Consider the following 57,671-nt stretch of genomic DNA (forward strand, 5'->3'; position numbering starts at 1 on the left):
CGTCTTGCAGACGTCGTTCCCCGGCGCGATCGCCATCCCCCCGGCTGAGCAATTTGCAAACATGACTACCTCCTTCAAGAAACCGGGCGCGAGCGACGCTCAGCCCATGTGAATCTGGCCTGCGTCGATCTTCAGCAGCGACGCCGCGGTGACGACCGCGCTCTTCGCGTGCATCGCCATGTGCCGCTCGGTGTGGACGACCGTGCTGCCCGCGTGCGTCGCGTCGGTGCCGCTCACGTGCGTCTGGCGCTCGGCCGCCGCCTGCGTCACCACCTGCGCGCGGCTCGCGAGCTGCGCGGCCTCGAGCGACAACCGATCGCGCGCCTCGACGCGCACGTCGCGCGCGCGAAGCGCGACGTGCGCGTCGCCAAAATCCAATAAGACCTCGCGGTTCTTCTCACCGCGCTTTTCGCCGCCCGCCGCGCCGCGCTCGAGCACCGCGAGCACCCAGCAGTGCTCGCCTTCGCGGCAGATCTGCACGAGATCGCCCGGCTCCGGCGCGACCACGCAGCTCACCGCCTTCCTCGCGCGCAGCACGACGCCCGGCTGCACCGCGACGGGCCATTCGCCCGCCGCCGTGCGCTTGCCGTCGATGCGCGCGAGCGTCGTCGACGCGGCGGCGGGCGAGGACGATGCCCGCGCATCCGCCGGCTCGGCTTGCTCGCATGCCTTCTCATCGCGCACGCGCGCACCGCCCTTCATGATCCGCGTCAGCGCGTGACGCGACGCCGCGTCGTCGTCCGATTCGTATGCAAGCGCGTCGTGCGCGACAACCATTTCCCGCATGCTCATCGTCAAACTCCTCTTGCTCCCGGTTGGACTCGTTGCCACCAAAGCTGATCATCAGCGCCGGTGGCTTCCTCGAATACCGCATCCCGCGTGTCGGCCGCCGCCCACACCGGGCGAAGCTGGCCGATCAGATTGCCGCCTCGGCAATCGGCGCCGCGCAGGTCGACGCGCTCCAGATGCAGGCCGCGTGCATCGAGCTGCTGCAAGTGCGCGCCGGACAGGTTCACGCGCGTGAGCCACGCGTCGCGCAACGCGATCCGCTGCGCGCGCACGCCCTGCAGCGAGCTGTCCGACACGCTCGCGCTGTCGAAGATCGCCTGCGGCAAGTCGCTGTTCGTCACGGTCAGGCCGTTGACGGTCGCATGATCGAAGCTCGCGAGCGGCAGCCGGCTCGCGTGGATCTCGCCCGTCGCCCACGTGCTGTGCGACCACGCGGCCTGCTTCAGCTCGCAGCCCTGCACGGTCAACCGCTCGATGCGCGAATCGATCCAGCGCACGTTGACGCCGCGGCATTCGACGAGCACCGCGTGCTGAAAACCGCTTTGCCCTGCGATCAGGTTCTCCAGCCCGACGGATTCGAGCCGCAGTTCGGCCAATTGGCTGCCGATCCACGACGTGTCGCTCCAGTGCCCGCCGCGCAGCGTGACGCCCGCGTAGTCGCCCGCGACGAGCGACACGTGCGCGCCGCGCACGCCGTCGAACAGCCAGCGCGCGCCCTTCGACTGCGCGCACACGACGTCCTTCAGCAAGCTGCCCGTCCACGTGCCGCCCTCGATCTCGCATTCGCTGAACGACACGCCTTGCAACGCGCTCTGCGTCCACGCGCTCGCCCGGAGCCGGCTCGACTCGTACGTGAGCTTCATCAGCTCGCAGCGATCGAAGCGGTTCGCATCGAACGTGCAGTTCACGAAGCGCAGGTTCGACAGCCGGCAGCCCGTCCATTCGACGCGGTCGAAGTGGCAATCGACGAACAGCGTGTCCGCCAGCGCGACGTCGCGCTGCGGCAACGTGTAGTGCTGCCCCTCGACGACTTCGGGCAGCGGCGGCGGCGGCACCGTCGAGCGGATCTTGCTCATCACACCCTCCTCGGCACGTCGAGCTGGCCGGCGTTCAGATTGCCGCGCCACGCGCCTGCTTCCGGCGGGTGAATCCACGACGTGCGGACCCGAACGAGATTGCAGTCGCGCATGCGCGTCTGCCGCATGTCGGCGCCATAGAACATTGCCTCCTTCAGCGAGCAGCGGTCGAACGACGTGCCCGTCAGTTGCGCGTGCATCACGTTCGCGCCGTCGAGCACCGTGCGGCTCCAGTGCGACTGCTGCGCATGCAGATGCTGCGCGTTCAGTTGCATGAACGAGCAGTGGTCAACCTGCACGCGGTCCGCACGCAGCTCCTGCAGGCTCGACGACTTGAGCACGCAGTCGGTGAGCCGCGCGCCGTTGATCGACGTGCCGTGCGACAGCACCGCGAACGTGAGCATGCTGCGCTGCCAGACGCTCGCGGACAAGTCGGTCAGCAAAATGCTCGGCTTCGCGAGCGTGCATTGCGACACCGCGAGGCCCGCCATCGCGCATTCGACGATCGCGAGATCGTCCGCGCGCACGCGCGTCCAGGTCCAGCCGGGCGCGCTCACCTCGGACCACGACACCGAGTTCCATTCGACATCCTGAACGTCGCCGCGCACGCCGCCGCGGCCCTGCACCGACAGCATCGACCACGAGCCGCCCGCCACTTTCAGATCGTCGAGCCGGCATTCGTCGATCGAGATCCGCTCGATCTCCACGTTCAGCCACGCACTGCGCTCGAGATTGCAGCGCTGGATCTTGCCGCCCTTCCACCAGCCGTCGCTCATCTTCACGTCGGCGAACGAGCAGTCGACCGCATGCACCTGATTGAGCCGGCAGTTCGTCCATTCGCTGCGATCGAGCGTGCAGCGCTCGAAGCGCACTTCGTCGAACTTCCAGCCGTCGAAGCGCAGCGACGACAGATCGGCGTCGCGAATCGTGACGTTCGCGAGCTCGGGCGTCTTCGCCTGACGCAGCCGCGTGCGCCAGTTTTCGCCGCCGCGCGGCGCGCCCGGCAGCTTCGCGTTGCGATTCGCTTCCTCGAACGCCGACAGCCGTTCGCTTGCGTCGCGCGCCTCGACGAGCTGCCGACGGTTCTGCTCGACCCGCGCACGGACTTCTTCGTAGCCGCGCGGCGCCGGTGCGAAGCGCGGATGGTCTTCCGTGTCGAGGATCATCTCCCAGGTCCAGCCCCTCGCGACAGCGGGCATCAGTTCGTGATCCGCCTGTTGCAGCGGATCGGTGCAGTTCAGGTCCGCGCGCTGATCGGCGAATTTCATCACCGCGTCGACGTCGATCCGCTCGGCCTCGTCCTTGAATGCGGTGACGAGCATCGTCGGGCTGTCGTCGAGCAGGAAATCGAGCGCGACCGCGCCGTTCCACCACAGCACGCCGATGCCGCGATCGGGCAGGAACCACACCGTCTGCTGCTTGAACGACAGGCGCTCGATGCCCGGGCGGCCGTTGCGCGTCACGAGCGCCACGGGCACGAGGCGCGGCAGCTCGCCCGCGAAGCCCTCGCCCTGCGGCCCGAAGCCGCTCAGCTCGAAACGCGCGCCGGGCGTCCAGCATTCGCCGCGCGCCCATTGATCGGGCGCCGCCTGCTGGAAGAAGCGCAAATCGACGTTCGCGGGCCAGCCCATGTGCGTGCCGTCCTGCGCCATCGCGTCGACCGTGCCCGGCCGCGTCGGCATCCATTGCGTGCGCTCGGGCCAGTCGCTGCCGATCGCGCCCATCGCCGCGAGCGGCGCAGGGCCGACGCCGAATGTGCGCAGCTGTTGCAGCGGCGGCGTGCCGGACGCCACGCCGAACGGGTTTTCCTGCGCGCCGCCCGCCGCCGCATGCCGGTGATCGATCGCGATGCGCGCGAAGCCGCCCTGCGCATGCTCGTCGCCGAGCTGCGTCGCGCACGAGACGACTTTGCGCACGCCGTCGAACTCGACCCATGCAGTCCAGTCGACATTGCGCGAGCTCGCGCCGGGCCCGACGGAATGCGTCGAATGGCCGGCGAGCAGCCATTCGGCGCGCTGCTTCGGCAGTGCCGATTCATACAGCGGCAGCGACGGCGCGGCTGCCTTCAGCGCTTCCCAGACAGCCGCTTCGTGTACGAGGATCGACGGCTGATCGAGCCTGAAGCCCATGCCGATGCTGATCCCGAGCATCGGCTGCGCGCCGATCTGCGTATTGGTCGTGGCCACGAGGGCCGCTTGTGGTTTGATATGTCGCATAGGTCAGTTCTTCGTCTGCATCCCGAGCTTTTTCAGATCGATGCCCACGTCCGAGTAGCTCGCGCCGATGTACGAGAAGCTGAATCCCGTCACCGACATGCTGCTGCCCGTCGTCGATACGCTCGAGCCCGTCGTGCCCACCGAACTGCCGGTGGCCGACATGCTCGAGCCCGTAATGCCCGTCGAGCTGCCCGTCGTCGACATCGACGTGCCCGTGATGCTCGTCGAGCTGCCCGTGTTCGACATCGACGTGCCCGTGATGCTCGTCGACGTGCCCGTCACCGACGTGCTCGTGCCCGTCATGCTGCTCGACGTGCCCGTGTACGACAGCGATACGCCGGTGGTGCTCTGCGACTGCCCGGTCGTCGACATGCTGACGTCGGTCCATGACGACGAGATGCCCGTCATGCTGTTCGACACGCCCGTCACGGAATTCTTGGAACCCGTCAAGCTCGTTGACACGCCGACGAACCCCGTGCTGATGCCGGTGAAGCTCGTGTCCACACCGACAAACGACGTCGATACGCCGGTGAAACCCGTGGTCACGCCGGTAAACGATGTCGACACGCCGGTGAAGCTCGTGCTCACGCCGGTAAACGACGTGCTCACGCCGGTGAAGCTCGCCGACACGCCGGTAAAGCTCACCGACAGCCCCGTGTACGACACCGAGATGCCGGTGAAGCTGACCTTGATGCCGACGACCGACGTCGACGTGCCATCCACCGACAGGTTCAAATCCTGCGCGATCGACGTCGAGCTGTTGCGCTCGACCGTCTGCTGCATGTCGCGCTCCGCGTGGATCATCACGCGCTCCGCGCCGTGCAGATCGTCGAACGTCAGTTGGCTCGCGTTCGGAATGCCGCCCGCGCGCTTGATCGAACGCGTGACGAGGCCCGTGTAGCGGATATCCTTCGGCAGATCGTACGGCGTCGGGTTTTCGCCGTTGTAGACGATCCCCGTCGCGAGCGGCCGGTCGAGATCGCCGTCGACATAAACGACGATCACTTCCTGCCCGACTCGCGGCATCGCGATCACGCCCCAGCCCTTGCCCGCCCATGCCTGCGTCACGCGAATCCAGCACGACGCGTCCGCTTCGGTCGTCTTGTAGCGATCCCAGTGGAAGTGCACGCGGATGCGCCCGAGCTTGTCGGTGTGCACTTCCGACATCTCCGGGCCCACCACCGTCGCGCTCTGGATGCCCGGCACCCGCGGCCGCTTGGTGACGAGCAGCGGGCGGAACGGCTGATCGTCGGCGAGCGCGCGGAACTTCACCGCGACGTTACGGCCTTGCGACGTACTATCCGGTCCGTCCTGAATGAACGTCAGCTCGCTGCTCGTCACGTAGTACCGACGATTGCGGCTCAACGCCGGATGACCGACCAGCGTGAACGCGCGGCCCGTCGCGAGCGCGCGTGCGTTCGCCTCGCCGACGAGCGAGTGCGAGTCCGCCTGGATCGCTTCGAGCCGCAAGCGCGCTCGCCGCTCGCCCTGCGCCGGATCGCTATAGCCGGTCGCATAGTCGTAGTACTCGAGCGGAATGCCGTCAAGGCTCGACAGCTCGACCTGCGCATCGCTGTCCAAGCGCTTCGACGGCGCGTGATAATCGAAGTCGCGCAGCGCGACGTTGCTCGACTTGATCCGCCGCGTACGCTGCAAGCGCTGCACGCCTTCGCGCCCCTGGATCGCACGCGATTCTTCGCCGTCCGGAAGATATTCGAGCTCGTCGTTCGGCAGCGGCAGATCATCGAAGCGCTGCGTGTCCGAGATCACGACGATGTGACTGTCCTTCTCGTGCTCGACCCAGAAATAGATCCCTTCGTCTTCCAGCAACCGCTTCACGAAGTTCAGATCCGTTTCCTGGAACTGCACGCAGTACTCGCGCGGCTCGTACGTGTCTTCGAGCTCGAACCGGTAACCGTTGCGCTGATGGCCCTGGAACACCTGCTCGACGATCTGCGGCACGCTCAAGTCCTGGAAGATCCGGCTGTTGCGGTTCTCCGAGAGGAACGACAGCCAGCTCTTCAATTCCAGCGTGTACGTGTACTGCCCGCTCATCTGGCCCGTGTCGTTCCCGCCGAACACGTGCGCGTTGAACGTGCGCACGTCGCCGCCGCCCAGATCGATGTCCGCCGACAGCGACGAGCCTAGCAACTCGTCGAAATCCAGATTCGGATCGCGGCTCAGCAGATCGAGCTGATACGACGGCTCCTGCGACAGGTTCTCGTGGACCACGAAGCTCAGTGCAACCGAATCCGGGTCCAACAGCGGACTGCGTAGTTCGATCAGACGCATATGGCCCCTCCCTCTGCCTTCGCATCCGCCGACGCACGTGCCTCGATACGGCAACGGGCATCGGTCGGCGCCGCACATTCGGGTACCGCGACGCTATCGATCCGAGCCCAAATTCGTCTCGCCGCCTCAGTCGCATAAAGCGATGATGGTGTGATATCGCGCATAGCGTCAGCTCTTCACTTGCATGCCGACCTTCTTCAGGTCGATGCCCACGTCCGAGTAGCTCGCGCCGGTGTACGAGAAGCTGAATCCCGTCACCGACACGCTGCTGCCCGTCGTCGATACGCTCGAACCCGTCGTGCTCACCGAGCTGCCGGTCGTCGACACGCTCGATCCGGTGACGCTCGTCGAGCTGCCCGTCGTCGACATCGACGTGCCCGTGATGCTCGTCGAGCTGCCCGTGTTCGACATCGACGTGCCCGTGATGCTCGTCGACGTGCCCGTCACCGACGTGCTCGTGCCCGTCATGCTGTTCGACGTGCCCGTGTACGACAGCGATACGCCGGTGATGCTCTGCGACTGGCCGGTCGTCGACATGCTGACGTCGGTCCATGACGACGAGATGCCCGTCATGCTGTTCGACACGCCCGTCACCGAGTTGCTGGAACCCACGACGCTGGTCGAAACGCCGATCATCGCGGTCGATACGCCCTTGAAGCCCGTATCGACGCCGGTGAACGACGTCGACACGCCGATGAAGCTCGTGCTCACGCCGGTAAACGATGTCGACACGCCGGTGAAGCTCGTGCTCACGCCGGTAAACGACGTGCTCACGCCGGTGAAGCTCGCCGACACGCCGGTGAAGCTCACCGACAGCCCCGTGTACGACACCGAGATGCCGGTGAAGCTGACCGAGATCCCGACGACCGACGTCGACGTGCCCTTCACCGACAGGTTCAAGTCCTGCGCGATCGACGTCGAGCTGTTGCGCTCGACCGTCTGCTGCATGTCGCGCTCCGCGTGGATCATCACGCGCTCCGCGCCGCGCTGGTCGTCGAACGTGATCTGGCTCGCGTTCTGGTAGCCGCCCGCACGCTTGATCGAACGCGACACGAGGCCCGTGTAGCGGATGTCCTTCGGCAAATCGTAAGGCGTCGGGTTTTCGCCGTTGTAGACGATCCCCGTCACGAGCGGCCGGTCGAGATCGCCGTCGACGTACGTGATCAGCACTTCCTGCCCGACCCGCGGCATCGCGATCACGCCCCAGCCCTTGCCCGCCCAAGCCTGCGACACGCGAATCCAGCACGACGCATCGGCTTCGGTCGTCTTGTAGCGGTCCCAGTGGAAGTGCACGCGGATGCGCCCGAGCTTGTCGGTGTGCACCTCCGACATCTCCGGGCCCACCACCGTCGCGCTCTGGATGCCCGGCACCTCGGGGCGCGACGTCGTCAGAAGCGGGCGGAACGGCTGGTCGTCGGCGAGCGCGCGGAACTTCACCGCGACATTACGGCCCTGCGACGTACTATCCGGTCCGTCCTGAATGAACGTCAGCTCGCTGCTCGTCACGTAGTACCGACCATTGCGCTGCGCGGCCGGATGGCCGACCAGCGTGAATGCGCGGCCCGTCGCGAGCGCGCGTGCGTTCGCCTCGCCGACGAGCACGTGCGAGTCCGCCTGGATCGCTTCGAGCCGCAGGCGCGCGAGGCGCTCGCCCTGTTCCTGCTCGCTGTAGCCGGTCGCGTAGTCGTAGTATTCGAGCGGAATCCCTTCGAGATTCGGCGGCGACACCTGCTGCGCATCGCTGTCCAGACGGTTCGACGGCGCGTGATAGTCGAAGTCGCGCAGCGCGACGTTGTTCGACTTGATCCGCCGCGTACGCTGCAAGCGCTGCACGCCTTCGCGCCCCTGGATCGCACGCGATTCTTCGCCGTCCGGAAGATATTCGAGCTCGTCGTTCGGCAGCGGCAGATCATCGAAGCGCTGCGTGTCCGAGATCACGACGATGTGATTGTCCTTCTCGTGCTCGACCCAGAAATAGATCCCTTCGTCTTCCAGCAACCGCTTCACGAAGTTCAGATCCGTTTCCTGGAACTGCACGCAGTACTCGCGCGGCTCGTACGTGCCTTCGAGCTCGAACCGGTAACCGTTGCGCTGATGGCCCTGGAACACCTGCTCGACGATCTGCGGCACGCTCATGTTCTGGAAGATCCGGCTGTTGCGGTTCTCCGAGAGGAACGACAGCCAGCTCCTCAATTCCAGCGTGTACGTGTACTGCCCGCTCATCTGGCCCGTGTCGTTCCCACCGAACACGTGCGCGTTGAACGTCCGCACGGCGCCGCCGCCCAGATCGATGTCCGCCGACAGCGACGAGCCGAGCAGCGCGTCGAAATCCAGGTCCGGATCGTGGCTCAGCAGATCGAGCTGATACGACGGCTCCTGCGACAGGTTCTCGTGGACCACGAAGCTCAGTGCAACCGAATCCGGGTCCAACAGGGGACTACGCAGTTCGATCAGACGCATGACGGTTCTCCCGTCGTGCCGGCGTTCGCCGATGTCGTTTCGTCAGGCCCATGCGCGCCGACCGGATGCGCGCCGCTCGCCTGCACGCTTGCATCCACGTTCGCGTCGGCGTGCGAGCCGCCTATCGCTTCATGCGCTTCATCCACTTCATGCGCGCCGTGCGCGTCATGTGCTTCGTGCGCCTCCACGGCAGCGGCCGCCGCGGCTTCGAGCGCCGCCGCTTCCGCCTGCTCGCCGAGCGCCGCGGCATCGGTGCCGCTCAGCTCCCACGCATCCTCGTCGAACACGAGCGCCAGCTTCTCATGCGCGGACAGCCGCACCGTCTTCAGCGCGCGCCCCTCCGCCCGCGCGGCGAGCACGCCGCGCGCGACGGCCGGCATCACGTGCTGGCGCAGCAGGTCGCGCACCGCGCGGCCGTTCGCCGGATGCTGCGACACCGCATGCGCGACCCACGACGCGACGCCTTCGTCCGCGCGCCACTGCAAATCGTTCTCCGCGAGGCGTTCGCCGAGTTCGTCGAGCGCCTGCGTCGCGATGCCGGTGAGCGCTTCGACATCGAGCGGCCGGAACGCGACGAGCTGAATCCGCGCGAGCAGCGCGGGCGAGAAGCGCCCTTGCAGCCGCTCGCCGACGAGCTTATCGAGCTTCGCCTGCGAGATCTGCGGATCGGCCTTGCACGCCGCTTCGATCTCGACGTCGCCGAGATTGCTCGTCAACAGGATCAAGCAGTTGCGGAAGCTGATCCTGCGGCCTTCGCCGTCCTCCATCCAACCCTGATCGAAGACTTGATAGAACACCTCATGAATGTCCGGATGCGCGCGATCGAATTCGTCGAGCAGCAGCACGCTGTACGGCTTCTTGCGTACCGCCTCGGTCAAGCGCCCGCCCTTGCCGTAGCCGACGTATCCGGGCGGCGCGCCCTTGAGCGTCGACACCGTGTGCGCTTCCTGGAACTCGTTCATGTTGAACTGGAGCAGGTTGCGCTCGCCGCCGAACAGCAGCTCGGCGAGCTTCGCCGCGGCCTGGCTCTTGCCGGTGCCGGTCGGGCCGGCGAGCAACATCACGCCGAGCGGCCGGCGCGGATCATTGAGCCCCGAATGCGACACCTGCAACGCCTGTGCGATCGAGCGCATCGCGCCCGTCTGCCCGTGGATGCCTGCATTCAGCGCGCCCTCGAGCTCGACGACGCGCTGCGCATCGTCCTGCGCGAGCTGCGCGACGGGCACGCCCGTCCACTCGGCGAGCACCTCCGACACGACGTGCTCGTCGACCCACGGACGCACCCAGCGATTCGCGCCGATGCGCGCGGCGAACGAATCGCCGTCGCTGTCGGCAGGCGTATTCGTTTCGTCGTTCAGACGCGCGAGCCACGTGCGCACCTCGTCGCGCTGCGCGTCGACGACCGTCCCGAGCGTCGCCGCCTGCTGCACGAGGCTCGCCTGGCGGCCTTCGAGTTCACCCTCGTCGCCCGGCGTGCGCACGCCCATCCGGCGATCGCTCGCGCGCCAATCGAGCGTCTGGCCGATCGCGAACGCCTGGTGCTGCAAGCGCTCGAGCTCGGCGGGCGCGCAGTTCTGGCTCATCGCGACGCGCGCGCATGCGGTGTCGAGCAGGCTGATCGCCTTGTCCGGCAACTGCCGCGCGGGCAGATAGCGGCGCGACAGCTCGACCGCGCCGCGCAGCGCCGAATCGACGATGCGCACGCCGTGGTGCGCGGCGAAGCGCGGCGCGATCGTGCGCAGCATGTCGACTGCCGCGTCATCGCTCGGCTCGTCGACGGGAACCGCCTGGAAGCGCCGCACGAGCGCCGCGTCCGGTTCGATGTACTGCTTGTATTCGGACCACGTCGTCGCGGCGACCATCCGAAGCTGACCGCGCGCGAGCATCGGCTTGATCAGGTTCGCCGCATCGCCCGTGCCGGCTGCGCCGCCCGCGCCGATCAGCGTGTGCGTCTCGTCGCAGAACAGGATGATCGGATCAGGCGATGCGATCACCGCGTCGATCAGCGATTTCAGCCGCTGCTCGAACTCGCCGCGCACGCCGGCGCCCGCCTGCATCCGCGCGAGATCGAGCGCCCATACTTGCGCGCCGAGCAGGCCCGGCGGCACCGCGCCCGCTTGGATCTTCTGCGCGAGCGCCTCGACGACGGCCGTCTTGCCCACGCCCGCCTCGCCGACGAGAATCGGATTGTTCTGGCGACGGCGCGACAGGATGTCGATCACCGTGCGCAATTCATCGTCACGGCCGACGACGGGATCGAGCTCGCCGCGCGCGGCCTGCTCGGTCACGCACGTCGCCCACTTCGCGAGCGCGTCGCTCGTGCCGTCGGCGGCGGCTTCGCCCGCGTGCTCGCCGAGCGCGCCGCCGTCGATCGCGGCGGGCGCTTCGTTGCTTTCCGGCCAGCCGGCCGCGAGCGATTCGTAGCGCTTCACCACTTCATCTAGCGCGACCGACGTGATGCCGCTCGGTACGCGCTGCTGCAGCCAGCGGCGCGTCAGATCCTCGTCGAGCCACGCGAGCAGCAGGTGGCCGGAGCGCACCTTGCCCGCGCGCGCCGCGATCTGGCTCCAGATGACGGCCGGCCCGACGCTGCGCTCGAGCGAGCTCGAGATATCGCGCAGCGAGTCGCCGCTCACGTCGAAGCCGTCGAGCGCCTTCTCCATCCGGCGCTTCGCTTCGCCAACGTCGCTGCCGAACTGCTCCAACAGGCGCGCGAGATCGCTCTGCTCGCGCTGCAGCAGGCACAGCGCCCAGTGATCGAGGTCGATGAAGGCGTGCCGACGCGATCGGCCTAGCGCCGTCGCATCGACGAGGGCCGCATAGGTCGTGCGGCCGAGACAGTTGAATATGCGTTCGCGATTCACGTCTAGTCCCGAAAAGATTCAAAGACAGTCAGGGTGCGCAGCGCCCGATTCGGCCTTGACCACGCGTCGACGCCGACGCGCATGCACCCAACCCTTCCTGCAAGTTCAGGGCGCGTCCACACCTGAACCTTGATGACGGGGTAAATTCGTCCGTCGACGAAATCCGTCACGACCGCGGACACCGCCATGACGGCGGCCGCGCGGCGTTGCCACCGGTAAAACTCGTCGGCCTCGATCGGCCCGATCACGATCTCGATCGAGTGCTGCACGTCCCAGATCCGCGCGCCGAGCCGCCATCCGCCGAGCCGCCGTGCGTGACTCGCCGCGGCCGGCACCGGCACCCAGCGGCCGTGGCGCGGCACCACCTGCAGCGCAACGCCGAAGTACGAGCGCAACATCCGTTGCAGATCGGCGAGCGAGCGGCGCGGCGCGCAGTAGATGCCCGGAAACGCGCGCCGGCACGCGAGCGCATGACGCTCGAGCAGATCGGCGTCGTCCTGCGTCGCGCGGCGCGCATCGGCGAGCGCCGTCACGCGCTCGACGAACGGATTGCGCGCGCGCTCGTAGCCGAGCACCGGATGCATCGACGACCACGCCGAGTAGTGCAACCACGCGAGGTCGCCGCACGCGACGTTGACGAAGCGCTCGAACGCGGCGTTGCGCTCGAAGCGCTTTTCCTGCATCGCATGCTCGGTCACGTGCAGCGGCAGCGGCCCGTACGGCGCGAACAGTCCGAAGTGACGCTGAACCACCGTGACCTCCGGGTGATCGTCGTCCTCGATGAAGCGCGGCAGCGTCACGTGCACGCGCTCCACTTCGGTGCTCGCGAAATGCATCTCCGCCGGCTGCTCGATGCGCAGCCACTTCGGCAACCGCCGCTTGCGCGCCGAGCGCTTGTCGTGCTTGCGCTGCAACGCTTCGACCCGCCGCATCAACTCGAAGAAGGTGCGGCGCGGCGTCAGCGCTTTCGTTACATGTTCGAGCGACGTCATGCGAGCCTCCCGTCGCGCGACGCCACGTTCGTGTGCGTGCTCGCCGCATCGCCGTCGAGGCGCACGGCGATCTCGATGCCGTCGTTGAGCGTCGCGGCTTCGGCAAGCGCCTGCGCGAGCAGACGCCCGAACAGCCAGCCGCCGCGATCCGCGTGCAGCGATTCGGCGATGTCGATCTCGACCTGCGTCGCGCGCACGAGCGCGGTCGGCGTCGAGCGGCCCGCCGCGACGAAGCGCGAGCGCAGCATGACCGAGCGCAAACTCTCGAGCCGCTGGCGGTCGAGTGCGTCGTCCTTGTCGATCGCGAGCAGCAATTGCTCGACGATGCGCGCCGTCACGTCCTGCTGTTGCGACGCGCGCAGCGCGAGCGGATTGCGGCCCACGTGCGACACGGCCTCCCAGCACGCGTCGACGCTCGGCTTGCCGCGCGGCGCGCTCGCCGGCCACAGACACTCGATGCGCTTCACCGCCGTCGGATCGAGCAGTTGCAGTTCGGCGTCGAGCAGCGCGGTCGGTCGCCAGTCGCGATCGGCAACGAGCGCGCGGCCCGTGATCGTCGCGACATCGTCCGGATCGAGCGTGTCGTCGACCATCGAGACCGCGACCAGATCGTGGCTTGCGAGCGGATCGAACCGATCACGCCGCACGCCGTCGACGAGCAACGCATCCTCGCGCCGCATGCCGTAGCGAATCGAGCCGTCCTGCCCTTCGTAGCCCGCCGTCTCGAGCACCGAGCGCGCGCGATGCGCGCGACCATTGGTCTCGCACACGAACACCTCGGTCAGCGCCCACAGGTGATGAGCGGCGGGCCGCATCCGGTCGACCGGAATCCACTGCTCCGGCTGATTCGCGTCGTACGGCACCGGATCGAAACGTTTGGAATACAGATTGATCGCCGGCGTCGCGAAGAGGCGAAACTGGCTCGCGTCCACGTCGCCGATCAAATCGCCCGGCGCGTCGCGCAATGCGAAGAACAGATCGAACTCGCGCGCCGACGGCGCTTTCTCCGCAATCGCCGCGAGCGCATCGACGTAGACGCCGAGCAGGCGCGTCGGCTGCGCGAAGTATTCGCGCAACAGCCGCAGCCCCGGCAAGCCGCCGAAGTCCTCCGGCAACAGCGCCTCCGCATCGTCTACGCCGGACAACCGAATGCCCGACATCGGCAGCGTCAGCACCTCGTCGCCGCGATTCGTCGACACGAGCGCGAACCACGCGGTCGTGTCGGCAAGCAGCGCGCGATGCAGCGCGTACGCGCGCGGCAGGTCGCCCGCAAGGCTCAGATGCAACGGCGCGAATCCCTTGTCCTCACGCGACAGCTCCGCGACCGACGCGCCGCCCTCCACTTCGAACCTGAAGCGCAGCACCGCATGCGACGACGCGAGCCGCTGCGCGAGCAGCGACGGCAGCCCGGTGATGCTGCGGCTGCACTCGACCGACGCGAGGCGCAGCGGCAACAGCGTGACGTCGCGCGCGGTCGAGAACATCACGGGCAGCTTGCGGCCCGGCAAATGAGCGGCGATGAGCGAGCCGCGCGGCAGCGTGTTGCCTCGAAACGCGTCGGGCGAGCCGAGATCCGGATGGAACGCGAACGTCGAGATCGCAGGCGTGGCCGCCGTGTAGAGCGGGCAAATGCGCCCGAGCGCCTGTTGCGCGAACTCCGCGCATTCGCGGTCGAGCCGCTTCTGCACGCGCGCCGACAGATACGCGACGCCCTCGAGCAGCCGCTCGACGAACGGATCGGTGACCGCATCCGGATGCAGCCCGAGCGCCGACGCGACCTGCGGATGCTCTTTCGAAAAGCGCGCACCCGCATCGCGCAGCTGGCGCAATTCGTCGTTGTAGTGGTCGAGAAAATTCATCGCCGTTCGTCGCTCACCGGTCATCCGCTAGGCTGAAATACCCGCTCAGGTAATCGAGCGCGAGGCTCGCCCTGAGCTCGGCTCCGTCTTCGCGCGCCTTCATCGACACGTCGAAGTAGATCGTCTGCGGCAAGCGCCTGTGGCTCTCGGTCCGAGGCTTGACCGTCGTGCTGGCGGAATCGACGCGCGGCTCGAAGCGACGAATCACCTCGCAGATGTGCGCGGCCGCATGCGCGGGATTGATCTTCGTCGCGCCGGCCGCCTGCATCGGCGGACAGCCGAAGTTCAGCACCGAATGCGCTGCCGGACTGTCGTCGGCGATGCGCATGCGCGCGCCGCGAATCGCATAATTCATCAGGTCGACCAAATGATCCGCGACGACCTCTTGAAGCGAATGACGACGAATCCGTCTGGACAGCTTGTTGTAGAGTTGAAGATCGCTCACGTGCATGTTCCCGAGTGTTGTGGCGCGAGGCCACAACACTGCCCAAGGTTAGCCTGGAAACTAGAACCTTCCGACGGGTTAGATCGGGGCGTTCTGCTTGAGGTCGTATCCGGCCTTGATCACTGCGCCCATCGTGCCGTCGTTACGCTGCTCGCGATACTCGAACTCGATCTGGGCGAAGTTGATCCGGATCTGGTCGGTCGGCAGCACGCCGTCGACTTCGCCGCTCGCGTGGCCGAGCTGCGAAATCGGCATGTTGCCGAGCGTGCGGAACGACGACACGAGGCCGCTCGCGAACGAGATCGTCAGGAACTCCTGCTGGCCCTTGCCCGACTTGCGGCAGATCAGCTTCGCGTTCTGGATGTGCTCACCCGTCGCACACATCAGGAACAGCTTCGGCGACGCCTTGTTCGACACCATGCGGAACTCGAAGTCCTTCATCTCGACCTTACCCGCGCCGCCGCCGCTGCCGAAGCCCCAACGGCCCGAGTTCTCTTCCGCCCACTGCCAGCTCTGAATCTGGATCAGACCGGGATATTGCTGATCGGTCGACTCGCCCTCGACGCCATCGATCTGCAAGAAGTAATCAACCAACGCATTTGCCATGCTATGAACTCCTAATTAGTTATAACAAGACCATATCGAAAAGACCGCTGTTGAATCCGCTGCGAGACGCATCGACTCCGCCCCGCAACGCCTCGAACACCTCCTTCTTTAAGCGAAACCGCAACCGGCCCGGTAGTCGCGGCTCAGGTCGTCACCTCGTGCTTGGTCGACGGAAGTTTCGAAACCAGCCGGAGAGAAACGGTCAAACCCTCCAGTTGGAAATGGGGGCGCAGGAAAAACTGCGCGCGATAGTAGCCGGGGTTTTCCGGAATCTCGTCGACGACCACTTCCGCCGCCGACAGCGGACGCTGCGATTTCGTGACCTCGCTCGAGATGCTCGGATCGCCGTCCACATAGTTCATCAGCCAGTCGTTCAGCCAGCGCTGCGTATCCTCGGCCGACTTGAACGAACCGATCTTGTCGCGAACGATGCACTTCAGGTAGTGCGCGAAACGGCACGTCGCGAAGATGTACGGCAGGCGCGACGACAGGTTCGAGTTCGCGGTCGCGTCGTCGTCCTCGTAGATCGCCGGACGATGGACGGTCTTCGCACCGATGAACGCCGCGGTATCCGAATTCTTCCGGTACACGAGCGGCATCAGGCCCGATTCGGACAGCTCGTGCTCGCGCCGGTCCGAGATCGCGATTTCCGTCGGGCAGTGCAGGTCGACTTCGCGATCCTGCGAAGGCAGCACGAACTTCGGCAGCACCTCGACCGCGCCGCCCGACTCGACGCCGCGAATCTTCGTGCACCAGCCGTATGTCTTGAACGCGCGCGTGATGTTCGCACCCATCGCGTACGCGGAATTCGCCCAGCAGAAATCCTCGGCGCGGTTCGGGTCGACCTTCTCCTCGAAACCGAACTCCTCGACGGGCTGCGTCTTCGGGCCGTACGGCACGCGAGCAAGGAAGCGCGGCAGCGTGAGCGCGAGATAGCGCGAGTCGTTGCTCTCGCGCAGGCGGCGCCAGAACGCATATTCGGTCGCGGTGAAGATCTTCGACACGTCACGCGGATTCGACAGCTCGCTCCAGTCGTCCATCTGCAGCAGGCCCGGCGCGGCGGCCGCGATGAACGGCGCGTGCGCGGCCGCCGAGATCTTCGACATCTCGGTCAGGATCGACACGTCCTGCATGCTGTGGTCGAAATAGAAATCACCGATCAGGCAGCCGAACGGCTCGCCGCCGAACTGGCCGTATTCCTGCTCGTAGATCATCTTGAAAATCGGACTCTGGTCCCACACGACGCCCTTGAAGCGCCGCAACGTCTTGCCGAGATCCGCTTTCGAGATGTTCAGGTAGCGGATCTTCAGGTTCTCGCTCGTGTCGGTGTTCGATACGAGATAGTGCAATCCGCGCCACGCGCCTTCGAGATTCTGGAAGCGCTTGTTGTGCAGCACAAGCGTCAGTTGCTCGGAGATCTTCTTGTCCAGCTCGGCGACCAGCTGCTCGATCGTCTGCGCGACGTCCTCGCGAACCACGACCCGGCTGCGCCGCGCATACGTGAGCAGCGTTTCGACGGCGTTCTGCACCGCCTCCGCGGCCTCGTTGGTGCGCGGCCGGAACGAGCGGCGCAGGATGTCCTTCAGATCTTCGTTGACGTTGTTCTGATCGACGACTACCTTCTCGGCAGACGATTCAAGCTGCTGCATACTCATTTCGCACCCTCTTCCGGTTGTTGGCCGTCGCCTTCGCCGTTGCCGCCGGATTGCTCCGTCGCCTCGGCCTCGTTCGCCCACTGCGGGCTCTTCAGCAACTCCTGAATCACGTCTTCCGCCGCGGCCTTGCCGTCCATGTAGGTCAAGAGCTCCTTCAGGCGATTGCGTGCCTCGAGCAGCGTCGACAGCTCGGGAATGCGCTTGACGACGTCCGCGGGCTCGAAGGATTCCATCGACGTGAACGTCAGATCGATCGGAATCAGCGTGCCGTCGTTGGTCAGCACGTTCTTCACGTGATAGCTGAGCGACGGCGCGATCTGCGCCATGCGCTCGTCGAAGTTCTCGACGTCAATCTCCTGGAAGCGCCGATCCTCGACGGGGCCGAGCGGCTCAACGTTGTCGCCCGACAGGTCCGCCATCACGCCCGCGACGAACGGCAACTCGACCTTCTTTTGCGACCCGTAAACCTCGACGTCGTATTCAATCTGCACACGGGGCGCACGACTCTCCCCGATGAATTTCTGTCCATCCTTTTGTCGAACCATGATGAGCAAACCCTCTACACGAAGTTGTTCACGTTACTTGATAGAGCTCTGCGGCCGGTTCAGCTGGGCCACGAGAGACGCCGCCTCGGGATAGAGCTCCGCCATCACCTCCTCGAAACCCGCCCCTAGCATTCTTTGAATCCGCGACAGGAAGATCGGCGCCGGATGGCTCGGTTCGTGCAAGCGGAAGTACTCGACGATTCGCTCGAGCGCCGCACCGACTTCCTGCCTCGACCTCAGCGCGCCGCCCGGCCCGGCGGACGGTTGCCGCGTATCGGGCGCAGGCGCGCCACCGGGCGTCGAGTCCACCGACTCCGTACCTGCGGCGTTCGTCTTGTTCACCTCGTCCGCCGCCGAATGCGCCTGCACGAGCCGCGACGACGCGACGCTCAACAGTTCGAGCGCGCGTGCGACGTTGAGCTCCTGCTCCACCGCAGCTATCGATTCCCTGATTCTCGATAAGGAATCCTGAATGTCATGTACAAGAGTATTCGCTCTAATGCGATAATCAGGATCCTCCACGATCGAAGCCGCCCGCCCGCCGATCAGATCGTTGAGCGTCGCATCGCGGTCTTCGAACCGGGAACTGCCGAGCTGATGCAGGAACTGCGAACCAGCAAGCCAGCCAAGATGAATCAAAAGGGTTTCGCCGGGCGACTCGTCAGGCAACGCGCGAGGATGCAATTCCTCGACGGGTGCGCTCATCAGATCGGCCAGCAATCGCGTGCCGTCGGCGAGTCCGCTCAAGCCGCGCCGCGCGATGCACGCACGCAGATGCCAAATGGCGACCCGCACGTCTTTCGCCTTTTTCAATAAGGCGAGACATCCGGTTTCGACGGAGACCCACTGGAACGCGCCCTCTCCCTTGCGCTGAGGCGCGTAGCCGACGGAATCGTATTCGCAGATGGCTGCGTCGATTTTGATAAAATCTTCGTCGAAATCCAGCAAGTCCGGCGACTGGCCCGGTAGTGCAACGTCGTTCATGGTCTATCCACAAATCACAAGCGTCGGGAACCGACTTCGCAAAGCTAGATTAGTTTGCGTTCCGTCAAAATGCCCAAACTTAATTCTTCGAATGTATTAGCGACCACATAACTCGATGCTTACCATCTGCCAAAGCGTTTTGGGGAATTAGATTGGTATCCGCTGGAATAAGACAAACGAACGCCTGCGGGTTCCAGGAAAATATTCCACGGAAACCGTTTACGCCGCCGGTTTTTTTCTCAGCGATATTAACCCGCCCCTTCCGCCCAGCCCGATCCCTGCGAGCTGGCTAGCGCCAGCCTTCCGCATCGGCGATCGGTAAGATGCACTTCCATTAAATCAAATACGGCGCGCACATAAATCACTACGCCGTCGCATTTGCGGCGGAAATATCATCCAAGCACCGGGTTTAATCTGAAACGTCACACCTTAGTGGCCCTCAACGACAACGGCGTGACAATCATTCATATCGTTACAGTCTACGCTGTAAACTTATAGAACGCTCGTAAATTTGGCAAGCAGAAATAAATTTTTCTTACAAACGGAACTGTAAGTTTGATTCAATGAAATTGAAATATAAGGATTGCCTCCGAAGCGGAGCGAGTTTCGAACGACGCGGAGATTTTTATCTTGCGCGATCCTTCCGATCGCTTTTTCTTAACCCGCCTGCCGAATTACTCAATCACTACTTCATACATTCCGATCAGGCTTCTTCGACTACTTAATATGTATTCGCAATCGTTTGCGCGGCCTGTCGACCCACAATAAACCCACCTCGCCGGAATTGCAAGCGGGCCGAAAATGCCCGCCGCACGTACATCAAAGCCAATGAAGCGAGAACGCGGCGCGAATGCGCATCAAGGCGGCGGGTGAAACATCTTTGTTACATTGGGATCAATTTAACTCGACTGAGAGACAACTTATTTGCCGACTGGATCGTCTGTCCGCTATAAGCGCGATACCAACGCGATAGCGCATGGATCGGCGTGGTCCCAAGAAGGCGTTTTACTTGTCGTTTGAGGCCCGGATACTCGTCCGCTGCACGACGGCAGCGACGATCGGTCCGACAGGATCGATCGTCATGTCATTCAGTAGGATGACGAACAGTTTTAGAGACGATTAAGTGCCTGCGGTTTCCCCACGGAACCGAATACATCCTCGGGAATTGCGCGCCCGATGCCCCGTGCCGCGCCAGCGCTCGTGCCACGATCCATATTTATAAGCAACCCGAAGCTCATGGACTCGATTGCCTGCTCGAACGCGCCATTCGGGCAATGTCGTGTTCTCACTCCCGTCCCGGCTGCGCCCCGGTCGGTTCGCTCGCTCCTCGACACGGGCATCGGAACGAACGACGCAGCGCATTTCGTCGCGCCAGCGTGTCGGCGTGTATCCAGTATCTATCTAGTCGCTACTAGATAGTAGAAGGCGCTCCCGCCTGCGCGCCCCGCGGCGCGTCGGCCGCGACGCCGCCCTTTGCCGGTCCTCTGCGCACGACGCCGCCAATAACGAAACGGCGCGGCCACCATCCGGCGCCGCGCCGTTTCGTCAGTCCGATGTCCGCCCGAGCGTCGACCACCGCACGCGCGGGGCCTCGAGGAACCGATCGTCAGGCCTTCATCGATCCGGTTCGCACATAGCGTTCATGCCAAGACAGCGCTTCGCCGAGCAGATGCGGCGTCTGCTTGCCGAAGCTCTCGCGGCTCGCGCGCTCGAAGTAGTCGTCGAGCATCGGCCGATAGTCGGGATGCGCGCAATTCGCAATGACCTTGCGCGCGCGCTGCTTCGGCGACAATCCGCGCAGATCCGCGAGCCCCTGCTCCGTCACGACGACCGCGACGTCGTGCTCGGTGTGGTCGACGTGGCTCGCCATCGGCACGATCCGCGAGATCGCACCGCCCTTCGCGGTGCTCGCCGACATGAAGCACGACAGATAGCCGTTGCGGGCGAAATCGCCGGAACCGCCGATGCCGTTCTGGATCTTCGTGCCCATCACGTGCGTCGAATTGACGTTGCCGTAGATGTCGGCCTCGATCATCCCGTTCATCGCCACGATGCCGAGGCGGCGCACGAGCTCCGGATGGTTGCTGATCTCCTGCGGCCGCAGCACGATCTTCGAGCGAAACGTGTCGATCTCGTCGGCGAAGCGCTTCACGGCGTCCGGGCTCAGCGACAGCGCGGTCGCCGACGCGAAGCTCAGCGTGCCGTTCGCGAGCAGGTCGAGCATGCCGTCCTGGATCACTTCCGTGTACGCGGTCAGGTTCGAGAAGCCGCCTTCGCCGAGGCCGGCGAGCACCGCGTTCGTGATGTTGCCGACGCCCGACTGCAGCGGCAGCAGGTTTTCGGGCAGGCGGCCGCGCTTGATCTCGTGGCGCAGGAAATCGATCAGGAGTCCGGCGATCTGCTTCGACGCCGTGTCGGGCGCGGCGAATGCGTTGCTGCGGTCGGGCGCGTCCGTTTCGACGATCGCGACGATCTTCTCGGCCGGGCAGCGCAGATACGGCTCGCCGATCCGGTCGTCGCTCTTCACGAGCGGAATCGGCTTGCGGTTCGGCGGCAAAGCGGTGCCGTAATAAATGTCGTGCATTCCGTCGAGGCCGAGCGGCTGCCGCGAATTCACTTCGAGGATCACGCGCTTCGCCTGGTCGAGCCACGTCTTGTTGTTGCCGACCGACGCCGACGGAATCAGGCTCCCGTCCTCGCGGATGCCCGCCACTTCGACGATCGCGACGTCCAGCTCGCCGAACAGGCCGAACCACGCGTACTGCGCGACGTGGCTCAGGTGGATGTCCTGATAGTCGAGCTCGCCCGCGTTGATCTTGTCGCGCAGCGTCGGATCGGATTGGTACGGCAGGCGCATCGAGATGCCGTTCGCCTTCGCGAGCGCGCCGTCGAGCTCGGGCGCGGTCGACGCGCCCGTCAGCACGTTGATGCGGAAATCTTCGCCGCGCGCGTGGGACGCCGCGATCCGCGCGGCGAGCGCGGCCGGCACCGCTTTCGGATATCCGGAGCCGGTGAAGCCGCTCATCGCGACGGTCATGTTCGGGCCGATCAGCGCGGCGGCCTCGTCGGCGGTGCGGACGAGGGAGCGCAGGCTGGGAGCGAGGATACGAGAGGTTGGCATGGCTGAATGTCGAACGGTTGTATTAGATCTGGCGACGCAGCGCCGCAAGGGTGTCTCCGGAGTGGCGCGCGCTTGCGGCGCGGGCGGCGGTCACGGGCCGGCGGCGCAAGCACGGCCCGAGTATCGCAGAGCGCGCCGCGGCATAGTGTCCGCCCCGTGCAAAAGTAACTTGCCGGATTTGCTGGATATTTGCCCGAAATCAACTTCAGGCGACGCGCGCCATCACGCGGCGGGCGACCGCCACATCTCGGCGTCCCGCTCCCGGCAAAGGCCAAACCTTACACCACACTTTCCGCCCCCGTACAATCGGGCGCCTCAGTCATGAAAAAGCAATAAATTACGATTCCGTATATATTTCGCCGATGGACCCAAGAAAATCCGCCGCCAGCCGCATTTCGAGCCCACCTCCCCGCACGTGGGACGCCCGACTCGCACGCCGGCTCGTCACGCCGCTCGTCGGCACGCCGGTGACGCCGAACCACCTGACCACGCTGCGCCTGCTGATCGGCCTCGCGGGCGCGTGGTGCCTCGCGCAACCCGGCTTCGGCTGGATCAACGCGGGCGCTTTCCTGATCGTGCTGTCCAATTTCGTCGATCACACCGACGGCGAGCTCGCACGGATCAGCGGCCAGTCGAGCAAGCTCGGCCACTTCTACGATCTCGCGAGCGACGCGCTCGTCACGGTTGCGCTCTTCGTCAGCATGGGCGCCGGCGTCGTCGCGGCGGGCGGCCAGATGGCCGCGTCGCCCGTGCTGCTCGGCGCGCTCGCGGGCGCGGCCGTCGCGCTCATCTTCTTTCTGCGGATGCGGATCGAGTCGTTCGCGGGCAAGGCGGGCACGAAGCAGGCATTCGTCGGCGGCTTCGAGACCGAGGACGTGCTGTATCTGCTTCCCGTCGTCACGCTGCTCGACAGCGTCGAGCCGTTCCTCCTCGCGGCGGCGATCGGCGCGCCGCTCTTCGCGGCGTGGGTCGTGATCGATTACTGGCGCATCGTGCGCCGCGGCAGCGCGTCCCGCGCGCCCAATTCAACCGAAATCCAACCCACCAAATGATCACGGAAACCGAAGCCTGCGCGGCCCACGGCACGCTAGACGAAGCCGTCGCCGCGCGCATCGGCGCGCTCGACGCCGCGCGGCTGCGCGGCGATTTCGCGCGGCAGGACGCGTTTGTCTACCTGGACGAATTCCTGCCGAAGGATCTCGCCGGCCGCCTCGCCGACTGCGCCCGCGCGCTCGTGCCCGACATCAACCGCAACTTCCTGCCTGGGCACAAGCAAGGCGGCAGCGTAAGCCGCCACACGATCGACGAGAAGGCGCCGCTCATCGCCGAGCTGTACCGCTCGAAGGCGCTCGTCGGCTTCCTCGAGACGCTGACGGGCGACAGGCTGCTGCCGTCGCCGGACGACGATCCGCACGCGTACGCGCTGTATTACTACACGAAGCCGGGCGACCACATCGGCTGGCACTACGACACGTCGTACTACGACGGCCGCCGCTACACGCTGCTCTTCGGCGTGATCGACGATTCGACGAGCCGCCTCGACTACGAATTGCACACGCGCAACCCGGGCGTCGCGGACGAGCCGGGTTCGGTGCAGATCGCACACGGCGGCATCGTGTTCTTCGACGGCGACAAGCTGCGCCACCGCGTGACACCGCTCGGCGAGAACGAGATCCGCGTGTCGCTGACGTTCGAGTACGTGACCGACCCCGGGATGCGGCCGTGGAAACGTTTCGTGTCGAACATGAAGGACGCGATCGCGTACTTCGGCTTCCGTCAGGTATTCAAGCAAACGGCGACGCGCCGCCCGTCGCGCTCATGACGCGCACCGGCATGATCCTGCTGTCGCTCGGGACGGCGGCGTTCGTCGCCCTCCTCGCGTGGCAGGGCTTCGGCGCGGTCGCGGCGACGCTGTTCGCGGCCGGCTGGGGGCTCGCGCTCGTCGCGGCGTTCCACCTGGTGCCGCTCGTCATCGACGCGGCCGCGATCGCAGTGATGTTCCGTCCCGGCGAGCCGGGCAGCGGGCTTCATGACGCGCTGCGCGCGCGCTGGGTCGGCGAATCGGTCAACAGCCTGCTGCCCGCCGGGCAGATCGGCGGGCCGGTGCTGATGGTCCGCCATCTCGCGCAGCGCGGCGCGCGCCTGGCCGACGCGGCGGCCGCGATCACGGTCAGCACGACGATGCAGGCGCTCGCGCAGATGGTGTTCGCGCTCGTCGGCATCGCGGCGTTCAGCGCGTACGCGACGCACGACGCCGCGTCGCATCTGCGCACGCCTGCGCTGATCGCGACCGCGGTGCTGGGCGGCTGCGCCGCGCTCTTCTACTTCGCGCAGCGTCGCGGCCTGTTCGGGCGCGGGCTGCGCGCCGCGTCGAAGCTGCTCGGCCCGCGCGACTGGTCGTCGCTCGCGACGCGCGCGGACGCCATCGACGACGCGCTCGGCAAGCTGTACCGCGAGCGAGCGAAGGTGCGCACGACGTTCGTGCTGAGCCTCATCGGCTGGATCGTCGGCACCGCGGAAGTGTGGCTCGCGCTGCGCTTTCTCGGCCATCCGGTGAGCTGGCTCGACGCGCTGCTCCTCGAGAGCGTCGGGCAAGCGATCCGCGGCGCGGCGTTCGCGATCCCCGGCTCGCTCGGCGCGCAGGAAGGCGGCTATCTGCTGCTCGCGCCGCTCGTCGGGCTGCCGCCCGACGCAGCGCTCGCGCTGTCGCTCGCGAAGCGCGCGCGCGAGCTCGCGCTCGGCCTGCCCGGCATCCTGTATCTGCATTTCAGTGAAAGAAACTGGCAGCGGCGGCGCGCGCCGCAGCCGATCGCCGACTGATCCGACGACGAGACGGTCGGCGCCCTTTGCGTGGAGAACTCATGCGAGCCATCATTCTTGCGGCGGGCCTGGGCCTGCGCCTGCAACTGCCTCCCGAGGCTCAATTCCCGAAGTGCCTGCTGCGCTTCGACGACAAGTCGCTCCTCGAGCGGCACCTGCGCGTGCTCGACGCGGCGGGCGTCGACGAGATCGTGCTCGCGCTCGGCTTCCAGTCCGAGAAGGTTGAAGCCGAGCTCGCGCGCCTGAACCGCAAGGCCGAGATCGTGCTCAACCCGCGCTACGACCTCGGCAGCGTGCTGACCGTGCACACGGCCGCCGACGCGCTCACGCGCGGCGGCGACGTGCTGCTGATGGACGCCGACGTGCTGTACGACGAGAGCATCCTGCACGCGCTCGTCGCGGAGCCGTCGCGCGCGATCGATCGCCTTCTGATCGACCGCGATTTCGAAACGGGCGACGAGCCCGTCAAGCTGTGCGTGAAGGACGGCGTGCCGGTCGAGCTGCGCAAGCAGGTCGCCGCCAATCTCGACTACGACACGATCGGCGAATCCGTCGGCTTCTTCCGTTTCAGCGAAGGCGCCGCGCGCCGGCTCGCCGAGATCATCGCGGGCTACGTCGACGGCGGCCGCGCGAACATGCCGCACGAAGAGGCCGTGCGCGACCTGCTGCTCGAAGGCGGCCGCGCATTCGACATCGCGGACGTGACGGGCGCGCCGTGGATCGAAATCGATTTTCCGGGCGACGTCGCGCGGGCTCGCGACGAAGTCCTGCCGCACATCCAACAACGAACGATAGGGGCCATCCGATGAATGCACGCGAACCGAACTTCACCGAATCGCGCAGCGCGCGGCTGCGGCGGATGCTGACGAGCCGCGAACTCGAATTCCTGATGGAAGCGCACAACGGCCTGTCCGCGCGGATCGTCCGCGAGGCGGGCTTTAAGGGGATCTGGGCGTCGGGGCTCGCGATCTCCGCGCAGTTCGGCGTGCGCGACAACAACGAGGCGAGCTGGACTCAGGTCGTCGACGTGCTCGAATTCATGGCCGACGCGAGTGACCTGCCGATCCTGCTCGACGGCGACACCGGCTACGGCAACTTCAACAACGTGCGCCGGCTCGTGAAGAAGCTCGAGCAGCGCGGCATCGCCGGCGTGTGCATCGAGGACAAGCAGTTTCCGAAGACCAACAGCTTCATCGACGGCGAGCGCCAGCCGCTCGCCGAGATCGACGAATTCTGCGGCAAGATCAAGGCCGGCAAGGATTCGCAGAGCGATCCGGATTTCTCGATCGTCGCGCGTGTCGAGGCGCTGATCGCCGGCTGGGGGATGGACGAGGCGCTGCGCCGCGCGAACGCGTACGCGCAGGCCGGCGCGGACGCGATCCTGATCCACAGCAAGCTGTCGCGGCCCGACGAGATCCTGCAGTTCGCGCGCGAATGGAGCGGCCGCGCGCCGCTCGTGATCGTGCCGACCAAGTATTACAGCACGCCGACCGACGTGTTCCGCCAGGCCGGCATCAGCACCGTGATCTGGGCGAATCATCTGATCCGCGCGTCGGCGTCCGCGATGCAGGCAGTCGCGCGCGAAATCCAGGACGGCGAAACGCTCGTCAACGTCGAGGAGCGCGTGGCGAGCGTCAACGAGATCTTCCGTCTGCAGGACGCCGACGAATACTCGGCCGCCGAGCGGATCTACCTGTCGTCGAGCTCGCGCGCGTCGAGCGCGGCGCTCGTGCTCGCGGCGAGCCGCGGCAAGGGGCTGGAGGCCGTCACCGAGGACAAGCCGAAGGTGATGCTGCCGATCGCCGGCAAGCCGCTCCTGCGCTGGCTCGTCGACGGCTTCAAGAAGCAGGGCGTGAACGACATCACGGTCGTCGGCGGCTATCGCGCCGATGCGATCGACACGTCGGGCGTGAAGCTCGTCGTCAACGAGCGGCACGCGCAAACGGGCGAGCTAGCGTCGCTCGCGTGCGCGGCCGAGCGCCTCTCGGGCGACACCATCGTCTCGTACGGCGATCTGCTGTTCCGCAGCTACATCCTGCGCGATCTCGCCGAGAGCGAGGCCGAGTTCAGCGTCGTCGTCGATTCGTCGCAGACGCAGCCGTCGAACCAGAGCGTGCGCGACTTCGCTTTCTGCTCGGCCGCCGACGACCGCGGACTGTTCGGCCAGAAGGCCCATCTGCGCCGCGTGTCGAGCGATGCGAGCGAGGGCGAGCCGCACGGCCGCTGGATCGGGCTCCTCAACGTTCGCGGCGCGGGCGTCGCGCGGCTGAAGGCGATGCTCGACACGCTAAAGGCGCGCGGCGATTTCGATTCGCTCGATTTGCCGGCGCTGCTGAACGCGCTCGTCGACGCGGGCGAGAAGATCGAAGTGCAATACGTGCACGGCCACTGGCGCGGCGTCAACGATCTCGACGACTTCCGCCGCGCGGGCGATTTCGCGCACGGCCAGACGCCGTATGCGGAGCAGAGCGCGGCCAACGGAGGCGCGAGATGATCGAAGCCGCACAGTTCGTCGAGGCGGCGCGCGAGCGCGGCTTCGACTGGTACGCGGGCGTGCCGTGCTCGTATCTGACGCCGTTCATCAATTACGTGTTGCAGGACCCGGCGCTCCATTACGTGTCGGCGGCGAACGAAGGCGATGCGGTCGCGCTCGTCGCGGGCGCGACGCTCGGCGGCCGGCGCGGGATCGCGATGATGCAGAACTCGGGGCTCGGCAACGCGGTGAGCCCGCTCACGTCGCTCACGTGGACGTTCCGGCTGCCGCAACTGCTGATCGTCACGTGGCGCGGCGAGCCGGGCGTGCACGACGAGCCGCAGCATGCGTTGATGGGCCCGATCACGCCGGCGATGCTCGACACGATGGAAATCCCGTGGGAGACATTCCCGACGGAAGCCGACGCGATCGGCCCGGCGCTCGATCGCGCGATCGCGCACATGGACGCGACGGGCCGCCCGTACGCGCTCGTGATGCAAAAAGGCAGCGTCGCGCCCTACGCGCTCGAGCGCGCGGCGATGCCCGAGCGCCGCGCGCACGTCGCCGCGCATTCGACACAGCGCGCCGCCGAGCCCGCCGAGCCCGCCGAGCCCGCGGCGTCGCCGACGCGTCGTGACGCGCTCGCGCGGATCGTCGAGCGCACGCCCGTCGGCTCGACGGTCGTGCTCGCGTCGACGGGCTTCTGCGGCCGCGAGCTGTACGCGATCGACGATCGCCCGAACCAGTTGTACATGGTCGGCTCGATGGGCTGCGTGACACCGCTCGCATTGGGCCTCGCGCTCGCGCGGCCGGATCTCGCCGTCGTCGCGGTCGACGGCGACGGCGCCGCGCTGATGCGCATGGGCGCATTCGCGACGCTCGGCGCGTACGGGCCGTCGAACCTCGTGCACCTGCTGCTCGACAACGGCGCGCACGAATCGACGGGCGGCCAGGCGACGGTGTCGCAATACGTGTCGTTCGCGGGCGTCGCGGCCGCATGCGGCTACGCGTCGGCGATCGAAGGCGACGATCTCGGCGTGCTCGACGCGGCGCTCGACGCCGCACGCGCGGGCGAGCAGGCGCAAAAGCAAAAGCATGGCGGCGCGCACTTCGCGCGCCTGTCGATCCGCACCGGCGTGCCCGACGGCCTGCCTCGCCCGAGCGTGACGCCCGTCGACGTGAAGGCGCGCCTGATGCGCCACATCGGCGCGACGCCTGCCCGACGAGGAGAATGAAGATGCTGTTGCTGAATCCCGGCCCCGTGACGCTGACGGAACGCGTGCGCAGGAGCCTCCTCCAGCCGGACCTGTGCCATCGCGAAAGCGAGTTCTTCGATCTGCAAGACGAGGCGCGCGCGCGGCTCGTCGCCACGTATGCGCTCGATCCGGCCGAATGGAGCGCGGTGCTGATGACGGGCTCCGGCACGGCCGCGGTCGAGAGCATGATCGCCGCGCTCGTCCCCGAGAACGGCAAGCTGCTCGTGATCGAAAACGGCGTGTACGGCGAGCGGATCACGCAGATCGCCGCGCAGTACCGGATCGCGCACGAGGTGCTGAAGCACGACTGGATGCAGGCGCCGGATCTCGCGCGCGTCGCCGCGAGGCTCGACGCCGATCGCGCGATCACGCACGTCGCGGTGATCCACCATGAAACGACGACGGGCCGCCTGAACGATCTCGACGCGCTCGCCGCCGTGTGCCGCGCGCGCGGCGTGCGGATGCTCGTCGACGGCGTGAGCAGCTTCGGCGCGGAAGCGATCGATTTCGCTGGCGGCGACATCGACGCAATCGCCGCGACCGCGAACAAGTGCCTGCACGGCGTGCCGGGCGCGGCGTTCGTGATCGTGCGCCGCCGCGCGCTCGCGTCGGCCGCGAGCCGCACGTACTACCTTGATCTCGGCCGGCTCGCGACATTGCAGGACGCGCGCAACACGCCGTTCACGCCGTCGGTTCACGCGTACTACGCGCTCGTCGAGGCGCTGCGCGAATTCGACGAGGCGGGCGGCTGGCGCGCGCGCCACACGCGCTACGCGGCGCTCGCCGAGCAGGTGCGCGCGGGTCTCGCCGCGCGCGGGATGCCGCTCGTGCTGCCGGACGGCGAATCGTCGGTCGTGCTGCGCGCGTACCGGCTCCCGGCCGGTGTCACGTACGAGCAGTTGCACGACGGGCTCAAGGCGCGCGGCTTCGTGATCTACGCGGGCCAAGGCGGGCTGTCGAGCGCGTTGTTCCGCGTGTCGACGATGGGCGCGATCGAACCGCCGGACGTCGAGCGCCTGCTCGACGGCTTCACGGCGCTCACGCGCTGACACACTAGCACCGCAAGCAAGAAACGGCGCCGCGCTCGATTGCGCGGCGCCGCTTTTTTTGAGGGCATCGCGTGTGTCGCATTCAGCCGCCGCGCCGATACATCGCCGTCGCGGCGTCCTTGCATGGCTCGAAGAACCATGCGTGCGCGGCGAGCACCTCGTTCGTCAGCGCCGGGCCGGCCAGCGCCGGCGTGCCGACGCCGAACGGCGGGCGCGGATGATATTCGATCGTCAGCTCGACGTGCCTCGCCTCGTCGACACCGCGCAACTCGGCAAGCACGAGCAGCGCCGCCTCGAAGCCGCCCGTGGCCGGGCCGGCCGTATACAGATTGCCGTCGATCACGACCTCGCCGCCGCCGACGGGCTGCGCGCCGAGATCGGCGAGCGCGTCGAGCACGTGGAAATTGGTGGTCGCGCGACGGCCGTTCAGCAAGCCCGCCGCGCCGAGCAGCAACACGCCGCCGCAGATCCCGATCACGTAGCGCGCGCGGCTCGCGTGCCGGCGCACGAACGCGATCACTTCGTCGTCGGCGATCACGTCGGCCGGCACCGCGCCGACGACGAACGCGTCGAGATCGTCCGGACAATCGGCGAAGGCCGTCGTCGCCGCGATCGGGAACGGCGGCAACGCGCAGATCGGATCGCGCGTCTTCCACAGCAGGTGCAGTTCGGTCTGCGGCGCGAAGCCGAACACGGCGTGCGCGCCGAAGAGATCCATCACGGCAACGCCGGGCGCGAGGAGAAAGCCGATTTTCAGCGGTCGTTGTGCAGTCGGGGGCACGGTTCGTCCTTTTCGAAAAGTGATGATGAGATGCAAGGCTCGCGGGACGATACGCAGCGCCCCGCACGACGACCAGCTTAGCGCGCGGCCGATTGGCGGTTATGCCAAACTGGTTGCAATTTCCGCCAACGCTTTCCCGATGCGCGCATGATCGTCTATATCCTCGTCTTTCCGGATCTGAATCTCCTCGATTTGTCGGGCCCGCTGCAAGTGCTGTCGAGCGCGAACGAGCTCGCGCGCGACACCGGCGGCGAAGCGCCGTACCACGTCCGCGTCGTCTCGCGCGGCGGGCGCAGCGTGCGGACGTCGACGGGCATCTCGCTGTCGACGCAGCCGCTTCCGCCCATCGACGCGCTGGCGGATACGGTGATCGTCGCGGGCGGCGTCGGCGTCGACGCGGCCGCGCGCGACGCCGACACGCTCGCCTGGCTGCGCGCGCACGCGCGGCAGGCGCGGCGCGTCGTGTCGATCTGCAACGGCGCGTTCCTGCTCGCCGCGTGCGGGCTGCTGGACGGCCGCCGCGCGGTCACGCACTGGCAATGCTGCGACGAGCTCGCGCGGCGCCACCCGCGGGTGCGCGTCGAGCATGCGCCGATCTTCGTGCAGGACGGGCCGATCTGGACGTCCGCGGGCGTCACGGCCGGCATCGATCTGTGCCTGCGCCTCGTGACGAACGACTGCGGCCACACGCTCGCGCTCGCGGTCGCGCGCCATCTCGTCGTGTTCCTCGTGCGGCCGGGCAGCCAGGCGCAGTTCAGCACGCCGATCGAACTGCAGAGCGCGTCCGGGCAGTTCGCCGATCTGCATGCGTGGATTCGGCGTCATCTGGCCGGCGACCTCTCGGTGCCGACGCTCGCCGCCCGCGTGAACATGAGCGAGCGCAGCTTCGTGCGCCATTACCGCAACGCATTCGGCACGACGCCCGCGAAGGCGGTCGAGCGCATCCGCGTCGAGACCGCGCGTAACCTGCTCGGCGAAACCGCGCTGCCCGCCAAGCAGATCGCGCAGCGCTGCGGGTTCGGCAGCGTCGCGACGCTGCGGCGCAGCTTCGCGCGTGCGTTCGATACGTCGCTGCACGAATATCGAGACCGGTTCCGCGGCGCGTAGCGCGCGACACGTAGCGCGCGATGCGCATTGCGCGGCACACGACACGCAGCGCGCAACGCGCAACGCGATATGGGCGCGCCTCGCCGTGTCACTGCAAACGTTGGCCGCAACCGCAATCGGACGCACATCGATCGGACATCGAAGCGACGCCCGGCCGCCGTTTCTTCTCATGCATTCATCCGCACCCGCTTCTCCGCGAATCGCACCGCCACGCGCGTCGACATTACGCGCCGCGCGGGAATCGCCATGCCGCGCGCTCGCCGCGATGGACAGCGCATCATGCTTAGGTTAGCGTAACGATCGACTCCGCCACGATGCGCGCCGCGCACGGCGCGCCGCCCTCATTGTCACTGCGCGGTACCATGACCTCGACCTTACAGACCCGCCTGCCCGGATTCGCCCGCAACGCGCTGCGCCCGGTGCTCGATCCCTACCGCCGCTATCGCCACGCGAAACTGATCCACGCGGCGCGCGTCGCGCTGAGCGTGCTCGCCTCGATCGCGCTGACGACCGGCCTGCACATTCCGCACGGCGAATGGGCGACGATCACGGTGCTGATCGTGATCGGCGGGCTTCAGCATCACGGCAACATCCGCAAGAAAGCCGCCGAGCGCGCGCTCGGCACGCTGATCGGCGCGATCGCCGGCCTGTCGCTGATCCTGCTGCAAACCACCGCGCACCTGTCGCCGTTGACGTTTCTCGTGATGAGCGTCGCGTGCGGCTTCTGCGCATATCACGCGATCGGCAAGGCCGGCTATATCGCGCTGCTGTCCGCGATCACGATGGTGATCGTCGCCGGCCACGGCGACAACGAGATCGCCGACGGCCTCTGGCGCGCGGTGAACGTGCTGATCGGCATCGCGATCGCGCTCGCATTCTCGTTCGCGCTGCCGCTTTACGCGACCTACTCGTGGCGCTACAGGCTCGCCGACGCGTTGCGCGGCTGCGCGGCCGTCCACGCGCGAATCGCGGGCGAGCGCCACGTGAGCGACAACGAGCATCTGAAGGACATGGCGAAGCTCAATACGCTGCTCGTCCAGCTCCGCTCGCTGATGCCGTCGGTATCGAAAGAGATCTCCGTGTCGATGGCGCAGCTCGACGCGATCCAGCGGAGCCTGCGGCTGTGCATGAGCTCGCTCGAAATCCTGTCGAACCTGCAGCCCGGTGCCGACGACGAAGCCGGCAGGCGCTTCGTCCAGGCCCAGATGAAGGCGGACAACCGGCGGATTCAGGAGATGCTCGTCGGCGCGGCGCGCGCGCTCAAGTTCGGCACGCTGAGCCGGCTCGGGCCGCTGCACGGGCCGGCCGCGCAGGCCGGCGAGTACGCGCCGCCCGCGCAATTATCCGGCTACGTGTCGCTGACGGCGAAACTGGCGCACGAGATCGAGCAGCTCAGGCAGCGGCTGCACGATATCGCGCCGCAATGGAACATTTGAGCGGGCGGCGGCCGTACCGACGCGCGCTCGCCCATCGCAGCGCGTGCGCCCGCGCGCGACGCCGCCGATAGGCGAGCGATCGTCGGCATGAGCCGCGAGGATATGGCCTGACCGATTGCCTGCGCGGCGCCTGGAGCACGATGCTCGACGCTCGCTGCGCCGTATGCGGCGAACAAAATCCGCCGTCGATGCATTACCGAAAATCGGGAGCGCGAATCGATTTCGTCACATCGTCTTCGTGAATGGCCGGCGCTCGACAGACAAAGCACCCGCCTCACCCGGCCGTTCGCCATCGATCAAGAATCCGAACGAAACCCGCCGCGTCGTCCGCGCTCGCGATAGGCGAAGCGCCTACCCCTTGCGCAGCCTGCCGAGCTCGTCGGCCAGGTAATCGACGAATGCGCGAATCCGCGTCGACATCTGATGGCGCTGCGCATAGACGGCGTAAATGTCCGCGCTCGGCGTTTCGTACTCGGGCAACACGACGACGAGGCGGCCGTCGGCGAGATATTCGTCGATGTCCCACTCGGCGCGCATCAGGATGCCGTGTCCGTCGAGCGCCCATTTGACGGCGATTTCGCCGTCGTTCGTCGTCAGATTGCCGTTGATCCGGATCGCCTCCGTCTTGCGCGATGCGCCGCGCCCGCTCGTCAGCCGCCAGACGCCGTAGCCTTCGTCGCCCTGCCGGATGCCGATGCAGTTGTGCTTCGTCAGATCGTGCGGCGTCGCCGGCATCCCGTGCCTCGCGACGTACGACGGCGCCGCGCACAGCAGCCGCCGGTTCGGCGCGAGACGCCGCGCGACGACCCGCGTGTCCGGCGGCTCGCCGAAGCGCACGCACACGTCGAACGCATCGTCGGTGAGCGGCGGCGGCATCACCGACAGCTGCAACTGCACGGCCACCTGCGGGTAGCGCGCCACGAAGCGCGAAATCGCGGGCCCGACGTGGCTGCGCCCGAAGCCGAGCGTCGCGTTCACGCGCAACAGCCCTTTCGGATTCTTCTTCGCACTGCCGAGCAGCTCGCCCAGTTCGTCGATCTGGTCGAGTATCCGGCGCGCGTACTCGAGATAGGCCTCCCCTTCAGGCGTCAGCATCATCCGCCGCGTCGTGCGGTTGACGAGCGGCACGCCGGCGCGCTGCTCCATCTGCGTGAGCCGCTTGCTGACGGCCGCCGCCGTCAGTCCGAGTTCGCGGGCGGCGGCGCTCAGGCTGCCCGATGCGGCGAGCGTCGAGAAAAAACCCAGGTCGGCGGGCTGAACGGCATCCGTCACGGTTTCGCTTGTGAATTAAAGTTAAGGATGCTTTGATTCTAGCACCGGTTTATTGACTCGCAGTTCGATAAAGTGCGCTCACATTCACGAATTTCAGAGGATGGAGGCATGAAGACCTATCGAATCGCGACCATTCCGGGCGACGGCATCGGCAAGGAAGTCGTTCCCGCGGGCAAGCAGGTGCTGGAGGCGCTCGCCGGAACCACTCGACGCTTCGCGTTCGAATTCGAGAACTTCGACTGGGGCGCCGACTACTATCGCCGACACGGCGTGATGATGCCCGACGGCGGCCTCGACGCGCTGCGCGACAAGGACGCGATCCTGTTCGGCTCGGCGGGTGACCCCGACGTGCCCGACCACATCACGCTGTGGGGCTTGCGTCTGAAGATTTGCCAGGGCTTCGACCAGTACGCGAACGTGCGCCCGACGCGCATCCTGCCCGGCATCGATGCGCCGCTCAAACGCTGCACGCCCGACGATCTGAACTGGGTCATCGTCCGCGAGAACTCCGAGGGCGAATACGCGGGCGTCGGCGGGCGCGTGCACCAGGGACATCCGATCGAAGCGGCGACGGACGTGTCGATTCTCACGCGCGCAGGCGTCGAGCGGATCATGCGCTTCGCGTTCCGGCTCGCGCAATCGCGTCCGCGCAAGCGGCTGACGGTCATCACGAAGAGCAACGCGCAGCGCCACGCGATGGTGATGTGGGACGAGATCGCGAAGCAGGTGTCGGCCGAGTTTCCCGACGTGACATGGGACAAGGAGCTCGTCGACGCGGCCACCGCACGCATGGTCAACCGGCCGGCGTCGCTCGACACGGTCGTCGCGACGAACCTCCACGCGGACATCCTGAGCGATCTCGCCGCGGCGCTTGCGGGCAGCCTCGGCATCGCGCCGACCGGCAACATCGATCCGGAGCGCCGCTATCCGTCGATGTTCGAGCCGATCCACGGCTCCGCGTTCGACATCATGGGCAAGGGGCTCGCGAATCCGATCGGCACGTTCTGGTCGGTCGTGATGCTGCTCGAGCATCTGGGTGAAACGGAAAGCGCCGCGCGCGTGATGCGCGCGATCGAGGCCGTCACCGCGAACCCGTCGCTTCACACGGGCGACCTCGGCGGCCGCGCAACGACGACGCAGGTGACCGCCGCCGTCTGCGCGCTCGTCGAGAGGGCCGAAGTCACCGCGTGACGCCCGGTGCGGGCATGCGATGCGCGCGAGCCGCATTGCTTCGGCGTCGCGCGGCGCGTGGGCCGGCTTCGCGTCGAACGCGGGGTGCGGCCGGCCGCAGTATGGCTTCGCGTCGCTTCTCGGTTGGCTTTGCATTAGGCACGACGCTACGCATCACGCATCACGCATCACGCATCACGCATCACGCATTAGGCATTAGGCATTAGGCATTAGGCATTAGGCATCGCCACGCGATCGTGACGCGCGCGCCGGCGAATGAGCCATGACGTCATGCAGTTCGACTGCTGCCGCAATCGCGCCTGACCAGTTCGCAGAAACCGGCGTGGCAGCGATGGCCGATGCGCCGAGAAACACCCATCGAAGCCGGCGCGTCACGCCGCTTCGATCGAACGACGAACGGCGGCGCGGATTTCGATCGAGAAACCGCGCGGAGAAACGCAGCGCGGCCGCGCGATGCGCACGCACCGGTCTCCCGGCCGGCGCGCGCGACAACGATCGCGCGCCGCCCGCCTCGAAGCCGTCGCGCGTCGTCCGGATCTTTCCAATAGAGCACGGCTCGACCTCCAAGGAGGAGACACATGCAATCCGATCTCGAGTCCCGGGTTTCCCGGAAACTCACGTGGCGCATCATCCCGTTCGTGATGCTGCTCTACTTCGTCAGCTTTCTCGATCGCGTCAACGTGGGCTTCGCCGCGATGACGATGAACAAGGCGATCGGGCTGTCGCCGACCGCGTTCGGGCTCGGCGGCGGCCTCTTCTTCATCGGCTACTTCCTGTTCGAGGTGCCGTCGAACCTGATCCTGCATCGCGTCGGCGCGCGCATCTGGATCGCGCGCGTGATGATCACGTGGGGTATCGTATCGGCGGCTTCCGCGTTCGCGGCCGGCCCGGCGAGCTTCTACGCGCTGCGCTTTCTGCTCGGCGTCGCCGAGGCGGGCTTCTTTCCCGGCATCATCCTGTACCTGAGCCTGTGGTTTCCCGCGAAGCAACGTGCGCTCGCCGCCGCGTGGTTCATGGCGGCCGCGCCGATCTCGACGGCGCTCGGCTCGCCGCTGTCGGGCGCGATCATGCAGTTGCCGCCGATGTTCGGCCTCGCGAACTGGCAAACGCTCTACGTCATCGAGGCGCTGCCGGCGATCGCGCTAGGCTTCGTCGTCCTGAATTTCCTCACCGATGCACCGTCGAACGCGCACTGGCTGCGAGCCGACGAGCGCGAATGGCTGATCGCGAAACTCGATGCGGAAGCCGATCTGCGCCACGCGCACGCGGGCCACACCGCGGGAGCGTGGAACGCGCTGCGCGATCCGCGCGTGCTGGCGCTCTCGCTCATCTACTTCGGCACGTCGGCGGGCCTCTACACGCTCGGCCTGTGGGCGCCGCTAATGATCCGGCAATTCGGCTTCAGCGCGCTCGAAACCGGCCTGCTGAACGCGATTCCGAGCCTCGCCGCAGTCGTCGCGATGATCCTGTGGGCGCGGCGCTCCGATCGCACCGGAGAACGAACCTGGCATGTCGTGATTCCGTGCGTGCTCGCATGCGTCGGCTTCGTCTTCGCGGGCCAGGCAAGCACCGCGCTGCTCACCGTGCTCGCGCTCGTCGTCGTCAACGTCGGGATCAGCGCCGCGAAGGCGCCGCTGTGGGCGATGCCGAGCATGTTTCTGTCCGGCGCGGGCGCGGCCGCGGGCATCGCGATGATCAATTCGATCGGCAACCTCGGCGGCTTCGTCGGCCCGTTCGCGATCGGCTGGCTGAAGAATCTGACGGGCGGCTATGCGGCGGGGCTGTACGTCGTCGCGGCGACGCTCGCGCTGTCCGCGATCGTCACGCTGCTGCTGAGCCGCAAGGCCCCGCAGCAAGCGCTCATCTCGCGCGTGCGGCACAACCATTGAACGATGCGGCCACGGATCGAAAGCGTGCGTCTCGATTCGCGCCGCACCGCAACTCGTCGGCCGCGCTTTCTCCGACTGCCATCGACGAACCGTTCCGGCACCGCAAGCGCCGCATCGGATTCCGAAACAACGTATGCCGAACGTTCGCGCCGCGCAATGCGCGCGTTCCGGTTCGCACGCGAGCGACCGATGCCCGCGCGCGTCGCCGCGACTCGCTCACGCGCGCATCGAGATTCAAGACGCCGAATCGAGCGGCTCCACCGTCACGCCGACCGTCAGCACCTGATCCGCGCCGCCGCCGCGGATGACGCCGCGCAGCGGCGTCACGTCCGCGTAGTCGCGGCCGATCGACAGCATCACGTAATCGTCGCCGGGCGCGCGATCGTTGGTCGGATCGAGCTGCAGCCAGCCGCCATCCTCGGGCCACGCCGGATCGTAGACCTCGACCCACGCGTGCGACGCATCCGCGCCGATCAGCCGCGGCTGTCCCGGCGGCGGCTGCGTCAGCAGGTAGCCGCTCACGTAGCGCGCGGCGAGCCCGAGCGAGCGCAGCGCACCGATCATCACGTGCGCGAAGTCCTGGCACACGCCCTTGCGCAGTGCGAGCGCATCGAGCGCGGTCGTGCCGACGTCGGTGCTGCTCGGCGTGTACGCGAAATCGGCGTGGATGCGGCGCATCAGCTCCCACGCGGCCTGCACGAGCGGCCGGCCCGGCGAGAAGCTCGACGCCGCGTACGCGACGAGATCCGGATGGCATTCGACGTGCGGCGAAGCGAACACGAATTCGCTCGCCGGATCGAACGGCCGCCCCGCGCGAAACGTCAGGCGCTCGCGCACCGCTTCCCACGCGCTCGCGCATCCGGCGCGCGGCGCGGCGATCGCGGGCGGCGGCTCGCCGCGCTTGCCCGCCGACAGCGCGGGCGGCGCGACCCGCACGACGCTGCGGCTGCGCACGAACAATTCCTCGTGCGGCTGGTTGATCGCAAACGACGTGCGCTCGTTGCCGAACGAATCGGTGTCGACGACGAGCCCTTCGGCGCGCGGCTCGATCTCGAGCGAGAACTCGAGCACGCGCTGGCGCGGCGTCTCGAGCGGGCGCAAACGCGCCTGATGCTGCGCGGACTCCACGCGCGCCGCGTAGCGATAGCGTGTATCGTGCGTGACGCGCAAGAGCGCGCTGCCTGCCGGCTGCGCGCGCGCAGCCGTCTTGCGCGTGCGTGCGCCCTTCTTCGCGTTCGCCGGCGAATGCGTCGTCATCCCCATAGCGACCTGCCCGCCTCGCGCACATGGCTGAAGTAGCGCTCGCCGATCCGGTTCGACAAGTCCCACACCGCCTTGCTGCATGCGTGCAGGCGCGCGAGCAGCGCCGCGTGGCGGCCGTCGCCGTCCGTCTCGCACAACACGTGCAGCGGCCAGCCGGCGATGTCCGGAATGCCGTCGGCGAGCTCCGACAGCGCATAGCCTTCGCTGCGCTCGACCTTCGACAGCCGGCCGCGCAGCGCCTGCGCGACCCACGCGAGCGAACGCGGATTGTCGGTGTCGAGCACGACGAGCGACAGCAGCGGCGCCACGTCGAAGCAGCGCTGGAACCGCGAGCGAAACGTGATGCCGCTGTCGAACAGCTCGAGCACGAGCTCGAAGCCCTCCTGCTTGTGAATCGCGTCGTCGTCGAACGCGTGGCCTAGCACGCCGCCCAGGAATTCGAGGCGATCGATCTGGCGGCCGATCGACAGCAGGCGCCAGCCGTCGTCGCGCGTCATGTTGTCGGTCTGCGCGCCCGTGATCGCCGACAGCAGCAGATTCAGCCGCTCGAGACGCTGCAGCGCGTCGTTGCCGAGCTGCTCCTCGGGTTCCGTGTCGTCGCCGCCTTCGTCGAACAATTGCGTCGCGTCGTCGATCAGGCGCCATTGCTCGCGCGAGAGCCGCTCCCGAATCGCCGCCGCCGCGCCGCGCATGCCGAACAGGCACGACGCGATCCCCGTCGAGCGGTCCGCTCGATGCGTGAGCGCGAGCGTCAGCGCCTGCTGGAACCCGCGCGGCGCTTCGACGGCCGATGGGGCGTCGGCGGGCAGCAGCCCGTTGTCGCGACACAATGCGTCGAGCAAATGAAGATGCACGGGCGTCTCGACGTCATCCTCGCCGCGCAGCCGCTCGAGCGCCGCGCGCGCGAGCCGCGTGAGGTTCGTCGCGCGCTCGGTGTAGCGGCCGAGCCAGAACAGGTTCTCCGCCGCGCGGCTCGCGATCGCGCGCGAACGCTCCTGCAAGTCGTCGGGGCCGAGATGCGTCTGCAGCAGCGTGGTCGGATCGACCGCGCCTTCGGTCATCACCCATGTGTCGACGCTGCTGCCGCCGCGCGGCATCGGCGCGTTGAACAGCTCGTCGCGCGTGCCGACGCGCGCGAGGCCGCCCGGCAGCACACGCCACGAGCCCGCGCCGTCCGCGAGCGCGAACACGCGCAGCAGCAGCGGCCGCGGCACGATCCGCGCGCCGCCGTCTCCGGCGCCCGCGCCGCCCGCCCAGGTCGGCGCCTGCGACAGCGGCAAGTCCGCCTGAATCGTGTAGTGCGCGGGTTGCGCGGCGATCCGCGCGCGCCATTCGGCGAGTTGCGGCGGCGCGAGCCGCGCGCCGATCACCGGCTCGAACGCGCCGCCCGCCTGCACGCTCGCGGGAAACGTCGGCCTCACGATGCTACGCGCGAGGAGCGGCAGCGCTTCGTCGCACGCGGCTTGCTCGCCGCACCACCACGACGGCACCGCGGGCAGCGACAGCGTTTCGCCGAGCAGGCTCTGCGCGAGGCGCGGCAGGAAGCCGAGGATGCCGGGCGATTCGAGAAAGCCCGAGCCCGGCAGGTTCGCGAGCAGCACGTTGCCCGCGCGCACCGCCTGCATCAGCCCCGGCACGCCGAGCAGCGAATCGGGGCGCAGTTCGAGCGGATCGAGCCATTCGTCGTCGACGCGCCGCAGGATGCCGTGCACGGGCTCGAGCCCGCGCAGCGTCTTCAGGTAGACGCGCTGGTCGCGCGCCGTCAGGTCGCCGCCTTCGACGAGCGTGAGGCCCAGATAGCGCGCGAGATACGCATGCTCGAAATAGGTCGCCGCATGCGGGCCCGGCGTGAGCAGCACGATGCGCGAATTCTTCCGCGCGGGGCTCAGCGCCTGCATGCTCTGCAACAGCGCGCGATAGCTCGCGGCGAGCCGCTGCACATGCAGGCCGCGGAACGCGCGCGGGAAGAGCCGCGACACGATCAGCCGATTCTCCAGAAGATAGCCGAGCCCCGACGGCCCCTGCGTGTGCTGCGCCATCATCCGCCACGCGCCGTCCGGCCCGCGCGCGAGATCGAACGCGACGACGTGCAGCCACGTGCCGCCCGGCGCGCGCGCGCCGCACATCGGCCGCAGGTAGCCGGGATGTCCGGTGACGAGCGCGGGCGGCAGGAGCCCGCGGTGCAGGATCGTCTGCTCTCCGTAGAGATCGGCGAGGATCGCGTTGAGCAGCCGCACGCGCTGGAGCACGCCGCGCTCGATCGTCGCCCAGTCGTCGGGCGCGACAATCAGCGGCAGCAGGTCGAGCGACCACGGCCGCACCGCGCCGCCGCCCGCCGCCCGCTCGTGCGGGTGGTAGGCGAGCCCGTTCTCGCGCATCCGGCGCTGCAGCGCGTCGGCGCGGCGGTCGAGATCGGCGAAGCCGACGCTGCCGAGTTGCATGAAGAATGCGCGCCACGCGGGCGCGAGCGATGCGCTCGACAGCGCGGCCGCACCGCCGCGCAGCTCGTCGTAGCGGCCCGTGACCGCGGGCGCGGCGAGCGCCGCGCCGAGCTCGGCCGCGTCCTGCTGCGAACCCGTGTCGAATAGCGTCTGCATCGCGTCGGCGGCGAGATCGTCGTCGGAGGAAAGTGAAAGCACGATTCGATTCTTCAAAGGCGGGCGGCCCGCGCCGCCGCGAGGCGAACGCCGCCCGCGCGCGGCGCGCGCCGCTCATCGATGTCGAATCCTAACATTCTTGCCCGGCGCGGCACGCCCGCTGCGCCGCGCACGCCCGCCGCGCGCGGCGTTGCCGACACCCTCGCCGCATCGCGCAACCGCTGCGCCGCCCGAATCCGTTCAGCCACGCCGCAAATCCAGCGTGAACGGAAACTCGCGGCTCGGCGCGGCGGGCTCGGCCGTCATCGCGCCCGGCGTGTGTCCCATCGACACGAAGCGCGCGAGCCGCCGGCTTTCCGCTTCGTAAGCGTTCACGGGGAACGTGTCGTAGTTGCGGCCGCCGGGGTGCGCGACGTGATATCGGCAGCCGCCGAGCGAGCGCCGCATCCACGTGTCGACGATGTCGAACGTGAGCGGCGCGTGCACGCCGATCGTCGGATGCAGCGCCGAAGGCGGCGCCCACGCCTTGTAGCGCACGCCGGCGACGTATTCGCCGGCGGTGCCGGTCGGCTGCAGCGGCAGCGCGCGGCCGTTGACGGTCACGACGTAGCGGCTGTCGTTCAGCCCGCTCACGTGGACCTCGAGCCGCTCGAGCGACGAATCGACGTAGCGCACGGTGCCGCCGATCGCCCCTTCCTCGCCCATCACGTGCCACGGCTCGAGCGCGCCGCGCAGCGCGAGCGCGACGCCGCGCACCGCGATCTGCCCGAACAGCGGAAAACGGAATTCGAAGTGCGGCGCGAACCATGCCGGATCGAACGCGAAGCCCGCTTCGCGCATTTCGGTCAGCACGTCGTCGAAATCCATCCTGACGAACGTCGGCAGCAGGAAGCGATCGTGCAACGCGGTGCCCCAGCGCGCAAGAGGAGTCTCATACGGCGCGCGCCAGAAGCGCGCGATCAGCGCGCGCAGCAGCAGTTGCTGGACGACGCTCATCCGCGCGTGCGGCGGCATCTCGAACGCGCGCAGCTCGAGCAGGCCGAGGCGCCCCGTCGCCGAATCCGGCGAATAAAGCTTGTCGATGCAGAATTCGCTGCGGTGCGTGTTGCCCGTCACGTCGATCAGCAGATTGCGCAGCACGCGGTCGACGAGCCACGGCGGCATGTCGTCGCCGTAGCGCAGCTTGTTGCGGCGGATCTCGGCGAACGCGATGTCCAGCTCGTAGACCTGATCGTCGCGCGCCTCATCGACGCGCGGCGCCTGGCTCGTCGGGCCGATGAAGAGCCCCGAGAACAGATAGGACAGCGACGGATGATTGTGCCAATACGCGATCAGGCTCGCGAGCAGGTCGGGACGGCGCAGGAACGGGCTGTCCGCGGGCGTCGCGCCGCCGAGCACGAAGTGATTGCCGCCGCCCGTGCCGACATGCCGGCCGTCGACCATGAACTTCTCGCTCGACAGCCTGGATCGATACGCGGCGTCGTACAGGAATTCGGTGTGCTGAACGAGCTCGTCGAAGTCGTGCGCCGGATGGATGTTCACTTCGATCACGCCGGGATCGGGCGTCACCTGGAGCATCTTCAGGCGCGCGTCGCGCGGCGGCGGATAGCCTTCGAGCACGAGCTTCACGTCGAGCGACTCAGCCGTCAGCTCGACCGTCGTCAGCAGATCGAGATAGTCCTCGAGCGCCGCGACCGGCGGCATGAACACGTAGAGCACGCCATTGCGCACCTCGACGCACAGCGCCGTGCGCGTGATCCATGCGGCGGACTCGAAGCGCTGCGGATAGCGCGCGGAATCGTCTGCCGCGCCCGCCGACGCCGCGCGCGCCCCTTCGCCGACGCGCGCCTGCATCATGGTCCGCGCGTGCGCGGCGAAATCGCGCGCGGCCGCGGCCGGATCGCGCGGCACGTCGTAACCGCCGCCCGCATAGCGCGCGCGCAGCGCGTTCGCGTCCGGCAGCGCGCCCTGCGGCGCGAACGGATCGCGCTCGACGAGATACGGATAATCGCCGCGGCTCACCCACGGCAGCGAATCGAGCGGCAGACGGTAGCCCATCGGAGAATCGCCCGGCACGAGATACATCCGCTCGTCGCGGAAGAACCACGGGCCCGTCTCCCAGCGCGGCCCCGCGAGCGCCGGATTCGGCGCGAGCGGCTTGAGCGGCAGCACGTAACCGATCACGCTGTCGAGCTGCTGCGAGAACACCTTGCGCAGCCGCGCGCGCTCGAGCTCGTCGTCGAGCCGCGCATCGAACGGATCGACGTTCACCGGCAGTTGCCGCTCGCGCCACAGGTAATACCAGACGTCCTCGTAGCCGGGCGTCACGTAATCGCTCGTGATACCGAGGCGCGCCGCGAGCGCGCGGACGAAGCGCTCGGCGTCCGCGGTCGTATGGGCCGACGGCTCGCGCTCGTCGGCGAAGCGCGCCGGATCGCGCCAGACGGGCTCGCCGTCCGCGCGCCAAAACACGGACAGCGCCCAGCGCGGCAACTGCTCGCCCGGATACCACTTGCCCTGGCCGAAGTGCAGGAAGCCGCCCGCGCCGTACTCGGCGCGCAGCTTCTGCACGAGCGACGTCGCATGGCCGCGCTTCGTCGGCCCGAGCGCGTCGGTGTTCCATTCGGCGCCGTCGCGGTCGTCGATCGACACGAACGTCGGCTCGCCGCCCTGCGTGAGGCGCACGTCGCCCGCCTCGAGCTCGGCGTCGACCTGCGCGCCGAGCCGCAACACGTGCCGCCACGCTTCGTCGGTGTACGGCTTCGTCACGCGCGGCGATTCGTAGATGCGCGTGACGCGCATCTCGTGCTCGAACTCGACCTCGCATTCGTCGACGAGCCCCTCGACGGGCGCGGCGCTCGTCGGCTGCGGCGTCGCGGCGAGCGGAATATGGCCCTCGCCCGCGAGCAGTCCGGACGTCGGATCGAAGCCGATCCAGCCCGCGCCCGGCAGGTACACCTCGCACCACGCGTGCAGATCGGTGAAGTCGACCTCGGCGCCGCTCGGGCCGTCGAGCGACTTCACGTCGGGCGTCAGCTGGATCAGATAGCCGGACACGAAGCGCGCGGCGAGACCGAGATGACGACACAACTGCACGAGCAGCCAGCCGCTGTCGCGACACGAGCCCGATGCGAGCGTGAGCGTCTCCTCGGGCGTCTGCACGCCCGGCTCGAGCCGCACGACATAGCGGATGTCACGCTGTAACTGTTGGTTCAGCGCGACGAGGAAGTTCACGGTGCCCGGCGGCGTGCGGTCGATCGATTCGAGATACGAACGAAATGCGTCGGACGCGCTCGTATCGGGATCGCACGCGAGATACGGTGCAAGCTCGCGGCGCAGCGCATCGTCGTAATCGAACGGAAAGGTTTCCGCGCGCTCCTCGAGGAAGAAGTCGAACGGGTTGTAGACCGACATCTCGGCGACGAGATCGATCGCGATCTCGAACGTGCGCGTCTGCTCGGGAAACACGAGCCGCGCCATGTAGTTCGCGAACGGGTCCTGCTGCCAGTTGACGAAGTGCTGCGCGGGCTCGATCTTCATCGAATACGACAGGATCGGCGTGCGGCAATGCGGCGCGGGCCGCAGGCGCACGACTTGCGGCCCGAGGTGGACGAGCCGGTCGTAGCGGTAGCGGGTGACGTGGTGAAGCGCGACGTGAATGGACATGGCGTGGGCCGTTCGTTGCGGTTGCAGGGGCGTCGGGATGAGACGGCGTGGCGGCGCGGGGCGGCGCGAACGCGCCGCCGTCCGTTGCGCCGCGTGGCGGCTCGCGGGCGCGTCAGACGAGTTCCGGGGATTGGATCACGCTGATCTCGACGCCGACCGGCTTCGCGCCGGGACCGTAGACCGGCATCGTGTCGCGATAATCGAGGCCCGCCGCGATCCGCACGTAACGCTCGTCCGGGCAACGGTTCATGAACGGATCGAAGCCGACCCAGCCGAGCCCTTCGATGTACGCCTCGGCCCACGCGTGGCCCGATTGCGGCTGCATCGCGACCGCCGCTTCCTGTATCGCGACGCTCGTCTGGCGCACCGCGTCGCCTGGCGCTTCGTGCGCGCCGTCCGCGTCATGCCGCATCTGCATCGCCTGCTGCGCGACGCCGCTCGCCTGATGCAGCGCTTCGGCGATCCGCTGCATCGAGCCGTCCGTCAGCAAATAGCCCGACACGTAACGCGCCGGAATCTTCAGCGCGCGCGCCGTCGCGACGAACACGTGCGCGTGGTCGCGGCTCGTGCCGACGCCGCTTTGCAGCGCGGTCTCCGCGTCGCGCGGCGCCGCCTGCGCGTTCGGCTCGTAGGCGATCCGGCTGTGCACCTCGGTCATCAGCCAATGCAGCGCATCGAGGCTCTTGTGCTCGATCGGCAGCGCGTCGGCGAGCGCGCGAATCGCGTCGCCCGCGCGCGTGAGGTCGGTCGCGCGCTCGAACACCCACGGCGGCGCATACGAATCGGCGTTGCCGAGGATGCCGGCGCGATCCTGCGTCTCGACGACGCCCGCCGCGATGATCGCGATCTCCGGCTTGTCGCGATCGTGCCGCACGAGGTCGACGCGATTGCCGAGACCATCCGCGTACGTGAGCGTCGGCTCGACGCCGTCGATCGTCACCTGCCAGGCCCTCACGGTCTGGCTCGGGCCGCTTTGCGGGCGCAGCCGCAGGCGCTGCAGCACGTACGCAGCGTGTTCGTCGAATTGGAAGCGCGAGATGTGGCGGATGGCGAGGCGCATGGCTGATCTCAATCGAAGTTGTAGGCTTGGGCGATTTCGATGCCGAGACTGTTGTTCTTGGCGATGAAATCCGTCAGAAACTCGTGCAGCCCGCTCTTGAAGATGCGTTCGACCGTGTTGTCTTCGAGCGACTGCTTGATTTTGGCGGCCGTTTCGTGACAACCGTGCGTGACGCCGTAATCTTTCGCGAGATGCTCGAGGCTCGACACGACGCGTCCGTAGCAATAGCGCAGCGAACGCGGCATCCGTCCGTTCAGGATCAGGTAGTCGGCGATGTTCGTCGGCTTGTATTGCACGTCGTAGACCCAGCGATACGACCGGTGCGCGGCGACGCAGCGCAGGATCGATTCCCACTGATAGTTGTCGAGGATCGTGCCGACGTGCGACACCGACGGCAGCAGCAGGTGATACTTGACGTCGAGAATCCGCGCGGTGTTGTCCGCGCGCTCGATGAACGCGCCGATCTGCGCGAAATCGAAGATCTCGTTGCGCAGCATCGTGCTGTAGAAGCTGCCGAGGATCAGCGCGGTCTCGCGCTTGATCTCGTCGAGGATCGCGGGCAGCGCGCTCGCGCGGATCGGCTGCGCGAGCGCGCGCTTGATCGCGAGCCACGCGCCGTTCACGCTCTCCCACGCCTCGCGCGTGAGCGCCGTGCGCACCATCCGCGCGTTCGAGCGTGCGCATTCGATGCACGACAGCACGCTCGACGAATTGTCGCGATCGCGCAGCAGATAGTCGGCGACCGTGTCGGCCGCATAAGTTTCGTACTTCTGACGATATCCGTCGTCCGCGCCTGAGCTGACGAGCACCGACGACCACTCCGCCGGCGCGTCCGACGTGCGGGTGAGCGCCATCCGCAATCCCGCGTCGACGATCCGCGCGGTGTTCTCCGCTCGCTCGATATAGCGATACATCCAGTAAAGACCGCTTGCTGTGCGTCCGAGAAGCATGTTTGCCGTCCACTCCGATCGTTGTTCGGTGCGGCGCGCCCCTACGCGCGCGCCGCGCGCGCATGCGCCGCCTCGCGCGTGCGTCAGTCGGCGAGCACCCAGGTATCCTTGGTGCCGCCGCCCTGGCTAGAGTTGACGACGAGCGAACCCTCCTTCAACGCGACCCGCGTCAAGCCGCCCGGCGTGATGCGAATCCGGTCGGACACGAGCACGAACGGCCGCAGATCGACGTGGCGCGGCGCGAGGCCCTTCTCCGTCAGGATCGGCGTCGTCGACAGCGCGAGCGTCGGCTGCGCGATGTAGTTCGACGGTTTCGCGCGCAGCTTCGCCGCGAATGCTTCGCGCTCGGCCTTCGACGCGGCCGGGCCGACCAGCATCCCGTAGCCGCCCGAGCCGTGCACCTCCTTCACGACGAGTTCCTCCAGATGCTCGAGCACGTACTTGAGGCTGTCCGCTTCCGCGCAGCGCCAGGTCGGCACGTTCTCGAGCATCGCCCGGCGGCCGGTGTAGAACTCGACGATCTCCGGCATGTACGAGTAGATCGCCTTGTCGTCGGCGATGCCCGTGCCGGGCGCGTTCGCGATCGTCACGTTGCCCGCGCGATAGACGTCCATGATCCCCGCGACGCCCAGCACCGAATCCGGTCGGAAGGTGAGCGGATCGAGGAACGCGTCGTCGAGGCGGCGATACAGCACGTCGATCGGCTTGAAACCTTCGGTCGTGCGCATCGCTACGCGATCGCCTATCACCTGCAGATCGCTTCCTTCGACGAGATGCACGCCCATCTGGTCGGCGAGGAACGCGTGCTCGTAGTACGCGGAGTTGTGAATGCCGGGCGTGAGCACCGCGACGGTGGGGTTGTCCGCGTTGCCGCCGGGCGGGCAGACGGCCGCGAGCGACTGACGCAGCAGTTGCGGATAGGTTTCGACGGGCCGCACCTTCACCTGCTGGAACAGCTCGGGGAAGAGCTGCATCATCGTTTCGCGGTTCTCGAGCATGTACGACACGCCGGACGGCGTGCGCGCATTGTCTTCGAGTACGTAGAACTGATTTTCCGCAGTCCGGACGATGTCGACGCCGATGATGTGCGTGTAAACGTTTCCGGGCGGCCGGAAATCGATCATCTCGGGCAGGAACGCATCGTTGTGCGCGATCAGGTGCTTCGGCACGATCCCCGCGCGGACGATCTCCTGACGGTGATAGATGTCGTCGAGGAACGCATTGAGCGCCATCACGCGCTGCTCGATCCCCTGCGACAGCCGATTCCATTCGTGTCCGGAAATGATCCGGGGCACGATGTCGAAAGGAATCAGCCGCTCGGCGGCCTCGGCGTCGCCATAAACGGCGAACGTGATGCCGGTCTTGCGGAACACGCCCTCGGCGTCATGCGCCTTCTGGGCCAGGCTCGCGGGGTCCTGCGTGTCGAGCCATTGCTTCAAGCGCTCATACGGCGCGCGTACGGTATCGCCGGGTTGCAGCATTTCGTCGAACGGCTTCATCGAAAAGTTCTCCATCCATCATTCACTCGGCATCTCTCCATGCCGAACCGGCGCAATGCGTAGCGAGCAAAGAGCGTGCCTTGTTGGAATCCGTTTCGCGGTTTGATTTGGCACTTTTGCGCGGCACGCCGCACCACGAAGGTGCGGCCGCCAGTTGGCGGCATGCGCCGACTCGGCGCAGCCGGCGTCGCCCGCGTGGCTAGCGTGGCAGATTTCCGGCGTGTCTGTCTATGCGGGCGATCACCCCGGGGGACGGATCGAACCGCCCTCCGGATTTTCTGGATTAACTAGATAGTTAAGAGCCGGAGACGCGACCCGCACGGAGACGACTGCGATTCACGTAATGGACCGGAACGTGAGGCTGAATTGGCGACGCGAATTGGCGACGCCGCCCCCGGCGCCCAAGAAGCGCTCGAGCATTTTGATCATGCACCAACAGAAATCGAATGGACTACGAATAGCCCGGAAGCTTCCTGATTTGCACGAATAGCGAGCGGACGCAGCCGTCGCCTCCGTATCTATCGCGTAAGACAGCAAGTGTGCCTCGGCCCCCCCGGCCTGGAATCCATTCGGCTTCCCGACGGCCGGCAAGACGAGGCGAGGCGTCTCACCGCTCCAAATCGCCGCGCCGGCCGTCGAATTAACCCTACTCGCAAATGAGACTCGTTTGCATTTAAGGCGAAACTATCCGATGATGTGCTCCGTTCATCGACCGATACCGAAGCCTCGACCATGGATGCCATCGCCGCTGCGGCGCCCGCGCGCGCCGCCGTCGCCGCCGTCGCCGCCGCCGCCGACAACCCGCACGGCCTGCTGCGGGGACTGCTTTCGCGCCGTTCCCGCTGGCCGCTGACCGAGCCCGCGCCCGGCCCGCGCGAGCTCGACGCGATCTTCGACGCCGCTCTTTGCGCCCCCGACCACGGCAATCTGCGCCCGTGGCGCTTCGTCGTCATCCGGGGCGCGGCGCGCCACGCGTTCGGCGACCTGCTCGTCGAACTCGCCGATGCGAGAGCGCCCGACGATCCGCCCGGTTCGCACGAGCATCGTCGCGGCAAGGCGCTGGCCGCGCCCCTCATCGTCGCGCTCGGCACCGCGCTGAACCGCACGTCGAAGGTGCCGGAGATCGAGCAGTTGCTCGCCGTCGGCGCGGCCGCGATGAACATGCTCAATGCGATCCATCAGCTTGGCTACGGCGGATTCTGGGCAACGGACGTCGACTCGTACGAGCCGGCGCTGCGCGACGCGCTCGGCTTCGGCCCGAACGAAAGTCTCGTCGGGTTCCTGTTCGTCGGCACGCCGGCAGAGCCCGCGAGCGGCGCACGGCGCCCGGATCGCAGCGCGCACGTGCGCGAATGGCTCGGCCCCGCACGCTGACCGCCGCGCCGATCGACATCGATGCGCGGCCCGCCGATCGCGGGCCGCTCTGAACCCGGAGGTTCCGCCATGCATTTCCCTCATGCCGACACGAGCGGCGCACCACTCGCCGACGCCGACGCCGCATCGCGCGACACCGACGCCGAGCGGGTCGTGCTGACCGCGGTGCGCACCTGGCTGCATCCGTGCGCCGCCGCCGGCGAAGACGCGCGTCGCGGCCGGCGGTCGTGGCGCGACGTACTGGCCGCCGCCGGCCTGCGCGCCGACGGCCTCGTGCACTTCGACATGCTGATGCGCTTCCTGACGTGCGACGCGTGTCATCCGCTCGACACGCACTGCCGCTGCACGAGCGGGCTCGCCAGCGACGAGGCTCGGCTCTTGCAGGCGCTCGCCCATCTGCAATCGACGCGCAGCGAAGCGGCGCTGCGCGCGCTCGCCGACTGGCTGCCGCGCTGCGCGGACAGCGGCGTGCTGAAGATCGCCCGCTGGTTCTCCATCGCACTGCTCGACGCGGGGCTCGCGATCCGCGTTCCCGCGCAGCCCGCCGCCTACGTGCACTGACGAGATCAGTCACGCGCGCGCGGCGAACATGTCGCCGCACAAACGCCCGGTGGCGGCTCGCGCGAATCAAGCACGGCTTCGTCGGGCGCGCGGCGGGCACACGGGTTGCGACGCCCGATGCTCAGCCCGTCACCTGCAACACGAGCCGCGTTTTTCTACGCCCGGCGACGAGCCGCCAAATCGCCGTTCGCAACACGGGCACGGCACGATTCCCCCCGGTCAACCTCCTAAGTTTCGCGGTAACGCTCGCTGCCGGGCACACGATAGGCTGCGGTCTCTTTGCTTGCGGCTTTCTTCCCGGAGCGACTCGAACGGCCGGGGCGGCGGCGCACGTCTCGCGCGCCGGACTCGCACGGATTTCGCCGCGCCTGCCATTTCTGGTAGGCCTGCGAACGCGCGGCGTCATCTACCATCCTGACGGAATCCTCAGAAGAAAGCGCAAGCCTCATATTTCGACATCCAAAACAATCGACGCATCTTTACCACACTGCGGACCGCGAGCTGTGTCATTTCTCACCTGGACTCACTTGGAGGAACGCTACATGAAGTCGCACTTCGATGCGCCGTCATCTCGCCGGCGGGCGCGCGGCGCCGTCACACTCGGTGCCACCGCCACGCTTGCCGCTTCGCTTGCCGCATTGCTCGCGCCCATCGACGATGCAGCCGCGCACGGCGCGGTCGGCTTCCCGATCGCGCGTCAATACCAATGCCGCCTCGAGGGCGGCTATTGGGACCCGCCCAACGGCTCGGGTATCCCGAACAACGATTGCCGCGCCGCCTATCGCGCAGGCAACAATTCGGCTTACCCTTTCACGCAATGGAACGAGGTGTCCGCGAACCCGGTCGGCCAGGGCAACGATCTCGCGCAACTGAAGGCCGCGGTGCCTGACGGCCTGCTGTGCGCGGGCGGCGACACGTCGAAGGCCGGTCTCGACAAGGCGCCGACTGCACTCTGGCGCAAGACGCAACTGACACCACGCAACGGCCACATTGAACTCCTCTGGGAGAACACGACCTCGCACAATCCGGCACGCATGCGCGTGTTCATCTCGAAGCCGTCGTACGATCCGTCGCGACCGCTGCGCTGGGACGACCTGCAGCAGATCTACGAAGCGCCGGCTCCCGCGCCCGTCCCCGCGAACGGCGCGGGCCATCTGCCCGGCTCGATCCAGTCGTTCTACAAGCTCGACGTGACGCTGCCCCCGGGCCGCAGCGGCGACGCCGTGCTGTACAGCTACTGGCAGCGCATCGACGCGGGCAACGAAGGCTTCTTCAACTGCAGCGACGTGACGATCGCCGCGGACGAGAGCGCATCGGGCTTCCCGTGGGTCGCGACGCATGCGTTCGTCGAGCCGGGCGTCGTGCCGCAAGCCGGCCAACAGGTTCGCTTCCGCGTGATGGGCACCGACGCGCGCGGCGCGGAAGTCGTTGACGTGCGGCAGCCGATCACGCCGTACAACACCAATCGCAGCGTGTGGGCGAAGCAGATCGCCGATCAGGTCAACGGCCGCTACGGCAACATCGCGCGAATCGGCGTGCGCTCGGGCAACACGATCTACTTCGACACGACGAACCTGAACGCGAACAAGGTCTGGCTGCAGCCGAACTACAGCAGCGCGCTCGGCGTCGTCGGCGCGAAATAGCGGGCCGCCGTCCGTTCCGGACGGGCGGCCGCGCATCGCCGCAAGCCGGCGCCGCGCAGCCGCCTTACATAGCGTGCTTGCGGATATTCCCTCGATATCCGCATTGGGCGACGCATCTCGATCCTCGATGCGCCGCCTTTTTTTTGGTTCATCGCGGAATTCCGGGGAACGCGGCGCGGATCTTGAGGAAGAAGTACTCCTCGTCACGGTACCCGTAAGCACGACGCTTGATGACCTTGATCGTATTGTTGATGCCTTCAACGATGCTGGTATTGAGCGGATGGCGGCAGCGGGCCACGATTCCGTGCCAGTAACTCTGCAAGCGCTCGGCGAACTTTTGCAAGGCGGCGATCCCGCTTTGCTGAGCCTGTTCGATCCATTGCTCCCAGGCCTTTTCCGCCCAGGCCGGCTTGCGGTAGAACCAGAGCCGTTTGAGTTCGTCGCGCAGCACATAGACGCATAACAGCGACTGATTGGCGGCCAGCAGCTCCTTCAAGTGCACGGCCTGTTCGGGTTTCAGGTTATGACGGTTGCGCAGCAGCAGCCAGCGGCTGGACTTCAGCACCTTCCGCGCCGGCTTGTCATGCCGGAGTTGATTGGCCTGATCCACTCGTACCCGATCGATCACCTCGCGCCCGTACTTGGCCACGACGTGGTACAGGTCGAAGACGATTTCCGCCTGCGGGCACTGTTCCTTGATCTCCAGTTCATAGGCCGTGGTCATGTCGATGGCGACCGCTTCGATGCGCTCGGCCACGCCTTCAGGCAGTTGTTCGAAGAAGGCTCGCGCCGTTTCGCGTGAACGTCCGGGCCCGACCCAGAGCACCTGCCGGCCGATCGGATCAACCACCACCGTGGCGTAGCGATGGCCCTTATGAAGCGCGAACTCGTCCATCGCCAGATAGCGGATCGCCGACCAGTCCGGCTCGGCCACACGCGCTCGCAAGCGCATCTTGTCGATCGATTTGACCGTGTGCCAACCCAAATCGTAAAAGGCCGCTACCGCCTGCACGCTGGCGGCCTGCAGCAGCTTCTCGCAGGCTTTGGCGAACCGCTCCGTCACTCGCTGGTAGCGGCCCAGCCACGCCAGCTTCTCCAGTCGCGGGCCGCCGCAGTGTTCGCACCAGACCCGGCGACGGGGAACGTGCAGCACCACCCGGTATTCGAACAGCGGCAAATCGCGCACTCGACGAACCGTCGTCTCGTGGATCTGCTGGCAGCGTGCACCGCATTGCTCGCAGTACATGACCTTGCTGACCGGCTTCAGATACAGCGATAGCGTGCGCTCTTCTCCTTGTGGCCATTCCACACGTTCCAGCCGATAACCTGTCCAGCAGCCCAGTGCCTGAAGTGCCTTTCGATCGAGCAATTGCTTCCTCCGATATCCTCAAAATCAGGTGTCAGATTATGCAATCGCTCGAAAACCCTCCACGGTTTCCTGCGATGAACCTTTTTTTCGCCCTCTCGCGTCCGGGCCGGCCGGATAGGAAATACCGATTCCGATCATTGAAACAAGCAATTTCACAGAATCGCACCCCATCGCCATACTGGCGCTTCCTGATCACACACCGATTCAAGAGGAAGCGCAAATGCCGATCATCAACAGCCAGATCAAACCGTTCAAGGCCACCGCGTATCACAACGGCGACTTCGTGCAAGTCAGCGACGAGACCCTGAAGGGCAAATGGTCCGTCGTCGTGTTCTATCCGGCCGACTTCACGTTCGTGTGCCCGACGGAGCTGGGCGATCTGGCAGACCGCTACGCCGAATTCCAGAAGCTCGGCGTTGAAATCTACGCGGTGTCGACCGATACGCACTTCACGCACAAGGCATGGCACGACACGTCGGACACGATCTCGAAGATCAAGTATCCGATGATCGGCGATCCGACGCTCGCGATCTCGCGCAACTTCGACGTGCTGATCGAGGAAGAAGGCCTCGCGCTGCGCGGCACGTTCGTGATCAACCCGGAAGGCGAGATCAAGCTGTGCGAGATCCACGACAACGGCATCGGCCGCGACGCGGGCGAGCTGCTGCGCAAGGTCCAGGCCGCGCAGTACGTCGCCGCGCACCCGGGCGAGGTCTGCCCCGCCAAATGGACGCCGGGCGCCGACACGCTCACGCCGTCGCTCGACCTGATCGGCAAGATCTGAAGCCGCGCGGCGGCAGTGCCCGCCGTGCGCGTCAAGCAGGCCGCGTCTCGCAGCGGCCCGCGCCCCGCACCGCTGCGTCCGTCGCCGTATCGCATCGCGCGACGGCCGCGCGTGCGGCCCATTCTCGTTACGGAATCCGAATCGTCATGCTGGACGCCAATCTCAAGACTCAGTTGAAATCGTACCTCGAGCGGATCACCCGTCCGGTCGAGCTCGTCGCGACGCTCGACGACGGCGACAAGTCGCGCGAGCTGCGCGCGCTGCTCGACGAGATCGCGTCGCTGTCGCCGCGAGTCGCCGTCGTCGAGCGCCGCGACAACGCCGAGCGCAAGCCGTCGTTCTCGGTCGGCGAGCCCGGCAAGGCGGCCGGCATCCGCTTCGCCGGCATTCCGATGGGCCACGAATTCACGTCGCTCGTGCTCGCGCTGCTGCAAGCGGGTGGCCATCCGCTCAAGCTCGACGACGACGTGATCGAGCAGATCCGCGCGCTCGACGGCGATTACGCGTTCGAAACGTATATCTCGCTCACCTGCCAGAACTGCCCGGAGGTCGTGCAGGCGCTCAACGTGATGGCGCTCGTCAATCCGCGCATCCGCCACGTGATGATCGACGGCGCGCTGTTCCAGGACGAAATCGAAGCGCGCCGCATCATGGCCGTGCCGACGATTTTCCTGAACGGCGAAACGTTCGGCCAGGGCCGCAGCAGCGTGAAGGAGATCCTCGCGAAACTCGACAGCGGCGCGAGCCGGCGCGCGGCGCAGGCGCTCGCGGCGAAGCCGGTGTTCGACATGCTGATCGTCGGCGGCGGGCCCGCGGGCGCGGCGGCCGCGATTTACGCGGCGCGCAAGGGCATCGAGACGGGCGTCGTCGCCGAGCGCTTCGGCGGGCAGGTGCTCGACACGATGGCAATCGAGAACTTCGTGTCGGTGAAGGAAACCGAAGGGCCGAAGTTCGCCACCGCGCTCGAGCAGCACGTGAAGCAATACGAAGTCGACGTGATCGACGTGCAGCGCGCGGACAAGCTCGTCCCGGGCCGCGTCCACGAAATTCGTCTCGCGAGCGGCGCGGTGCTGAGGGCGAAGGCCGTCGTGCTCGCGACGGGCGCGCGCTGGCGCGAAATCGGCGTGCCCGGCGAGCGCGAGTACCGCAACCGCGGCGTCGCGTACTGCCCGCATTGCGACGGACCGCTCTTCAAGGGCAAGCGCGTCGCCGTGATCGGCGGCGGCAATTCGGGCGTCGAAGCGGCGATCGATCTCGCCGGCATCGTCCGCGAAGTCACGCTGATCGAATACGGCGCGCAACTGCGCGCGGACGACGTGCTGCAGCGCAAGCTGCGCAGCCTCGCGAACGTGACGGTGATCATGCAGGCGCGCACGACCGAACTCACGGGCGACGGCGCGAAGCTGAACGGGCTCGTCTACGAGGACATGCGCACCGGCGAGGCGAAGCGCGTCGAGCTCGAAGGCGTGTTCGTGCAGATCGGCCTCGTGCCGAACACCGAATGGCTGAAGGGAACGGTCGAGTTGTCGAAGCACGGCGAGATCGTCGTCGACGCGCGCGGCGCGACGTCGGTGCCGGGCGTGTTCGCCGCCGGCGACGTGACGACCGCGCCGTACAAGCAGATCGTGATTGCGGTCGGCGAGGGGGCGAAGGCTTCGCTTAGCGCGTTCGACTACCTGATCCGCAGCGAAGCGGATGCGGGGCTGGCGGCCGACGTCGAAGCCGCGGCGAGCGCGGAGAGCGTCGCCGCCTGACCCGCGCGCCATTCGTTCTACCCACTACCGTTGGCCCTCGTGGCGATGTGGAGAGCATCGTGACGAGGGCTTTTTTTGATGCCGAGCCGCGATGGCCCGGCGCATCGAGCGTTCGTGCATCGTGTCGAGCCGGAGAAGCATCCAAAGCACGCCCCGCCCGCCCCGCCGGCCGCTCGCGACGCCGGCATCGAGCGGGCCCCGAACGTGCGCGCTCAGGGCGCGACGAAGAACAGCCAGACCGCGCAAACAAAGCCGACGGTCCAGACCAGCGAGCGCAGCGTCGCCCAGTTCAGCAGATAAAGCACGCCGTACAGTGCGCGCGACGCGACGAAAACGACCGCGAGTTGATCGACGCGCTGCGCGTTCGCGCCGTTGTGCCATGCGACGACGAGCGCCGCGGTGAGGAGCGCGAGCGCCTCCCACGAGTTCTGATGCACGGCGAACGCGCGCGCCCGCCAGCCTTCGAGTTGCGCGAGATAGCGGCGCGGCTCGTGATTGTCGTACTGCTTGCCCGACTTCGCGCACATCGTCCAGACGAACGGCGTCAGTGCGGTGATCAGCAGGCAAGTTTGCGACACCGTCATGTTTCCCCTCCCCTATTGATTATGGTGAACCGGTTAAATTGTCGCGATCGAAGCGCGGCACGGTTCGCCGCCGCGCCAGCCGAACTATACGGCATCGCATCGGCGCGGCAACGGGATCGACGGGAAAAAACAGGCGGATTTCGCTCGAACCGATGTCGAATACGAAGTCTAGGAAGCAAGCGTGCGGCATCGTGCAAGGCATCGCATGCCGCACGGCGCGCGGCGCGCGGCGGCATGCGACGCGCACGCACGCCGTCTGCCTGCGCCGCCCGGAAGACGAGCGCCGCAAACGGACGAAAGGCGCTCGCGTTGCGCGCGCCGCGTTCCCGCCGAAATCGGCGGGCGAGCCGCGTCAGGCATGTGCCGCGTCGAACGCGACATAGTCGGCGATGCTGAAGAACCGGTATTCGCTCAACAGGTCCGGCCCGGGGAAACCCTCGGGGTGAATGCGTCCGTGGATCGCGTCTCGCGGGCACAGGCCCGCCATGCACATCGCGAGCATGAATTCGTCGAACGGCGCCATGAACTGCCGCGACAGGAAGTGCATCCCCCAATTGAACACCGACGGCAATTGCTCGGTACGCGTCCAGCGCCCCGGCTCGGCGACCGCGTCGTCCAGCAGGCTCGCGGCCCAAGGGCTGTGCCCTTCAACGACGAGGAAGCCGTGCTTCGCGTGCGGCTTCCAGCGCGCGACGAAATCGATCAGGTCGGCGGCCGCGACGTAGCCGGGCACGAGCCCTTCGGCATCGCTGTACGCGACGCGAAACGCACGCTTGATCTCGTCAAGCGGAACCGGCAGCGCCGCATCGTCCGATACGGTCAGTTGTCCCGGATAGTAACGCTCGACGACGCTGCGCAGATGCGCGCGATCGACCTGCCGCAGATGGCGCTCGAGAATCGCGTCGGCGGCGTCGCCGCTGCGCACGCCGAGGCGGCGGTTGTGCACGAGGAACATGAACGTGTGCAGCAGATCGCTCAGCCGCGCCGCGCGGCGGCTGCCGTCCGGAGCCTTCAGCGTCAGGCCGCTCGCCGCCACCGCTTCGTCGTAGCGATCGGGCCGCGAGATGTCCGCGTCGATCACGCGCACGTGCACGCCCGGCACGTCGCTCAGCTCGGACAGCGTGTCCGCCGCGCGGCTGCGCGCCGATTCGTTGTAGTCCGCGCCGATCACGATGAGCGGATACTCGGCGAGATGCCGGCCGCGCCGCGTCGACTGGATCACGTATTGCGCGAGGCGCCGAAGCGCGCTGCCGTCGCCGCAGCCCATGTCGGAGATGCCGGCCGGCTGCTGGTCGAGCGGCGTGTCGTCGAACAGGCGCCGAATGATCTTCGTCGTGATTTCCTTCGACGCCGGACCCGACCCGGCGCCGCTCGACGCATACACGTTCA

At 67.1% G+C, this 57,671-nt stretch carries 43 protein-coding genes (2 of these 43 cut by a window edge); 16 read left to right on the forward strand and 27 right to left on the reverse strand.

Annotation, left to right across the window (positions count from 1 at the left end; translation table 11 throughout):
- The 15 genes from WT60_RS30250 to WT60_RS30320 form a co-directional block, all read right to left on the reverse strand.
- On the reverse strand, positions 1-63 hold the 5' end (the start) of the coding sequence (locus WT60_RS30250) for a DUF4150 domain-containing protein (protein ID WP_038755427.1). 327 nt of this gene lie to the left of the window's left edge; 63 of the gene's 390 nt are visible here — the first part of the coding sequence; its start codon is at positions 61-63; its stop codon lies off the left edge, out of view.
- 36 nt (positions 64-99) lie between these two features.
- Positions 100-792: a DUF3540 domain-containing protein gene (locus WT60_RS30255; RefSeq protein ID WP_059645855.1), complete on the reverse strand. Its 693-nt coding sequence runs from the start codon at positions 790-792 to the stop codon at positions 100-102.
- Between the two features lie 2 nt (positions 793-794).
- Entirely contained in the window at positions 795-1,865 is a 1,071-nt protein-coding gene (locus tag WT60_RS30260) for a pentapeptide repeat-containing protein (RefSeq protein WP_060355705.1), read from the reverse strand.
- Positions 1,865-4,081, reverse strand: a complete 2,217-nt coding sequence (locus tag WT60_RS30265) for a pentapeptide repeat-containing protein (RefSeq protein WP_060355706.1) — start codon at positions 4,079-4,081, stop codon at positions 1,865-1,867. The genes WT60_RS30260 and WT60_RS30265 overlap by 1 nt, the downstream gene beginning before the upstream one ends.
- A gap of 3 nt (positions 4,082-4,084) precedes the next feature.
- A complete protein-coding gene (gene vgrG / locus WT60_RS30270) occupies positions 4,085-6,373 on the reverse strand; it encodes a type VI secretion system tip protein VgrG (protein WP_059645846.1) in 2,289 nt (762 codons plus the stop codon).
- Positions 6,374-6,541: 168 nt separating this feature from the next.
- Positions 6,542-8,833, reverse strand: a complete 2,292-nt coding sequence (vgrG, locus tag WT60_RS30275; protein WP_060819832.1) for a type VI secretion system tip protein VgrG — start codon at positions 8,831-8,833, stop codon at positions 6,542-6,544.
- Positions 8,824-11,697 (reverse strand): type VI secretion system ATPase TssH, encoded by a 2,874-nt coding sequence (tssH, locus tag WT60_RS30280; protein ID WP_038751454.1) that lies wholly within the window; start codon positions 11,695-11,697, stop codon positions 8,824-8,826. Before tssH ends, vgrG (WT60_RS30275) begins: the two co-directional genes overlap by 10 nt.
- 2 nt (positions 11,698-11,699) lie before the next feature.
- Complete coding sequence (tssG, locus tag WT60_RS30285) at positions 11,700-12,689, reverse strand: type VI secretion system baseplate subunit TssG (RefSeq protein ID WP_038751457.1); 990 nt, start codon at positions 12,687-12,689, stop codon at positions 11,700-11,702.
- Positions 12,686-14,548, reverse strand: coding sequence for a type VI secretion system baseplate subunit TssF (gene tssF, locus WT60_RS30290; protein ID WP_038751460.1), 1,863 nt, complete (start codon positions 14,546-14,548; stop codon positions 12,686-12,688). Before tssF ends, tssG begins: the two co-directional genes overlap by 4 nt.
- Before the next feature lie 13 nt (positions 14,549-14,561).
- The gene (locus WT60_RS30295) at positions 14,562-14,993 is read right to left on the reverse strand and encodes a GPW/gp25 family protein (RefSeq protein WP_059579716.1); all 432 of its coding nucleotides are present in this window, start codon (positions 14,991-14,993) and stop codon (positions 14,562-14,564) included.
- Positions 14,994-15,071: 78 nt separating this feature from the next.
- A complete protein-coding gene (locus tag WT60_RS30300) occupies positions 15,072-15,599 on the reverse strand; it encodes a type VI secretion system tube protein Hcp (protein WP_004530039.1) in 528 nt (175 codons plus the stop codon).
- A gap of 143 nt (positions 15,600-15,742) precedes the next feature.
- The gene (tssC, locus tag WT60_RS30305) at positions 15,743-17,248 is read right to left on the reverse strand and encodes a type VI secretion system contractile sheath large subunit (protein WP_161788681.1); all 1,506 of its coding nucleotides are present in this window, start codon (positions 17,246-17,248) and stop codon (positions 15,743-15,745) included.
- Between the two features lie 2 nt (positions 17,249-17,250).
- Positions 17,251-17,799 (reverse strand): type VI secretion system contractile sheath small subunit, encoded by a 549-nt coding sequence (gene tssB, locus WT60_RS30310; RefSeq protein ID WP_038751464.1) that lies wholly within the window; start codon positions 17,797-17,799, stop codon positions 17,251-17,253.
- Between the two features lie 33 nt (positions 17,800-17,832).
- Positions 17,833-18,783, reverse strand: coding sequence for a type VI secretion system ImpA family N-terminal domain-containing protein (locus tag WT60_RS30315; RefSeq protein ID WP_060356280.1), 951 nt, complete (start codon positions 18,781-18,783; stop codon positions 17,833-17,835).
- 1,606 nt (positions 18,784-20,389) lie between these two features.
- Positions 20,390-21,904 (reverse strand): acetyl-CoA hydrolase/transferase family protein, encoded by a 1,515-nt coding sequence (locus tag WT60_RS30320; protein ID WP_038751469.1) that lies wholly within the window; start codon positions 21,902-21,904, stop codon positions 20,390-20,392.
- A 362-nt stretch (positions 21,905-22,266) separates the two neighbouring features.
- Here WT60_RS30320 and WT60_RS30325 point away from each other — a divergent pair, with 362 nt between their 5' ends.
- From WT60_RS30325 to WT60_RS30355, 7 genes are read left to right on the forward strand one after another with little or no spacing between them, the layout of a single operon-like run.
- Positions 22,267-22,956, forward strand: a complete 690-nt coding sequence (locus tag WT60_RS30325; protein ID WP_038751471.1) for a CDP-alcohol phosphatidyltransferase family protein — start codon at positions 22,267-22,269, stop codon at positions 22,954-22,956.
- Positions 22,953-23,726 carry a 2OG-Fe(II) oxygenase gene (locus WT60_RS30330; protein WP_038751474.1) on the forward strand — a complete coding sequence of 258 codons (774 nt, stop codon included), beginning with the start codon at positions 22,953-22,955 and terminating at the stop codon, positions 23,724-23,726. Before WT60_RS30325 ends, WT60_RS30330 begins: the two co-directional genes overlap by 4 nt.
- Positions 23,723-24,724, forward strand: a complete 1,002-nt coding sequence (locus WT60_RS30335; protein WP_060356279.1) for an HpnL family protein — start codon at positions 23,723-23,725, stop codon at positions 24,722-24,724. The genes WT60_RS30330 and WT60_RS30335 overlap by 4 nt, the downstream gene beginning before the upstream one ends.
- Before the next feature lie 41 nt (positions 24,725-24,765).
- A complete protein-coding gene (locus tag WT60_RS30340) occupies positions 24,766-25,533 on the forward strand; it encodes a phosphocholine cytidylyltransferase family protein (protein WP_060356278.1) in 768 nt (255 codons plus the stop codon).
- Positions 25,530-27,218 (forward strand): phosphoenolpyruvate mutase, encoded by a 1,689-nt coding sequence (gene aepX, locus WT60_RS30345; protein WP_038751481.1) that lies wholly within the window; start codon positions 25,530-25,532, stop codon positions 27,216-27,218. The genes WT60_RS30340 and aepX overlap by 4 nt, the downstream gene beginning before the upstream one ends.
- Positions 27,215-28,432: a phosphonopyruvate decarboxylase gene (aepY, locus tag WT60_RS30350; RefSeq protein ID WP_060356277.1), complete on the forward strand. Its 1,218-nt coding sequence runs from the start codon at positions 27,215-27,217 to the stop codon at positions 28,430-28,432. The genes aepX and aepY overlap by 4 nt, the downstream gene beginning before the upstream one ends.
- A 2-nt stretch (positions 28,433-28,434) precedes the next feature.
- Complete coding sequence (locus tag WT60_RS30355) at positions 28,435-29,502, forward strand: 2-aminoethylphosphonate aminotransferase (RefSeq protein ID WP_060356282.1); 1,068 nt, start codon at positions 28,435-28,437, stop codon at positions 29,500-29,502.
- A gap of 82 nt (positions 29,503-29,584) precedes the next feature.
- Here the strand turns inward: WT60_RS30355 and WT60_RS30360 are convergent, their stop codons facing one another.
- On the reverse strand, positions 29,585-30,283 hold the full coding sequence (locus WT60_RS30360) for a DJ-1/PfpI family protein (RefSeq protein ID WP_082745031.1): 699 nt from the start codon (positions 30,281-30,283) through the stop codon (positions 29,585-29,587).
- A 147-nt stretch (positions 30,284-30,430) separates the two neighbouring features.
- Between WT60_RS30360 and WT60_RS30365 the strand changes: the two genes are divergently transcribed.
- Entirely contained in the window at positions 30,431-31,390 is a 960-nt protein-coding gene (locus WT60_RS30365) for a GlxA family transcriptional regulator (protein WP_060356276.1), read from the forward strand.
- Between the two features lie 362 nt (positions 31,391-31,752).
- Positions 31,753-32,826 carry an FUSC family protein gene (locus WT60_RS30370; RefSeq protein WP_059579659.1) on the forward strand — a complete coding sequence of 358 codons (1,074 nt, stop codon included), beginning with the start codon at positions 31,753-31,755 and terminating at the stop codon, positions 32,824-32,826.
- Between the two features lie 351 nt (positions 32,827-33,177).
- Here the strand turns inward: WT60_RS30370 and WT60_RS30375 are convergent, their stop codons facing one another.
- A complete protein-coding gene (locus WT60_RS30375) occupies positions 33,178-34,098 on the reverse strand; it encodes a LysR substrate-binding domain-containing protein (protein WP_059579656.1) in 921 nt (306 codons plus the stop codon).
- A 108-nt stretch (positions 34,099-34,206) separates the two neighbouring features.
- Here WT60_RS30375 and WT60_RS30380 point away from each other — a divergent pair, with 108 nt between their 5' ends.
- Positions 34,207-35,289 carry a tartrate dehydrogenase gene (locus WT60_RS30380; RefSeq protein WP_060356275.1) on the forward strand — a complete coding sequence of 361 codons (1,083 nt, stop codon included), beginning with the start codon at positions 34,207-34,209 and terminating at the stop codon, positions 35,287-35,289.
- A gap of 216 nt (positions 35,290-35,505) precedes the next feature.
- On the opposite strand, the gene WT60_RS30385 is transcribed toward WT60_RS30380, so the two are convergent.
- Positions 35,506-35,856 (reverse strand): hypothetical protein, encoded by a 351-nt coding sequence (locus WT60_RS30385; protein WP_059579648.1) that lies wholly within the window; start codon positions 35,854-35,856, stop codon positions 35,506-35,508.
- Between the two features lie 11 nt (positions 35,857-35,867).
- Here WT60_RS30385 and WT60_RS30390 point away from each other — a divergent pair, with 11 nt between their 5' ends.
- Entirely contained in the window at positions 35,868-37,178 is a 1,311-nt protein-coding gene (locus WT60_RS30390; protein ID WP_038751498.1) for an MFS transporter, read from the forward strand.
- 234 nt (positions 37,179-37,412) lie between these two features.
- Here WT60_RS30390 and WT60_RS30395 read toward each other — a convergent pair whose 3' ends face one another.
- From WT60_RS30395 to WT60_RS30420, 6 genes are all read right to left on the reverse strand, one after another.
- Positions 37,413-38,441 carry a transglutaminase family protein gene (locus WT60_RS30395; protein ID WP_059579644.1) on the reverse strand — a complete coding sequence of 343 codons (1,029 nt, stop codon included), beginning with the start codon at positions 38,439-38,441 and terminating at the stop codon, positions 37,413-37,415.
- Positions 38,432-41,038: a circularly permuted type 2 ATP-grasp protein gene (locus WT60_RS30400; protein ID WP_231752833.1), complete on the reverse strand. Its 2,607-nt coding sequence runs from the start codon at positions 41,036-41,038 to the stop codon at positions 38,432-38,434. Before WT60_RS30400 ends, WT60_RS30395 begins: the two co-directional genes overlap by 10 nt.
- 240 nt (positions 41,039-41,278) lie before the next feature.
- On the reverse strand, positions 41,279-44,704 hold the full coding sequence (locus WT60_RS30405; protein WP_038751504.1) for a transglutaminase family protein: 3,426 nt from the start codon (positions 44,702-44,704) through the stop codon (positions 41,279-41,281).
- Between the two features lie 112 nt (positions 44,705-44,816).
- Positions 44,817-45,764: a transglutaminase family protein gene (locus WT60_RS30410; protein WP_038751506.1), complete on the reverse strand. Its 948-nt coding sequence runs from the start codon at positions 45,762-45,764 to the stop codon at positions 44,817-44,819.
- An 8-nt stretch (positions 45,765-45,772) separates the two neighbouring features.
- Positions 45,773-46,714, reverse strand: coding sequence for an alpha-E domain-containing protein (locus WT60_RS30415; RefSeq protein ID WP_038751509.1), 942 nt, complete (start codon positions 46,712-46,714; stop codon positions 45,773-45,775).
- An 83-nt stretch (positions 46,715-46,797) separates the two neighbouring features.
- On the reverse strand, positions 46,798-48,228 hold the full coding sequence (locus WT60_RS30420) for a circularly permuted type 2 ATP-grasp protein (RefSeq protein WP_317135479.1): 1,431 nt from the start codon (positions 48,226-48,228) through the stop codon (positions 46,798-46,800).
- Between the two features lie 717 nt (positions 48,229-48,945).
- Between WT60_RS30420 and WT60_RS30425 the strand changes: the two genes are divergently transcribed.
- From WT60_RS30425 to WT60_RS30440, 3 genes are all read left to right on the forward strand, one after another.
- On the forward strand, positions 48,946-49,587 hold the full coding sequence (locus tag WT60_RS30425; protein ID WP_060356274.1) for a nitroreductase: 642 nt from the start codon (positions 48,946-48,948) through the stop codon (positions 49,585-49,587).
- Positions 49,588-49,656: 69 nt separating this feature from the next.
- Positions 49,657-50,148 (forward strand): hypothetical protein, encoded by a 492-nt coding sequence (locus tag WT60_RS30430; protein WP_059670656.1) that lies wholly within the window; start codon positions 49,657-49,659, stop codon positions 50,146-50,148.
- A gap of 542 nt (positions 50,149-50,690) precedes the next feature.
- Entirely contained in the window at positions 50,691-51,791 is a 1,101-nt protein-coding gene (locus WT60_RS30440; RefSeq protein ID WP_059579707.1) for a lytic polysaccharide monooxygenase, read from the forward strand.
- Positions 51,792-51,939: 148 nt separating this feature from the next.
- On the opposite strand, the gene WT60_RS30445 is transcribed toward WT60_RS30440, so the two are convergent.
- On the reverse strand, positions 51,940-53,160 hold the full coding sequence (locus WT60_RS30445) for an ISL3 family transposase (protein WP_100185282.1): 1,221 nt from the start codon (positions 53,158-53,160) through the stop codon (positions 51,940-51,942).
- 220 nt (positions 53,161-53,380) lie between these two features.
- On the opposite strand from WT60_RS30445, the gene ahpC reads away from it, so the two are divergent.
- On the forward strand, positions 53,381-53,944 hold the full coding sequence (ahpC, locus tag WT60_RS30455; protein WP_038752835.1) for an alkyl hydroperoxide reductase subunit C: 564 nt from the start codon (positions 53,381-53,383) through the stop codon (positions 53,942-53,944).
- A 146-nt stretch (positions 53,945-54,090) separates the two neighbouring features.
- The gene (gene ahpF, locus WT60_RS30460; protein WP_059579629.1) at positions 54,091-55,698 is read left to right on the forward strand and encodes an alkyl hydroperoxide reductase subunit F; all 1,608 of its coding nucleotides are present in this window, start codon (positions 54,091-54,093) and stop codon (positions 55,696-55,698) included.
- A gap of 212 nt (positions 55,699-55,910) precedes the next feature.
- On the opposite strand, the gene WT60_RS30465 is transcribed toward ahpF, so the two are convergent.
- Both WT60_RS30465 and WT60_RS30475 read right to left on the reverse strand, forming a co-directional pair.
- Complete coding sequence (locus WT60_RS30465) at positions 55,911-56,282, reverse strand: MAPEG family protein (RefSeq protein ID WP_038752831.1); 372 nt, start codon at positions 56,280-56,282, stop codon at positions 55,911-55,913.
- Between the two features lie 352 nt (positions 56,283-56,634).
- Positions 56,635-57,671, reverse strand: the final stretch of a protein-coding gene (locus WT60_RS30475; RefSeq protein WP_059579622.1) for a hypothetical protein. Its footprint extends 1,099 nt past the window's final position; only the last 1,037 of its 2,136 coding nucleotides appear in the window; the start codon falls outside the window, past its right edge; it ends in the stop codon at positions 56,635-56,637.

Source organism: Burkholderia sp. MSMB617WGS (genome assembly GCF_001532025.2).
Classification (GTDB): Bacteria; Pseudomonadota; Gammaproteobacteria; order Burkholderiales; family Burkholderiaceae; genus Burkholderia; species Burkholderia savannae.

What these genes read in the sequence shown, in the direction of transcription:
- WT60_RS30255 (WP_059645855.1), bottom strand. Translation starts at nt 792, where the DNA reads ATGAGCATGCGGGAAATGGTTGTCGCGCACGACGCGCTTGCATACGAA.
- WT60_RS30260 (WP_060355705.1), bottom strand. Translation starts at nt 1,865, where the DNA reads ATGAGCAAGATCCGCTCGACGGTGCCGCCGCCGCCGCTGCCCGAAGTC.
- WT60_RS30265 (WP_060355706.1), bottom strand. Translation starts at nt 4,081, where the DNA reads ATGCGACATATCAAACCACAAGCGGCCCTCGTGGCCACGACCAATACG.
- vgrG (WP_059645846.1), bottom strand. Translation starts at nt 6,373, where the DNA reads ATGCGTCTGATCGAACTACGCAGTCCGCTGTTGGACCCGGATTCGGTT.
- vgrG (WP_060819832.1), bottom strand. Translation starts at nt 8,833, where the DNA reads ATGCGTCTGATCGAACTGCGTAGTCCCCTGTTGGACCCGGATTCGGTT.
- tssG (WP_038751457.1), bottom strand. Translation starts at nt 12,689, where the DNA reads ATGACGTCGCTCGAACATGTAACGAAAGCGCTGACGCCGCGCCGCACC.
- tssF (WP_038751460.1), bottom strand. Translation starts at nt 14,548, where the DNA reads ATGAATTTTCTCGACCACTACAACGACGAATTGCGCCAGCTGCGCGAT.
- WT60_RS30300 (WP_004530039.1), bottom strand. Translation starts at nt 15,599, where the DNA reads ATGGCAAATGCGTTGGTTGATTACTTCTTGCAGATCGATGGCGTCGAG.
- tssC (WP_161788681.1), bottom strand. Translation starts at nt 17,248, where the DNA reads ATGCAGCAGCTTGAATCGTCTGCCGAGAAGGTAGTCGTCGATCAGAAC.
- tssB (WP_038751464.1), bottom strand. Translation starts at nt 17,799, where the DNA reads ATGGTTCGACAAAAGGATGGACAGAAATTCATCGGGGAGAGTCGTGCG.
- WT60_RS30315 (WP_060356280.1), bottom strand. Translation starts at nt 18,783, where the DNA reads ATGAACGACGTTGCACTACCGGGCCAGTCGCCGGACTTGCTGGATTTC.
- WT60_RS30320 (WP_038751469.1), bottom strand. Translation starts at nt 21,904, where the DNA reads ATGCCAACCTCTCGTATCCTCGCTCCCAGCCTGCGCTCCCTCGTCCGC.
- WT60_RS30325 (WP_038751471.1), top strand. Translation starts at nt 22,267, where the DNA reads ATGGACCCAAGAAAATCCGCCGCCAGCCGCATTTCGAGCCCACCTCCC.
- WT60_RS30330 (WP_038751474.1), top strand. Translation starts at nt 22,953, where the DNA reads ATGATCACGGAAACCGAAGCCTGCGCGGCCCACGGCACGCTAGACGAA.
- WT60_RS30335 (WP_060356279.1), top strand. Translation starts at nt 23,723, where the DNA reads ATGACGCGCACCGGCATGATCCTGCTGTCGCTCGGGACGGCGGCGTTC.
- WT60_RS30340 (WP_060356278.1), top strand. Translation starts at nt 24,766, where the DNA reads ATGCGAGCCATCATTCTTGCGGCGGGCCTGGGCCTGCGCCTGCAACTG.
- aepX (WP_038751481.1), top strand. Translation starts at nt 25,530, where the DNA reads ATGAATGCACGCGAACCGAACTTCACCGAATCGCGCAGCGCGCGGCTG.
- aepY (WP_060356277.1), top strand. Translation starts at nt 27,215, where the DNA reads ATGATCGAAGCCGCACAGTTCGTCGAGGCGGCGCGCGAGCGCGGCTTC.
- WT60_RS30355 (WP_060356282.1), top strand. Translation starts at nt 28,435, where the DNA reads ATGCTGTTGCTGAATCCCGGCCCCGTGACGCTGACGGAACGCGTGCGC.
- WT60_RS30365 (WP_060356276.1), top strand. Translation starts at nt 30,431, where the DNA reads ATGATCGTCTATATCCTCGTCTTTCCGGATCTGAATCTCCTCGATTTG.
- WT60_RS30370 (WP_059579659.1), top strand. Translation starts at nt 31,753, where the DNA reads ATGACCTCGACCTTACAGACCCGCCTGCCCGGATTCGCCCGCAACGCG.
- WT60_RS30380 (WP_060356275.1), top strand. Translation starts at nt 34,207, where the DNA reads ATGAAGACCTATCGAATCGCGACCATTCCGGGCGACGGCATCGGCAAG.
- WT60_RS30390 (WP_038751498.1), top strand. Translation starts at nt 35,868, where the DNA reads ATGCAATCCGATCTCGAGTCCCGGGTTTCCCGGAAACTCACGTGGCGC.
- WT60_RS30395 (WP_059579644.1), bottom strand. Translation starts at nt 38,441, where the DNA reads ATGGGGATGACGACGCATTCGCCGGCGAACGCGAAGAAGGGCGCACGC.
- WT60_RS30400 (WP_231752833.1), bottom strand. Translation starts at nt 41,038, where the DNA reads ATGCAGACGCTATTCGACACGGGTTCGCAGCAGGACGCGGCCGAGCTC.
- WT60_RS30405 (WP_038751504.1), bottom strand. Translation starts at nt 44,704, where the DNA reads ATGTCCATTCACGTCGCGCTTCACCACGTCACCCGCTACCGCTACGAC.
- WT60_RS30410 (WP_038751506.1), bottom strand. Translation starts at nt 45,764, where the DNA reads ATGCGCCTCGCCATCCGCCACATCTCGCGCTTCCAATTCGACGAACAC.
- WT60_RS30415 (WP_038751509.1), bottom strand. Translation starts at nt 46,714, where the DNA reads ATGCTTCTCGGACGCACAGCAAGCGGTCTTTACTGGATGTATCGCTAT.
- WT60_RS30420 (WP_317135479.1), bottom strand. Translation starts at nt 48,228, where the DNA reads ATGGAGAACTTTTCGATGAAGCCGTTCGACGAAATGCTGCAACCCGGC.
- WT60_RS30425 (WP_060356274.1), top strand. Translation starts at nt 48,946, where the DNA reads ATGGATGCCATCGCCGCTGCGGCGCCCGCGCGCGCCGCCGTCGCCGCC.
- WT60_RS30430 (WP_059670656.1), top strand. Translation starts at nt 49,657, where the DNA reads ATGCATTTCCCTCATGCCGACACGAGCGGCGCACCACTCGCCGACGCC.
- WT60_RS30440 (WP_059579707.1), top strand. Translation starts at nt 50,691, where the DNA reads ATGAAGTCGCACTTCGATGCGCCGTCATCTCGCCGGCGGGCGCGCGGC.
- ahpC (WP_038752835.1), top strand. Translation starts at nt 53,381, where the DNA reads ATGCCGATCATCAACAGCCAGATCAAACCGTTCAAGGCCACCGCGTAT.
- ahpF (WP_059579629.1), top strand. Translation starts at nt 54,091, where the DNA reads ATGCTGGACGCCAATCTCAAGACTCAGTTGAAATCGTACCTCGAGCGG.
- WT60_RS30465 (WP_038752831.1), bottom strand. Translation starts at nt 56,282, where the DNA reads ATGACGGTGTCGCAAACTTGCCTGCTGATCACCGCACTGACGCCGTTC.